Raw genomic sequence first — 40,436 nt, 5'->3', positions numbered from 1 at the left:
CGCCGCCGACCTCGCGGCCGAGGTGATCACCGAGAACCTCACCCTCCTGGCCACGCCCGCCTTCGCCGCGCTCCGGCCCAAGGTCGCGGAACTGCGCGGCGAAGGCGAGCGGATCGGGCTCGTGCCGGGCCGACGGGACCCGTCCCCGGGGTGGCTGATCATCAGAACCCCGGAAGGCCCCCGCTGGGAACGGAGCCGGGCCAACACCAACACCCGCACCCAGACCCACGCCCGCACCCGCACCCAGACCCACGTCGACGTGGTCGTCTCGGGCGAGGTGACCGACCTGATGCTCCTGCTGTCCCGCCGCATCCCGCCGGAGGACCACCGGGTCACGGTGACGGGCGACGCCGCACTCCTGACGCACTGGCTGACGCACACGGTGCTGTAACCACCCTCTATTCATCGGACCCCTGGCTCGAACCGCGCCTTCAACTGGCGCCATCGACGCGCCAGTTACCCTCCCCGACCCCCATTGACATCCGATGTATTCATCCCTACGTTCCCGAGCGACCCCCCAATCCAGGGAACCCCGGGAGCCGCCCCATGCGCCACAGAGCCACTGGAATCGCCCTGCTCCTCGCCGCGACCCTCGCGGGCGCCACCGTCTCCTCCGCCACGGCGGACGAAGCCGCACCCCGACCCGAACGGCACAACACGTCCGAGCCGAGCAGGTCCGAGCCGGCCGCAGGCCCCGGCACGGATCACGCCTCCGACGACCCCTTCACCGCCGACCGCACCAACTGGTTCCGCCAGGACCGGTTCGGGATGTTCATCCACTTCGGCGCCTACTCGAACCTGGAGGGCGAGTACAAGCGCCCCGACGGCACCGTCTGCCGCGACGCCGAGTGGATCAAGCGGCAGTGCGACATCCCCATGGACGCGTACGAGAAGCAGGCGCAGTCCTTCAACCCCGCCGACTTCGACGCGAAGGCCGTCGTCAAGGCGGCCAAGGACGCCGGGATGCGCTACATCGTCATCACGTCCAAGCACCACGAGGGCTACGCGATGTGGCCGACGAAGGTGAACGACTGGAACCTGCGCGACCACTCCTCCTTCGACAAGAACCGCGACATCCTCGCGGAGCTGAAGCAGGCCTCCGACGACGCCGGCATCAAGCTCGGCTTCTACTACTCGATCTGGGACTGGCACGACAAGGACTTCCCCGACCCGGCGACCTTCCCCCGGTACGAGAAGCGCATGTACGCCCAGCTCAAGGAGCTGGTCGACAACTACGACCCGGCGCTGCTCTGGTTCGACGGCGAGTGGGACACCGACAACCCCCACAACCCCTGGACGTCGAAGGACGGCGAGAGGCTCGAGGCCTACCTGCGCGGTCTGAACCCCGACCTCGTCATCAACAACCGCGTCGGCAAGCGCCGCGTGGTCGACGGCGACTACGGCACTCCCGAGCAGGAGATCCCCGGCGCCCCCGTCGACGGCCAGCTCTGGGAGTCGTGCATGACCCTCAACGGCCACTGGGGGTACGCCCGTTACGACCAGGGCTGGAAGTCCGCCCAGACCCTGACCCGCAACCTCCTCTCCACCACCTCCCGCAGCGGCAACTACCTCCTGAACGTCGGCCCCGACGCCCGCGGCCGCGTCCCGCAGCCCTCCGTCGACCGCCTCCGGCAGATGGGCGACTGGCTGCGCACGGCCGGCCAGGGCGAGGCGGTCTTCGGCGCCCGCTACGGCGGCCTCGTCGAGGAGCCCGGCTGGGGCCACGTGAGCCGCAAGGGCGACAAGCTCTACGCGGCCGTCACGCAGTGGCCGTCCGCCGGCGGCTCCCTGCACCTGAAGGCCCGTACGGACTTCGCGGTGAAGGGCGCCAGGGTGCTCGGCAGCGACCAGAAGGTGGCGGTCGCCGCGTCCGGCGACGGCTACGACCTCACCCCGTCGGGCGCCGCCACCAACGACACGGCGACCGTGATCGAGCTGAAGGTCGACCCGGGCCCGACCGCACGCCCCGGCAAGGGCAAGGGGCTCAAGCAGGAGATCTTCGACAACGCGAAGCTCGAAGGCGCCCCGAAGGTCACCCGCACCGACCCCACCCTCAACCACGCCTGGAAGTACAGCGGCTCCCCGGCCGCCTCGATCCCGGCGGACGACTTCAGCATCCGCTGGACGGGCTCCATCGAGCCGCGCCGCTCGGAGACGTACACCCTGACGACCGTCTCCGACGACATGGCCCGCGTCTGGATCGACGGCAAGCTGGTCATCGACTCCTGGTCGCCGCACGAGCCGCGACTCGACAAGGCACAGGTCGCCCTCACCGCGGGGAAGCGGCACTCCATCAAGGTCGAGTACGCGGAACGGACCGGTGAGGCACACCTGAAGCTGCTGTGGTCCAGCCCCGGTCAGGAGCAGCAGATCGTCCCGAAGAGCCAGTTGTACCCGCGCTGACCGGCCCCGACCGGCCCTGAGTGGCCCCGAGCGGTCACTTTGTCGCGATTCAGGCCCCAAGTCCCTTGCAGCAGGGGACTTGGGGCCCTTGTCGTAAGGACCATTGGCGGGCACTTTCGCGTCACCCGGCTTGGCAATGTTGATCGACGTCTGACCAGGTCCACGTACGTACGACAGGAAGAGACGAACGACCCGTGAGCGCGCCCGAAGCCCCCGAAACACCGGCACAGCCCGCGCCGGAGGCAGTGGCCCGGCACCGCACGCTGTTCCGCGCGATCCACCGCCGCAAGAACCCGCGGCTGCGCCGCTCGGACATCACGGTCACCGAGGAGGCTCAGGTCAAGCGGGCGGTGAAGGCGACCGCGCTGGGCAACGCCATGGAGTGGTACGACTTCGGCGTCTACGCCTACCTCGCCGTGATCATCGGCAAGGAGTTCTTCCCCTCGGGCAACGACACCGCCCAGACCCTCTCCTCGCTCGCCACCTTCGCCGCGGCCTTCCTCGTGCGCCCGATCGGCGGCATGTTCTTCGGGCCGCTCGGCGACCGCGTCGGCCGCAAGAAGATCCTCGCGCTCACCATGATCATGATGTCGACGGCGACGCTGGCGATCGGCCTGATCCCCAGCTACGCCACGATCGGCTTCTGGGCGCCGGTGCTGCTCGTCCTGTGCCGCATGGTCCAGGGTTTCTCGACCGGCGGCGAGTACGGCGGCGCGGCGACGTTCATCGCCGAGTACGCGCCCGACAAGCGCCGCGGCTTCTGGGGCTCCTTCCTGGAGTTCGGCACCCTCATCGGCTACACGGTCGCCGCCGTCCTGGTCACCGCCCTGACCGTGGGCCTCAGCGAGGACGCCATGCAGTCCTGGGGCTGGCGCATCCCGTTCCTGGTGGCGGCCCCGCTCGGTCTCATCGGCCTCTACCTGCGGATGAAGCTCGACGAGTCGCCCGCCTTCCAGAAGATGGAGGAGGGCGGCCCGGCCGCCGAACGCCAGAAGAAGTCCTTCGCGGAGTCCTTCTTCGGCCAGTGGCGGGCGATGCTGCTGTGCATCGCGCTCGTCGCCGCGTTCAACGTCACCGACTACATGCTGCTGTCGTACATGCCGACGTATCTCACGCAGCTCGGCTTCGGCGAGACGGGCGGCCTGATGTCGATCGTCATCGTGATGCTGATCCTGATGGCCCTCATCAACTCGGTGGGCCGCCTCTCCGACCGCATCGGCCGCAAGCCGGTCCTGATGGCGGGCTCGATCGCCTTCTTCGTGCTGTCCCTGCCGGCCTTCCTCCTGATCAAGCAGGGCGGCACGGTCGCCGTCTTCACGGGCCTGCTGATCCTCGGCCTCTCCCTGGTCTGCTACCTCGGCGTCATGTCCTCGGCGCTCCCCGCGCTCTTCCCGACGGACGTCCGCTACGGCTCGCTGTCCATCGGCTTCAACATCTCGGTCTCGCTCTTCGGCGGTACGACGCCACTCGTGGTCGCGGCGCTGATCGGCGCCACGGGGAACGACCTGATGCCCGCGTTCTACACGATGCTCGCCGGTCTCGTCGGCATCATCGCGGTCGCCGCGATGAAGGAGACGGCGCGCAAGCCCCTGGAGGGCTCCCCGCCGTCGGTGGCGACGGACGAGGAGGCCCAGGAACTGGTGGAGTCACAGCGTCAGCAGTGAGGGTGGGCTCCGCGCCCGGCGTAGGCCACGAACGCCGCCCAGGCGCGGGGCGCGAGCGCGAGCCGCGGGCCTTCGGGGTTCTTTGAGTCGCGGACGTGGATGGCGACGGGGCAGGGGGCGACCTCTACGCAGTCGTCTCCGGACCCTCCGCTGTAGCTGGACTTGCGCCAGGTGAGGGCGACTTCTACGCAGTCGCCGTCGCCGCTGCTGCTGTAACTGCTTTTGAACCAGGCGAGTTCGGGGGTGCTCATCACGCTCCTAGCATCTGCTGCAGCAGGCTCGTCGAGTCTGCAAGAGGTAGAGCCTGTGAGCGCATCCTGGCATACCGCGCCTGAAGCACGCTGATCTCTTTCGGGTCAGAGACGAACTGGCCATTGCGCTGCCCCTCGCTGTAGGCGAACCACTTGTTGTCGGGGTTTTCGAGCAACTGGAATGGGCCTGCAAGCCCGGCATGGCTCCCGCTCGTAAGCGGCATCACCTGCACTTCGATGTTGCGGCGCTCGGCGAGATCGAGGATGTGCCGGATGAGTTCCTGTGTGACCCCTACCCCGCCCACGCGACGCAGGAACAAATGCTGTTCGAGGATGAAGCTGAACGCCGTGTTCGGCCGGTCCGTGAGGAGCTTCTGGCGCTCGCCCCGGGCTGCCATCTGGCTCTGGATCTGCTCGTCACTCAGTGGCGGAAGTTGGTCGGCGAAGAGCGCCAGTGCGTATGCCTCGGTCTGTAAGAGGCCGGGGATCACCCGGCACTCGTACGTATAGAGGGAGATTGCCTCCTGCTCCAGTTGTGCCCAGCGGCGGAACCACGACGCCAGCCCCCGCTGCTTCGACAGCTGACTGACCGCCACCCGCAGCGTCCCGAACGCATCCAGCGTGGCCTCGCAGCGGTCGACGAACACCGGCGGCGGAAACCGTCTGCCCTGCTCGATCGAGGCGAGGAAATGCGTGGAGTAGCCGATCTCCGGCGCCAGGGACTCCTGTGTGTACCCGGCGCGTTTGCGAAAGCTCTTCAGGACCGCTCCGAAAGCCTTGAGTCCCTCGGTCGGTTCGGGCTCGTTGCTGCCCGTCGTGCTGGACGACATCACGGGTATCCCCTGACGCTCGCTTACCGTTCCCCGCCAACGCGCCCATGGTCACGGTCCGTCACGCGTACTGTCCACTGTTCGCACTCGTACAATTACCGAGCGTACGAGTTCGGTGTCTGGCGAGTCGTGCGGGGCCGGGGTCACCTTGGGTGCATGCCGATCCAAGCCCAACCCGAGACATCCGTACGGAACTTCACCCAGCGCCTCAGTGCCACCGCCCGGGGCGCGCGGCTCGCACGCAGGCTGGCCAGGTATCACCTGGACGGCTGGGGGATCGCGTACGACACCGAGCTGTCGGACGCGGCCGAGGCGGTCGTCGGCGAACTCGCGGCGAACGCGGTGACGCACGGCCGCGTGCCGGGCCGCGACTTCGAGCTGAGCCTGACGCTGGACGCGGACACGCTCCGTATCGAGGTGGCGGACACCCGCGCCGAACGCGTACCGCCGCAGAACCCCGAACCCCCGGGTCCCGACGGGGAGTCGGGCCGGGGGCTCGTGATCGTGGCGGCGCTCGCGGCGGAGTGGGGCGTGGCGGGGCGGGAGGTGGGCAAGACGGTCTGGGCTCACCTGGCCCTGCCGGGCGGGGATGGTCGCAGGACGGCCGCCGCGAGGGCGAGGCCGGTCGCGGTGACGCCGGTGGCGACCCAGAAGGCGAGCCGGTAGCCGTCGGCGGTGGCGGCGAGGGCGTCCGCGCCCTGTCCGGTGAGGGACTCCGTGCGGCTCGCGGCCAGGGTGGTCAGGACGGCGAGGCCGAGCGAACCGCCGACGACCTGGGTGGTGTTGAACAGGCCGGAGGCCAGTCCGGCGTCCTCCGCCGAGGCGCCGCCCATGGCGAGACCGGTGACGGCGGGCATGGCGGCGGCGAAGCCGGCGGCGAGCAGGAGCATGGCGGGCAGGACGTCGACGGCGTACGAGCCGTCGGCGGGGAGCCGGCCGAGGAGGGCGAGGCCGAGGGTGATGAGGGCGAGGCCCGCGAGGAGGGTGCGGTGGGCGCCGAAGCGGCCGATGACGCGGGCGGACAGGCCCAGCATCAGGACGCCGATGGCGACCGGGGCGGGCAGGAAGGCCAGGCCGGTGGTCAGCTCGCCGAGGCCGAGGACGCGCTGGAGGTAGAGGGCGCCGATGTACTGGAAGCCGTACATGCCGGCGATCATCAGGATCTGTACGGCGTTGGCGCCGGTCAGGACGCGGGAGCGGAAGAGGCGCAGGCGCAGCAGGGGGCGGGCGGCGCGGGCCTGGCGGACGGCGAAGGCGACGTAGAGGAGGAGAGAGGCGGCGGCGAGGGCGAGGGTGGAGGCGGTGGTGTGCTCGGCGGCGGTGACGATGGTGTAGACGGTGAGCATGAGGGCGGCGGTGACGAGGAGCGCGCCGAGGTAGTCGGCGCCGCCGCGGAGTCCGGTGCCGTGGTCGTTCTCCAGGACGCGGGCGGCGGAGACGAGGGCGACGACGCCGACGGGCAGGTTGATCAGGAAGATCCAGTGCCAGTTCAGGAGTTCGGTGAGGGCGCCGCCGAGGAACGTCCCGATGGCACCGCCCGCCGCGCCGACGGCGCTGAACATGGCGATGGCGCGGGCCTGTTCGCGAGGATCGGGGAAGAGGGCGACGAGCATGCCGAGGACGACGGCGGAGGTCATGGCGCCGCCGATGCCCTGGAGCGCGCGGGCGGCGACGAGCAGCCCCTGGCCGCCGGCGACGCCGGCGAGCACCGAGGCGACGGTGAACAGCGAGAGCCCCCAGGTGAACATCCGCTTGCGCCCGACGAGGTCGCCGAGCCGTCCGAAGAGCAGCAACAGGCCGCCGAAGGCGATGAGATAGGAGTTGACGACCCAGGCGAGCCCGGAGGCGGAGAACCCGAGGTCGCTCTGGACGGCGGGCATGGCGACGGTCACGATGGTGCCGTCGATGACGGTCATCAGAGCGCCGGAGGACAGCACGGCGAGCGAGGCCCAGGGGGACGCCACCCGCGAACCCCGACCCGCGACAGTCGCGACGGTCAGGTCTTCCACTACCTGGGACATGACGACGAGAACCTCCGTGAGCTGCATAGGTGCACGACTTGTAACGGGCACCATCGTGGGTGACCATGAGGGCCGGCAGAAGGAGGCACTTCGATGTCCCAGGGGAACACCGGTGTTACCTCGCAGGCAGTGCACGCGCAGGCGTGCCCGGTGCGGGAAGTTCTTGACAGGGTGGCGGGCAAGTGGAGCGTCCAGATCATCATCGCCGCGGCCCACGGCCCGATCCGCTTCACGGAACTGGAGCGGGCGGTGGAGGGCATCAGCCGCCGCATGCTGACCCTGACCCTGCGCAACCTGGAGAGGGACGGCCTCCTGTCCCGCACGGTCCACCCCACGGTGCCCCCGAAGGTGGAGTACGAACTGACGCCGGTGGCCCACGAATTGCACGGCACGCTCCTCCAGCTCACCGGCTGGGCGGAGCGCCACCGGGTGACGATCGCGGAGTCACGCGCGGCGTATGACGCGGGCCGGGGGCTGGCGGAGGTGTAGCCCTCGGGGCGGCTCAGGGCAGGGGCGATTGTCCGAAAGCAGAGGTTTGTGCCTGGTGGGTTGTGCCGAGGAATGATCCATGGCTGACGACACCGCGGCTCGGACCGCTGATGTGGCACGCGCGTACTACAACACCGATGACGTCGACGGCTTCTACGCCCACGCCTGGGGCGGGGAGGACATCCACGTCGGGGTGTACGAGGACGCGGACGAACCGATCGACCGGGCGGCCGGGCGTACCGTCGAGCGGCTGGCCGCGACGGTGGGCACCGCGCTGGGGGCCGGGGCGCGCGTCCTCGACATGGGGTCGGGGTACGGAGGCGCGGCCCGCCGGCTGGCCAAGAGCTTCGGCTGCCGCGTCGTGGCCCTCAACATCAGCGAGGTCCAGAACCACCGGCACCGCGAGCTCAACGTGCGGTGCGGACTCGACGACCGCATCGAGGTCGTGAGCGGCTCCTTCCACGACATCCCCTTCCCCGACGGGGAGTTCGACGTCGTGTGGTCCCAGGAGGCCCTGTGCCACAGCGGGGACCGGCCCAGGGCGCTGGGGCAGGCGCGGCGCGTCCTCAAGGCCGGCGGCCATCTCGTCTTCACCGACATCATGGCCGCCGACGACGCCCCCGAGGACGAGGTGCGCCCGCTCGCGGAGCGCCTGAGCATCACCGATCTCGCCACGCCGGGCTTCTACGAGGCGCAGTTGAGGATGCTCGGTCTCGCCGGGGTCGCCTTCGACGACCTCGGCGACCACCTGCTGACCCACTACGAACGCCTCGTCGAGGAGGTCCGCAGGCCGTCCCCGGCACTCGTGGCCGCCGTCAGCGCCGAGTACCTGGACCGCCTGCGGGCCAATCTGCCCCTGGTGGCGGCCGCCTGCCGCAAGGGGCACCTGAAGTGGGGGGTCTTCCACGCCACGGCATAGCGGGGAGGGAACCCCCTACCGGTGGGGTGTCACGGCTTGCGGCCCATGGCCCCGTACGCGTCGACCGGGGTCGCGTCCTCCGACTCCGCTCGCCAGCGGGTGACCTGGGCGACGCCCGGCTCGACCAGCTCCAGGCCGTCGAAGAAGCCGCCGATCTCCTCGGTGCTGCGCACGTAGTAGGGGATCGCGCCGCTCTTGTTGTACTCGTCCGAGGCCGCGATCATGCCCTCGCTGGTGGAGGTGGAGTCGCTGATCACCAGGTAACTGCCGGACGGCAGGCCCGCCATGAGGCGCCCGACCAGGTCCCTGGCCTGCTCGTACTCGGCGACGTGGCCGAGCGTGTTCAGGATCATCAGGGCGACCGGCTTCGAGAGGTCCAGCGTCTTGCCGGCCTCCGCCAGGATCGCCTCCGGCTCGTAGAGGTCGGCGTCGATGTACGCCGTCTCGCCCTCGGCCGTGCTCGTCAGCAGGGCGCGGGCGTGGGCGAGGACCAGCGGGTCGTTGTCGACGTAGACGATCCGCGAGTCCGGGGCCACGCGCTGCGCGACCTCGTGCGTGTTGTCCGCCGTCGGCAGGCCCGTGCCGATGTCCAGGAACTGCCGTACGCCGCGGTCCACCGCCAGGTGCCGCACCGCGCGGCCCAGGAAGTGCCGGCTGGTGCGGGCCACGTCGACCAGGCCCGGGAAGATCTCCTTGATGTGGTCGCCGAGCTCCCGGTCCTTCTCGTAGTTGTCCTTGCCGCCCACGAAGTAGTTCCAGAAGCGTGCCGAATGCGGCTTGCTGGTGTCGATGCGCGCGCGGATCTCCGCCGCGTCGGCGGCCTCGGCGGCGTCGATGGGGCCGAGCTGGAAGTCTTGGTCTGACACGGGATCCTCCTGGAACGTGCGGAGCACGGCGGGTGCGGCGCGGTCGCGGCACGCGTACTTCGATGACCGAAACGGGTAGTTCGATGATCAAGTAGATCGCGCATCAATCTAGCCGGTCCCATGCCGCCGTCAATTGCCTGCCCCGCCCCACGCACCGGAATCCAACGCGCCCGCCCGCAGCCCCGCTTGGAAACGGGACGTCGCCCCGAGCGCCGCCATCACCTCCGCGACGCGCCTGCGGTACGTGCGCAGCGACATGCCCAGCTCCCGTGCCGTCACCTCGTCGGTGTGCCCGGCGCCGAGCGCCCGCAGGATTCGCCGCGCCTCCTCGTCCAGCGCGGGCGGCCGCGTCCGCCGGTAGTCGGCGAGGTCCGTGGCCGTCTCCCAGGCCGCGTGCACCAGCGCCCTGACGCCCTCGACGGCGACGGGCGTCCGGATCACCGTGAACGTCCGCACACCGCGGACCGGCGCCCCCGCGAGGATCGCCACGCGCCGGTCGATCACGATCGCCTCATGGGCGAGCGGTGCCGCCGAGATGCGCACCTGCGCCCCCGAATCGGCGATCCGGACGAGCCGCCGCTCCGCCGCGTCGTTCGCCAGGGCCCGCGGCGTGTACAGCTTGCGCATCACCAGGCCGCCCGGCTCCAGCGGCGGCCGCCTGCCCCCGGCGAACGCGGCGTTCACCCCGGGCGAGAAGGTCTCCAGGTCCGCCGCCGCGCACAGGAACTCCTCGCGGGCCCCGGTGAACAGGGCGCCCGCCCGGCGCACCAGCTCGCGCTCGCCGCGCAGCGAGACGATCCGGTCGGTGTGACCCGTGGTGTCGGTGTGCTCCGTGCGGGCGCTGTGCTCCGTGCGGCCGGTGTCGTTCGCTGTGCTCGGCATGGTGCGCACAGTGTGCGACGAGGTGCCCGTGGGGTCAATGGCAGCAAGTTGCCACGTCGTCGCGCCCGGCGGGCGTACGCAAGAGGATCTCGGCCATGGCACTCACCCAGCACACCGACGACGTGCCGGCCGCCGCGGCCGGTCAGTACCGCATCGGCGGTGATCTCTCCGTCCACCGCATGGGATTCGGCGCGATGCGGCTGCCCGCGGCGACCTGGGACGGACCGGCCCACGACCCCGCGCGCGGCATCGAGGTCCTGCGCCGCGCGGTCGGCCTCGGCGTGAACCACATCGACACGGCCGCCTTCTACTTCCACGGCGACATCGCGGCCAACGACCTCATCCGCAAGGCCCTGCACCCCTACGCCGACGACCTGGTCATCGCCACCAAGGTCGGCCCCGGCCGCTTCCCCGACGGCAGCTGGATGAAACCGGCCGACCCCGCCGAGCTGCGCGCGGCCGTGCACCGCAACCTCCGCGAGCTGGGCCGCGACCACCTCGACCTGGTCTATCTCCGCTTCCTGCGGACCGACGGCCCCGGCGGCGACCGCTTCGCCACACTGGCCGCCCTGCGCGAGGAGGGCCTCATCCGGCACCTCGGCGTCAGCAGCGCCACGCCCGAACAGCTCGCCGAGGCGCAGGAGATCGCCCCGGTCGCCGCCGTCCAGAACCGGTTCAGCCCGCTGACGCGCGAGCACGACGACCTGGTCGAGCGGTGCGCCGCGCAGGACGTCGCGTACGTGCCCTACTTCCCGTTCGGCGGCGCCGGAGCACCCGATCTCGGGGCGCTCCGGCGGGTGGCCGACCGGCACGGGGCCACGCCCGCGCAGGTCACGCTGGCGTGGCTGCTCGCCGTCTCCCCGTCGATGCTGGCCATCCCGGGGACGTCGTCCCCGGACCACCTGGCGGAGAACGTGACGGCGGCCGCGCTCCGCCTGGACGCGGCCGACATCACCGAACTCACCGGGCTGACCGGGGCGGCCGAAGAGGCCTAGCCCGGCTGTCCGGCCCGGTTCACCGGATCCCGTTCAGTAGATCTCGTTCACCCACTCCGGGTGATCGATGAACGGGTTCCGGTTGTGCTGGAACTTGTCGAATATGACCTGGTTGCGGTTCTTCTCGAAGTCGTCCGGCGGGTCCTCGTCGCTCCACTGCTTCAGGACCGAGAGGCGGCCGATGGCGGGCGCGCTGCCGTTGTCGACCTTGTCGTTGGGCTCCAGGTCGGGGAAGCCGCTCTCGCCCTCGTACCGCACGGCCATGTAGAGGATCATGCGGGCCACGTCGCCCTTGACCGCGTCGCGCGGCTCGAAGGAGTCGCCGTCGGTGAGGTTGCCGGGGGCGCCCTCGACCTCGCTGCCGCCGTTGTCGAAGTCCTTGTTGCCGCGGATGCTGTTGACCCCGACGTCCTCGGGGCGCAGGTGGTGGATGTCGGTGCCGGGACCGGTCGCCGTGCCGAAGTCGCCGTGCGACTTGGCCCAGACGTGCTCGCGGTTCCAGTCGCCCTGGTCACCGCCGCTGCTCGACTTGGCCCGCGAGGTCCCGCTGTAGAGCAGGATCACGTTCGAGCTGTTGGCGGGGTCCTCGTCGGTGCTCTTGAGGGCGTCCCAGACCTGGTCGTACGACAGCTTGGTCTGGTCGCTGATGATCGTGTGGAGCGCGGCCTTGAGCTCGGGGCCGGTCTTGCCGAGCGCGTCCTTGTAGTACGTGTCGTCGTAGGTGCCGACGGACGCGGGGGCCGGAGCGGGTGTGGGGGGAGTGGTGGCCGTGGCGGTGGTCGGCACGGTGATGCCGGCGAGCACCGCGGCGGCGGTGAGGGCCAGGGGTTTCCAGCGGCGTACGCGCGGGACGGGCATGTGGGGTGTGTCCTTTCCCGGAAGCCTCGCGCGCCGCGCGCCCGCCCATCGAGCGTGCGGTCTACGCGAGTTGACCAATCAACCACCGGGAGAGTGGCACGGATGTACGGCTGGTCGTGTGAACGTCCTGGGACCATTGGGTAACGATGTCATGTACACGGCCGGTGGGCAGGGAAGAAGGCGCGGCCGGGAGCGGGCGTGAAGCGCCCCGGGCCCCGTCGTTCCACCGCGGGCGGCTACAGGCCCAGCGCCGCCGGATCCGCCGCGAGCGCCCGGAAGTACTCCCGCGGATCCGCCACCATGCGCCGCTCCTTGAGGTCGAGCAGCCCGCCCACCGAGCTGATGGTCGCGGCGACCGTGCCGTCCGCCCGGGTGATCGTCTGCTCGACGCCGAAGGTCTTGCGCTCACCCCAGACGAATGCGCAGCTCACCATCGTCTCGTCGCCCGCGCGCAGTTCGCGGAGATAGCGGACGGTGTTCTCCAGGACCACCGGGCCGACTCCCTTGTCCAGGAGGTCGGTCTGCTCGATGCCGGCCGCGCGCAGCAGGGACCACCGGGCGTGCTCGGCGTACTGCAGGTAGACGGCCTGATTCAGGTGTCCCTGTGAATCCGTCTCGTACCCACGGACGCCGACGCTCACGGAAAACGGCTCTGCCACGGTGTTCCCTCCGGTGATCTCGGGATGCTGCTCGGTGCGTTCAACTGTCCGGCGGGGTGGGCCATTCCGTGCCCTTCGTCACCCGCCGGCCCCCGGGCGCCTGCTCACACCCTCCTCGGCGACGCCAGCAGATAGCGGCCGCCGCCGCGCGGCGCGGCGTGCTCGCCGACCTGCCAGCCCGCCCGCTCCAGCGCGGCGGCGCAGGCGCGCAGCCCGTCCGGGGAGGGCGCGCGCACGGCGACCGCCTCCGGCTGCGGGGTGTCCGCCACGAGGTAGCCGTCGCGCCCCGGCCACGCGGGCGGCAGGCCCGCCGCCTCCAGGGCGAGCGCCGCCGCCTGCACCAGATGGGTCCGCTCCCAGCCGCAGGGCCGGTCGCGGGCGCCGTCGGTGTTCGTCATGCGGCGCAGCTCGACCAGGCCCTCCCAGGCGGTGCGGACCTCCCGCGCGCGGGAGGGGCCCTCGACGCCGGGGCCGGGCTCCGCGCCCGTGCGCGCGGCGAAGACGCCGGACGCGGGCGCCGCGGCCGGGGCGGGGTCCGGGGCGGGCGCCGCCCGGGGGACGGCGTCCGCGCCCCCGTCCCGTATCCGATGGCCGGCCGGTGTCAGGAAGTACGCGTGCGGGGGCCGCGGATGGCGGAAGGCGAGGCGCGCCCGCACCAGGCCCGCCAGCTGGGCCTCGGTGCCGCTCAGGCGCCCCGTCTCCGGGTCCGCGGCCTCGATGATCCGTCGCTGGACGGCTGTCGGATCCTTCACCGCACGCACCTCTTCCCGGCCGGTTCTCTCAGCTGGTTCCGATGGTGCCCTGTGCCACTGACATCACGAGTTCGAGGACCCGCCGGTCCTCGTCCGCGTCCGCCCGCTCCTCGGGCGTGCCGGGGTAGGTGTCCAGGAGCACGTCCGTGGCGCCGAGCCCCGCCAGCGTCTCCAGGTCGCCGCGGATCTGGTCGACGCTGCCGTGCCCGAGGGGGCGCTCGGCGGTGTCCGGCCGCTCCCCGATCCTCAGCTGGAGGCGGGGCGCGAGGTCCGGCACGGGACGCCCCGCGGCCTCGGCCTCGGCGGCGATGCGGGGGAGGGCCGCGCCGAGCAGGTCACGGGTCGGCATGAACGGGTGCCAGGCCTCGCCGAGCCGGGCCGCGCGGCGCTGGGCGGCGGGGGAGTTGCCGCCGACCCAGACGGGCAGCCCGGGGCGGGTCGCGGGAGCGGGGGCGGTGCGGACGTCGTCGTAGGAGACGTACGTGCCGTGGAACGACGTCGGGTCCTCGCGCCAGGCGGCGCGGATCGCGGTGAGGTACTCGTCGGTGATCGCGCCGCGCTCGCGGAAGGGGACGCCGAGCACCTCGTACTCGGCGGCGGACCAGCCGACCCCGGCGCCGAGGATGAACCCGGCCTCGTTGAGCCGGTCGATGTTGGCGGCGAGGCGAGCGGTCTGTAGAGGGTGGCGGTAGGGGATGACGGTGATGGTGGTGCCGAGCCGCAGCCCCGGCACACGCCCCGCGAGGTGGGCGGCGAGCACGAACTGGTCGTAGAACGGCGCCGGATACACCGCGTGGACGTCGGGGGTCACCGCGATGTGGTCGGAGATCATCGCGAACGCGAAGCCGAGATCACGGGCGTCGGTCGCCTGCCGCACGAGGGAGTCGGGGGTGGTGCCGGAACCGAAGTTGAGAAGGTTGACGCCGTATCGCATGCGCGCCAGTCTTGATGATCAAGACGGCGCGTGTCGAACCGGGTTACGGGGTGCGGGGGTTGGCGCCCGCCACGGGCGCCGCACGCCGGACCGTGTGGAGGTCCCGCCCCCTACGGCCGGAGGTTCCAGCTCGCCACCACCGGGCGCCCGTGTTCCGTGCTCAGCCGGCTCACCGTGCCCGTGGCCAGGAGGAACATCGAGCCGCCCGACGGCGGCAGGCCGAGGCGCCGGGCCGCGAGGACGCGGAGGAAGTGGCTGTGGGCGAAGAGGACCACGCTGCCCTCGTTGTTCGCGAGGGCCGCGTCCACCTTCGCCAGCATGCGGTCGGCCCGCTCGCCGACCTGCTCAGGGGTCTCCCCGGGGTGGGACGGCGGGCCGGGGGCCACGCCGTCCGTGAAGAGGTACCAGTCCGGGCGCGTCCGGTGGATCTCGACGGTCGTGACGCCCTCGTACGCGCCGTACTCCCACTCGCTCAGGTCGGGGTCGACCCGCGCGTCGCCGAACCCGGCGAGCTCGGCCGTCTCCCGCGCGCGCCCGCGCGGGCTCGTGAACGCCGCCCCGATGCGGAACCCGCCGATGAGCGGGGCCAGCGAGCGGGCCTGCGCCCGGCCGTTGTCCGTGAGGGGGATCTCCGTCCAGCTGGTGTGCTGCCCGGAGAGCGCCCATTCGGTCTCGCCGTGCCGTACGAGGAGCAGATCACCCATGGTCGCGCCATTCCTGTTCAACGGTTGTTCCCGGTGGTGGCGGGGCCGTGCGGCCCCGCCACCACCGAGACTGCCACGCCGTCCGCGGCGGACCGCGGCGGCCCCGGCGCCTACATGCCCTGCGGCACCCGCGCGGGCCGGCCCGAGCCCCGCGTCAGGGCGTAGCCGCCGACGCCCGCGAGCGCCGCGAGGACGCCGCCGGCCGCCGTCCACAGCCACCGCGAGGACCACCAGCCGGAGGACCAGCCGTCCTCCGGCTCCGTGGCCGCGGCGGGCCGCTGCTTGTCCGAGCCCGCGCCCGGCACCAGCGGCTCCGCCAGCGACCCGTCCACCGCCTGCGCGCCGCCCGCGTCGGTCGTGGTGACCTTCGCCTCGGCCCGCACCGGCAGACCCAGGTCGTCCGCCTTGAGGTCGGAGACGGTGAGCCGGATGTAGTAGGTCCCCGGCAGCGGGTCGTTCGCCCACCGCTCCGACCAGGCCCGCACCGTGCGCAGCGTGCACGAGAGCGACACGGACGCGTCGTCCTGCGCGGCCGTCCGCGCGGGCGTGCCGAGCCGGCAGTCCTGGCGGCGCCGCAGCCCGTCGTACACGTCGACCCGCCAGGTGGACGCGGCGTGCCGGGCCGCGGCCTCCGGCAGCTTCACCGTGGCGTGCACGGTGGCGCGCTGCCCGGTGTCCAGGGGGACCGCCCAGTACAGGTAGTCACCCGTGGACGCCTCCGCCGTGGCCTGCTGGTCGGGGCGGACCGGCGTGGCGGTGCGGAAGGACGTGCCCGCCTCCGTCGCCTCGTCGGGCTTGTCGTCGTCGGCGCCCGCGACGCCCGCCGCCCCGGTCAGGGCCAGCAGGGCGGCGCAGGAGACCGCGGCGATACGGCCCCACACACGTGTCGTACGCATCAGTTGGTCCTCCAGACCGCGAAGCGCCAGCGCGAGAGCCAGCCCCACACCACACCGGCGAGGAAGCCGACGAGGACGAGCAGACCCAGCAGCCACCAGCCGTGGCCGAGGCCGAAGAAGGCGACGTCGGACGCCTCGTCGGAGGAGTCCACCAGGTCGACGGCGAGCTCGACCGGCAGGCCCGGCGCGGTCTTCACCGACGCGGGCGCGGAGAAGGAGTTGCTGACGCGCAGACAGACGGTCTCCGAGGCGGTCTCGTCGTCCTCGTCGTCCGCCTCGGGGGTCGGATAGCGCAGACCCGTCGAGATGACGTCGGTGCGGCCGTCGCCGGACTCCTGGCCGCGCACGAGCTCGCGGCCGTTCGGCGTCTCGGCGCGCAGCAGCACGCCGTAGTCCTGGTTCACGGCCCGGTCCGCGCCCACGCTCACCGAGGCCCGCAGCTCCTTGCCCGCCGGGACCTCCACGCGGTACCAGCGGTGCTCGCCGAACTTCTCGCGGTCGGTGTAGAGACCCGACTCCAGCTTCGGCGCGTCGGTGCACTGCGCCGCGCCCTTCGCCTCGACCGGCGTGACGACCGGATCGGCCGCGCGGTCCACCAACTGCTTGACGCGGCCCGAGAGTTCATCGGTGTGCCGGATCGAGGTGTACGTGCCTCCGGTCGCCTCCGCGATGCAGCTCAGCTGGTCGCGGGTCTTGGCGTCGGGCACCAGGCCGAGCGTGTCGATCGTGAGGTGGATGCCCTTGGCGGCGATGTCGCGGGCGACCACGCACGGGTCGAGCGGCTGGCAGGTGTCCTCGCCGTCGGAGATCAGCACGATGCGGCGGCTGCGCTCGGCCTCGTCGTCCGTCAGGTCGTCGGCGGCCTTCAGGAGCGTCGGGCCGATCGGGGTCCAGCCGGTCGGCGCGAGCGTGGCGACGGCGGTCTTCGCGTCGGTGCGGCCCGCCTTGTCGAGCTGCTCCACGGGGTAGAGCAGCTCGGTGTCCTTGCAGCCCGTCTTGCGGTCGTCGCCGCGGTAGTTGGCGCCGAGGGTGCGTATGCCGAGGGCGACCTCGTCCGGGGTGGCGTCAAGGACCTCGTTGAAGGCCTGCTTCGCCGCGGCCATCCGGGACTTCCCGTCGATGTCGCGGGCCCGCATCGAGCCGCTGACGTCGAGGACGAGCTCGACCTTGGGGGAGGGCTGTGCCGGTTCGTCGTCGTCCTCGGCGGCCGCGGCGGGGCCTGCCGTGACGAGCCCGGCGGTCAGGGCGGCGAGCAGGGCGATGACCCAGGCCGCCGGCCGTTGTCTTGTGATCATCGCCGGATCCTATTGATGTCGGCGGCGCATCCCCAAAACGGCGTCAGGCCACGACGCACGGCCACGGCTTGACTACGCGTCACGCGCGCCGGGGGCGTGCGCCGCGTCACACGGATCGGCGTCGGCTCAGCTCATCGCCGCAGCTCACGGCCCCGGCTCACCGCTTCAGCTCGCGCCCCCCGAACGCCCCGCTCCCGTCCGCCCGCTTCCACCACGCCTCCAGCGCGGTCCGGTCCATGGCCCGCCAGTCCGGAGTGTCCTGGACGAGCGCCGTGCCGAGCCGCCGCCCGAGGTCGACCATCGAGCGGCCGGAGACGGTGCGGTCGGTGTCGTACGTGTCCAGAGCCTCCGCCCAGGTGTCCGCCGTGGCGAGCGCGGCCTCCAGGACCGTGGCGTCCTGGAGCGCCTTGACCGCGCCCGCGCCGGTGTGCGGCCGGGCCACCGCCGCCGCGTCGCCCACCAGCAGCACACGGCCCGCGGTGCAACGGGGTGCGGTGAAGTCGTACATGGGCTGCAGGAAGAGCTCGTCGGGCGCCGTCTCGCGCAACAACGCGCCCCAGAAGGGCGGCACGAGCGCGTCGGCGACGTACGCGAGATGCGCGGCGAGCGCCCGGGTGAGGCCGCCCGGCGGCAGGCTCGTGGGTCCGGTGAGCCGCAGGTCCAGGCCGAGTCCCAGGTCGAGGTCCGGGGGCGGCGCGGTGTACAGGACCCAGTTGACGCGGTGGCCGCCCGCGCCGTCGGGGATGCGGTAGAGGATGACGTGGCCGCCCGGGAAGACGACGTACGCGCAGTCGTGTTCGGCCCACAGGTGCGGATCGGCGAGCCTGGCCTCGGGGAACGCGCCGCGCCAGGCGAGATACCCGGCGTACGCGGGACGCACGTCGCCGAACGCGGACGTCCTGGCCACCGAGCGGTAGCCGTCCGCGCCGACGACGAGGTCGAACTCCTCGGTGCCGTCGGCCGTGTCGACCCGCACGCCGTCCGGCCCCGGGTGCAGCGCCTCGACGGGCGTACCCGCGCGGAAGTCCGCCGTCTTGGGCACCCGGCTTCTCAACTCCCGCCACAGCGGACCCCAGTTGTACGTACGGAAGGGGAAGGGCGTCTCGGCGATCTCGCGCCCCAGCGGCGCGTCGGTCGCGTCGTCGCGCACGTACCAGCGTCGGCGCGCCATCCGCACCCACGGCATGCCCGCGTCCAGGTAACCGGCCGACTCCAGCTCCGCGTACCGGGCGTCGTGCACGGCGAGCCCGACGCCGCGGTCCGCCAGGTCCCCCGACGCGCGCTCGTACACGGTGATCTCGTCCGCACCTCCGCGGTGCGCGGCCAGCGCCGCGGCGCACCCGGCGATGCTGCCGCCCACGACGGCGACCTTCCCTCCACGCATCATGGCGCCATCCTGGCAGCGGGGATGACCGTCTGTCAGCGCAGCGAGACCCCGCGCCCCGCGAAGAATGGCTCGAACTCGGCGGCGGACAGCCGCGCGGTCCGGGTGGGTCCGTCGATGCCCGACGGGTTGTGGAAGTGCAGCAGTCCGTCGGCCGTGCGCCCGGTGAGCAGGACCAGATGGCCGCCCCTGCCCGGCGCGGGGCGGTGCGGGCGGCGGATCTCGTAGTGGACGGAGGCGATGACCTGGCGCCCCTCGTCCAGCAGAGCGGTGATCTCCTCGACGGAGAGGTGCCGGTGGACCGTCGCGTCGACACCGTGCTCCTCGCGCGCGTACTCCGCGAACGGGGTGTAGATCATGCCCTTGATCACCCCGTCCGTCTCGGTGTACGCGCCGTACTTCAGCGCGCCGTCCCGCAGGGCGAACAGGGACGGCGCGGCCGTGCCGAGCGCCATCCTGAAACAGGTGAGGCCGCACAGGTGGCCGCACCAGCGGGCGTAGTCGTCGAGGGTGGCCGCGCCCGAGGTGCGCCAGGCCGGGTCGGCGGCGCGGTCGAACCCGTCGTACACGATGGGCGCGACGAGCTCGGGCGAGGCGAACTGTGTCTGGACCGGCTGTCCGCAGGTGGCGCAGGACGGTGTCACGGTGCTCCCGGTGGTCGGTGTGACGGTCGGTGTCACTGACGGTAGCCGCTCAGGAAGCGGCCGATCCGGCTGATCGCCGCGTCGAGGTCGTCGGCGTGGGGGAGGGTGAGGATGCGGAAGTGGTCGGGGCGGGCCCAGTTGAAGCCGGTGCCCTGGACGACCTGGATCTTCTCCTGGAGCAGCAGGTCGAGGACGAACTTCTCGTCGTCGTGGATCGGATGGACCTTCGGGTCCAGGCGCGGGAACGCGTACAGCGCGCCCTTCGGCTTCACGCAGGAGACGCCCGGGATCTCGTTCAGCTTCTCCCAGGCCCGGTCGCGCTGCTCGTGCAGCCGGCCGCCGGGCGCCGTCAGGTCACGGATGGACTGGCGGCCGCCGAGCGCGGCCTGGATGGCGTACTGCGCCGGGGCGTTGGGGCACAGCCGCATGGAGGCCAGCATCGTCAGCCCCTCCAGATAGCTCTTCGCGTGCTGCCGCGGTCCGGTGACGACCAGCCAGCCGGAGCGGAAGCCCGCCACCCGGTAGGTCTTGGACAGGCCGCAGAAGGTGAGGACCACCAGGTCCGGGGCGAGCGCGGCGACGCTGTGGTGCACGGCGTCGTCGTACAGGATCTGGTCGTAGATCTCGTCGGCGAAGACCATCAGGCCGTGCCGGCGCGCCAGGTCGAGGATGCCCTCCAGGATCTCCTTCGGATAGACCGCGCCCGTGGGGTTGTTGGGGTTGATGATCACGACGGCCTTGGTGCGGTCGGTGATCTTCGAGGCCATGTCGTCGAGGTCGGGGTACCAGTCCGCGGACTCGTCGCACACGTAGTGGACGGCCTTGCCTCCGGAGAGGGTCGTCACGGCGGTCCACAGGGGGAAGTCGGGCGCGGGGACGAGCACCTCGTCGCCGTCCTCCAGGAGGGCCTGCACCGCCATGGTGACCAGCTCGGAGACGCCGTTGCCGAGAAAGACGTCGTCCACGGAGACGTCGTCCAGGCCGAGCGCCTGGTAGCGCTGGGCGACGGCGCGCCGGGCGGAGAGGACGCCGCGCGAGTCGGTGTACCCGTGCGCGTTCGGGAGCATCCGGATCATGTCCTGGACGATCTCCTCGGGCGCCTCGAAGCCGAAGAGCGCGGGGTTGCCGGTGTTGAGGCGCAGGACGCTGTGGCCCGCCTCCTCCAGGGCGTTGGCGTGCTCGATGACGGGGCCCCGGATCTCGTAACAGACCTCGCTGAGCTTGCTCGACTGCCGGAACTCCATGCGGTGCGCCTCCCGTGACGTGTGTGACTTGGTTTTACCAAGTACCCGCTTGGAAAGTCCAACAACTTGCATAGACTATGCCGCATGCCACCTCAGCAGCCCCGGACGAACGCCCGGTCCCGCCGAAGCTACGACCAGTACTGCGCCGCCGCCCGGGGCCTCGACGCCGTGGGCGACCGCTGGACCCTCCTGATCGTCCGGGAGCTGCTCGCGGGACCGCGCCGCTACACCGACCTGCACGCGGACCTGCCCGGCGTCAGCACGGACGTCCTCGCCTCGCGCCTGAAGGACATGGAGCAGCAGGGCCTGTCCACGCGCCGCCGCCTGCCCCCGCCCTCGGCCGCGTACGTCTACGAACTCACCGGCAGGGGGCGGGAGCTGCTGCCCGTCCTCCAGGCCATCGCCGCCTGGGGCGCGCCCGCCCTGGACGAGCGCAGGCCCACGGACGCCGTGCGGGCGCACTGGTTCGCGCTGCCGCTGCTGCGCTCCCTCGCGGGAGCCGGTGTCGAGGGGCTCGTCCAAGTCCGGCTGCCCGAAGGGGAGTTCCACGTACGCGTCGGCGGTGACGGGGATTCCTACGGCGAGGGCCCCGCGCCGGACGCCCCCGAGGTGTGCCTCGCGCTGGACGCGGAGACCTGCGTCGCGGTGAGCAGGGGCGAGCTGACGGTGGGCGAGGGAGTGCGGCAGGGGCGGATCGAGCTCTCGGGCGAGGGCGTCCTGGCGAAGGTGCTGCTCGCCGGCTAGGTCGCGGCCCGGTTGACAACTGCTGCTTGCTGATCAACAGTTGGTGTTTGTGGATCTGGACCTGGCGCTCGTGCGATCGTTCGCGATCACCGCGGACGAGCTGCATTTCCGGCGCGCGGCCGAGCGGCTCTGCATCACGCAGCAGGCGCTGTCCCAGCGGATCCGCCGCCTTGAGCTGCTGCTCGGTGTCTCACTCTTCGTCCGGGGCAACCGGAGCGTCGCGCTGACCGACGAGGGGCAGCGTTTCCTGGAGCCGGCCCGCCGCGTCCTCGAAGCGGCCGAGGCCGCCGTCCGGGCCGTACAGCCCCGTGAGCGCTGCCCGTTGCGGGTCGACGTGGTCGACGGGCGGCTCGCGCCCCTCCGGCTGATCCGCAAACTGCTGGAGGAGGACCCCGACCTGCCGCTGAACATGAGCATGCGGCAGTCACTCGGCGCCGCGCTGCCCGCGCTGGCCCGGGACGAGATCGACACGGCGTTCGGCCGGGTCCACGACGTGCAGGGCTGGTCGGCGGAGTTCGCGCACCGCCTCGTACGTCTGGAGCCGCTGCGGGCGCTGGTGCCGGGCACCCATCCGCTGGCCGACCGCGACGAGCTGCGGATCGCGGACCTGCGCGCCGGCGGCATCTGGCAGGCCCGCTATGGAGTGACGTCGGAGTGGGAGCACTACGTGCGCCGCCTCGCGGACGCCTTCGACCTCTCCCTCACGCTGTCGGGCGCGGCGCTGAGCGACGAGCACTTCGTCGAGCGCCTGTGGAGCCATGGCGACATGGCGTGCCTGGTCGGGGCTGACGTCTCCTACGGCGACTCGCCGGACATCAGGAGCATCCCGCTCGTCGACCCCACGCCCGTCTATCCGTGGTCGATGGTGTGGCGCCGACAGGCGGGCCATCCCCTCGTCGAGCGGCTGGTGAGCCTCGCCAAGAGGTCGGCCGGAGATTGGCTGACCCACGTGCCCGGGGAGATCTGGCTGCCGGTCCCCGACCGGGCCCTGCTGCGCGGTGCGGCCGTCGCCGCGGACGTCCTCCCCGGCTGAACCGGCCATCATCACTTCGCCCGGTGCCCGGCGCCTGGCGTGAACTTGATCGTTTGTGGACGGCGCGCTCCGGGTAACCGAGCGCGCCCACGGCCCGCCGTGGCCGCCTGAGCGCGTGCCGCACAGCCGTTCCCAAACATCTCCTGATCGCGGTGTCAAGTCACCGCCGAGACGTCCGGATTCCGGCGAGGCTCTTTGCGACCCTTTGGGGCGCAGGTATTGCCGAGGTAATGTGCTGGTCGTTAAAAGTAAAACTCGTAGAACAGCTTCCGGATATGGAGGAAATGTGCTCCACCGGTTCCAGGGAAAGAGCGCGATGGCCGCCGGAGCGGTCGGCGTTCTCTTTCTCGCGCAGCTCGTAAGTGGTTCCTCATCGGCTGCGGCGGGGGAAACCGAGGTCACTCCGCCGCCCCTCTCGCAGGATCAGGTCGAAAAGCACCTGAAGGAATTCGAACGAATAGCGGACGCGCACGGTGGCGACCGGGCGTCAGGCACACAGGGATACGCGGAATCGGTGACGTACGCCGAGAAGCTGCTCAAGGCGGCGGGGTACACGACCCAGCGCCAGGAGTTCCCTTTCCTCTACACCAGAACACTTGAGGAAAAGCTCGTGCTGCGGGACGGCGGCACACCGGGCGTCGTGGTCAGCGGCTACTCGCCGTCGACCCCCCAAGGCGGCCTGACGGCACGGCCGGTGGCCCTGGACGGGGACGCCGAGCGGCGGCAGGGCTGCCGCGCCGCCGCCTACGCGGGCGTGCCGGCCGCCGGGCGGATCGCGCTCGTCGACGCCGGTGGCTGCTCCATGGACGACAAGCAGCGGGTGGCCGCCGAGGCGGGCGCGTCCGCCGTGCTCGTCGCCAACACCGGCCCCGGCGAACTGCACACCTGGCTGGCCGACCCCGCCGCCGCCCGCATACCCGTCGGCGGAGTCACCCGGCAGACGGGCCGCCGCCTCGCCGACGAGGCACGGGCCGGACACACCGTCCAGGTCACCCTCCGCTCGCTCACCGAGCGCCGCACCACCGAGAACCTGATCGCCGTGAGCCCCGGTGGCGACCCCGGGCACACCGTGGTCTCCGGCGCCCACCTCGACTCCGTGCCGGAGGGACCCGGCATCAACGACAACGGCGTCGCCGCCGCCGTCCTGCTGGAGAGCGCCCTGGCCGCGGCCGGCGACCACGGCGGGCCCGGCGACAACCGCCTGGTGTTCGGCTTCTGGGGCGCCGAGGAGTTCGGCCTCCTCGGCTCGCAGCACTACGTCGACTCGCTGACCCCCGAGGAGCGCCGGCGCACCGCGCTGTACCTCAACCTGGAGATGATCGGCGGCTCCAACTACGGCCTCTTCACGCTCGATTCCGACGCCGTCGACCCCGGCACCGGACAGCGCCCCGCGCCCGGCTCCCAGGAGATCGAGCGCAGGCTGACCGAGGCGTTCGCCGCCCAGGGCCGCACATCCCGGCCCGCCTCCGCCGACGGGCGCTCCGACTACGTGGCGTTCCGCGGCGCGGGCATCCCCGCCGGCGGGCTCTACGGCGGCTCGTTCGAGACCAAGACCGCCGAACAGGCCGCTCTGTGGGGCGGCAGCGCGGACCGGCCCTACGACCCCTGCTACCACCTGACGTGCGACAGGACGGCGCAGTACAGCCGCGAGGGCGCGGCACTGCACGGGCAGGCGTTCCAGACCGTGCTCACCCACTACGCCCGGCACCGGCTGGGGGAGGGGAGCGCCGGCGGTGACCGATGAGGCCGCGCCCGAGGGACGGCACGAGGCCGCCCACCGGCAGGTGGTCGGCGCGCTCATCCGCGATCCGCTCGGCCGGATCTTCGTGCAGCGCCGCTCGGCCGACCGGCGTCTGTTCCCCGGCTGCTGGGACGTCGTGGGCGGCGCCGTGGAGGCCGGGGAGAGCCGGCACGAGGCCCTGCGCAGGGAGATCTTCGAGGAGACGGGCTGGCGGCTGCGCCAGGTGCTGGCCCGCGTCGTGCACGAGAGCTGGACGGCGGACGGCGTACGGCACCTGGAGTCCGACTACGTCGTCGACGTGGACGGGGACCTGTCGGCGCCCCGCCTCGAACGGGACAAGCACCCGGAGTTCGCGTGGGTGGCGCCCGAGGACGTCTCCCTGCTCGACGAGAACGTCCGGCGTGGCGCGGGCACCTTCATCAAGGACGCGGTGACCGCCGGACACGTCTGGCTCGCCGGGGCCGCGGGCCGCTGAGGGCCCGTCGCCGCCGATTCTTCTCCGTTCCGTTCTGGATTCTTCTCCGTCCTCGACCACGTACGTCCACATCTACGTCTTCGTCCACGCTTTCGTCTTCGTCACCCGTCATCGGCAGAGGCAATTACGCGAGGGGGATGTTCCGCATGTCCACTGTTTCACCGAAGCGTGCGCAACCGAGGCCGCGGGCCCTGATGGTCGGATTCGCGGGCCACCAGGGGAAGGAGTACTTACCGGTCGTACGGGAGTACGCCGATATCGTCGGAGGAATAGATGTCGCCCCCGAAGGAGGGGCGCTCGCCGACCACTGGGGATTTCCCCGATTCACCGGAATCGGGGAGGCGTTGAAGCGGGTCGACTTCGACGTCGCGATGGTCACCGTGCCGCACAGCGAGCATTTTCCGGTGTGCAGAGAACTGCTGCTCCATGGTAAACACATAGTCAAGGAGAAGCCGTTCGCCGTCACCGAGGAAGAGGCCCGTCAGCTCGTCGAACTCGCCGAGGCGGCGGACCGCAGCGTCTATACGCTCCTCCAACGCAATTTCAACCCGGTGTTCCGGTTCGCGCGCAGGAACCTGGCCCGGATCGGCGAGCCCTACTGGTTCTCGTACGACTACCACTTCAACCTCGCCCAGCCGACGAGCGGTTGGCGCGCCTCCCGCGAGCAGGCGCTCGGCGGGGTGCTGCTCGACATGGGCTACCACCTCATCGACGTGCTCAGCGGGATGTTCCCCGAGCCGACCCGCGTGAACGCCGCCTTCGTCCACCACTACCAGGAGATGCGCGACCGGCACCTGGAGGACCTGGTCAGCCTCATGTGCAGCTACCCGTCGCCGACCCTGTCCGGCTCGCTGCGCATCTCCCGGCACAACCACGAGAAGTCCGAACGCCTCTGCGTCCTCGGCACCGGCGGCGCGCTGAACGTGGAACCCCACGCCGCCACCGTGCACTCCACCGGCGGCCGGCTCCTCGAACGCTTCACCCTGCCGGGGCCCAAGACCGACGCCGTACGCGCCATGATCGCCCACTACCTCGGACACCTCGACGATCGTGACGTCCGCGACGAGCACGTCCGCCGGCAACTCACCACCGTGCGCGTGATCGACGGGATCTACCGCGAGCGGTCCCGGGAGCGCAACGCACTCGCCGACCGGACCACCTGACCCCACCGTCCCGAGGCACCTGGAGAGAAACGTGACGTTGAGCATCATCCTGACGCGCACGCCGGGGGAGTATCTCGCCGCCGCCCTCGACCGGCCCGCCACCGCACCACCGGCCGTCCCCGTGCTCGACCCGACGGCCCGCCACGTGTGGCCCCGCCGGATCGCCGCGCGCCTCGGCCTGCCGCTGATCACCGCCCCCGACCACGCCGCCGGCCCGGACCGGACCGCGGGACCCGCGCCCGACGACGGCACCCGCGACGACGACGTCCTCCTGGGCGCCGCCCTCACCGAACTGCGCGCCGGCCGGGAGGACCACCTCGTCGTCGCCGTCGCCCACGGCGACGACCACGCCTACGCCCACCCGGCGGCCGTCTACGCCCTCGCCAAACGCGCCCGGCTCCTGCTGGCCGCCAACGAGGACGACATCCACCGGACCGTACGGTCGGCGACACCCCGCTTCCTGACCCTCGTCGGCCCCGCCGCGCTCCTCGACTTCGGCCTCACCACGCGGATCCGCGCCCGCTTCCCCACACTCGACCTGGGCGTCCTCTACGCGCACAGCCCCGCCAAACTCAGCGAGCTCGTCCTCAAGACACTCGCCTACCCGGCGGCCCCCGCCGCCGCGGACGTGCTCGTCGCCCCGCTCCTCAAGGGCAACGAACCCCTCCACAACGGACCGCTGACCATCTACCCCCAGGACGCCGTCGACGCCGCCGCCTTCGCACGGCCCGTCCCCGCGCCGGGCGCCGCCACCGAGCCGGCGCCGCCCGGCGAACCCGGCCCGATGCACCGCCTGTTCAGCGTCATCACCCACGGCAGCGAGGACTACCTGCGCCTCACCTCGCGGGACATCCTCTGCGGCCTCACCCCCGACCCCGCCGAACAGGAGGCGGCACGGCGGGAGTCCCGCACCCTGCCCGCCTGCATGCACGGCGGCGACTGCGTCTACCCCGACGCGCGGCGCTGGGACCCGGCCGCCGTCGCCGCCCAGATCGTGTTCGCCAACGCCTGCCTCACCCTCAAGCTCGGCAGCCAGCTCTTCGGCCGCCACAACAGCTTCACCGTCGCCCAGCGCTTCCTCGACTCCTGGGCCGGCACCTACATCGCCAGCCCCCTGCTCAAGGACGGCACCCCCGGCGAGAACCTGCTCTTCCACTACCTGCTCGACGAGGGCGGCAGCGTCGGCGGCGCGGTCCGCCAGGTCAACGACAGCCTGCGGCGCTGGGGCATCGACGCCCCCGAGGTCCTCGTCGTCGGCGACCCGGAGGCCCGCTACGCCCCCGCCGCCGAGGCGCCCGTGCCGGACGCGGTGACCTGCCAGGAGGAGCCGGGCCGCGCCGAGATCACCTTCGAGGGACGGCTGCCCGCCTTCACCCGCGTCCCCCTCAAGGACCCCGAGCTGCGCGAGGCCCACCGCGGCGGACAGCTCCGCCTCGTCCCCGCCGAGCCGTTCGGCGGCAAGCTGCCCCTCTACGGCACCTTCGGCGAGAGCGCCGACGGCGAACTGTCCGCGCTGGTCTTCGGATTCCAGGAGCGCACGCTCACCGGCACGGAGACCTCACGCACCCTCACCGTCGCCCCGCGCAGGCCCTCGGCGGCCGACCGCATCGTGCGCGCCGTCGAGCGCTACGAGAACCTCGCCGCGCTCGACATCAAGCTCGACAAGACCCGCTCGGTGCTCACCGACACGGCCAACAGCCTGCCCGCCGTGGCCCGCAGGACCAAGGAGCACATCGGCGACCTCACCCAGTCCGACCCGCTGCACCGGGCCACCGAGCGCATCCTCGCCAACTGCGCCCGCCTCGACCGCCACCTGCTGGACACCCTGCTGCGCCTCACCGAGACCCGCGAGTACCACTTCGTGGAGGCGTACCGGCCCACGTACGCCGTCGAGGAGGTCCGCAGCCCCTACGGCGCGTGCCTCTACTGCGGCGAGGCCACCCACCGGTACACCAGCGCCCACGTGCTGCGCCCCTGGCTGCGCCGCCACCTCATCAGCTGCCCCGTCTGCGGCGCCACCCAGGACACCGAGGACGCCACGGTGAGCCTGGCCATCGAGGGGGACGCCGTCCTCGCGCCCGACAGCACGACCGCGCTGCGGGTCCGGATCACCAACGACGGCGCCCAGGACCTCGACCTGCTCCTCGGGGCCCGGATCACGCGCGGCAAACCGCACGGCTTCCGGTTCTCCCTGAGCCCCGACCGGCTGACCGTCCCCGCGGGCACCACCGCCACGACCGGGCTGACCATCGTCACCGGCCGGCCGGCGTCCCTGCACGCCATGCTGCTCCGCTTCTACGCCGTCGGCCTGGGACGCATCGACTTCGCGGGCCGCGACCTGCGGTTCCGCTGACCGCCACCCCTTTCCGTACGGCGCCACGACCTCCCACGTACCGCCGCCACTCCCCACGCCAGGAAGGACCCATGACGACCGCCGACAAGCTCGCCCTCCTCGGAGGCAGCCCCGCCATCGACCGGCCGCTTCCCCACGAGATCTGGCCGCCCCGCGCGGACGAGGCCGAACTGGCCGCGCTCACCGAGCAGCGGCAGACCGACATCTCCATCAAGGGCAACAGCGGCCCCATCGGCCGACTGGAGGCCGAGTTCCTCGCCTTCCTCGACCACGGCGTCCGCTACGCCGTCACCTTCAACTCCGGCACCAGCGCCCTGCTCGCCGCCTACTTCGCCCTCGGCGTCCGCGAGGGCACCGAGGTCGTCGGGCCCGCGCTCACCTATCACGCGGCGCTCAGCCCCGTCTTCGCGCTGCGCGGCGACGTGGTCCTCGCCGACATCGACCCCGTCAGCCGCGGCCTTGACCCCAAGGCCCTGGAAGCGGCGATCACCGAGAACACCCGGGTCGTCACCGTCGTCCACCAGTGGGGGCACCCCTGCGACATGGACGCCATCCTCCAGATCGCCGACCGCCACGGGCTGCGCGTCCTGGAGGACTGCTCCCACGCCCACGGCAGCCGCTACAAGGGCAAGCCGGTCGGCACCTTCGGCGACGCCGCGGTCTTCTCCCTCCAGGCCAACAAGGCCGTCTACGCCGGCGAGGGCGGCATCCTCGTCACCGACGACGCGCTCGTGCAGGACCGCGCCACCCTCCTGGGCCACTACCGCGACCGCTCCCGCGAGGCGGTCCTCGACGAGGAGCTGCGCACGCACTGGGTCACCGGCTTCGGCCTGAAGCTGCGGATGTCGCCGTTCAACGCGGTCGTGGCCCGGCACGCGCTCGCCGCCTTCCCCGCCCGCATGCGGGCCCGCCACCGCTGCCTCGACCACTTCGGTGAACTGCTGCGCGACGTCGACTACCTGGAGCCCGTGCGGATCCCCGACCACGTCGACATGGGCGCCTGGTACGGCTACAAGCCGCTCTACCGGCCCGAGGCGCTCGGCGGTGTGCCGCGCTCCGTGCTGATCGACGCGCTGCGGGCCGAGGGCATGGAGGTCGGCGCGCCGTCCGGCCCCCAGCTGTCCACCCTGCCGCTGTACGCGCGCTCGGACAACCCGCTCTTCCCCGGCACCCCCAAGCGCGCCAACGCCCCCGCGCCCGGCTCGCACGCCGCCCACGTCGAGGCGCACGCGCTGTCCCTGCCCACCTTCACGAACTGGCCCGAGGACGTGACGCTCATCGAGGCGTACGCCGAGGCCTTCCGCAAGATCGGACGGCACCGCGAGGCGCTGGCCGCCCACGCGGCCGGGACGCCCCGCTAGGGCCGTGCTCCCCGACTGCTGCCACGAGCAACGATCCCGCCACCACCGCAGGAAAGGACAACCATGACCGTCAAGGAATCCCCCGAGGCCGCCGCCAAGGTCCTCGAGCACGTCATGACCGGAGACGACCTGCCGGACGACTTCTCCCTGCTGGGCCGCGAGTGGATCCTGCACCGCGGCGTCTTCCCCGGCACCCTGACCGCCGCCACCGAGGTCATGGCCTCGATCGTGCCCTACCCCGAGGGCGGCTCCTTCCTGGAGGTCGGCTGCGGCACCGGCGTCATCTCCGTGACCGCGGCGCTCAGCGGCTGTACGAACGTGACGGCGCTGGACATCAACGAGAAGGCGGTGGTCAACACCCGCGCCAACGCCGAGCGGCACGGCGTCGCGGACCGGGTGCGGGTGCTGCACAGCGACCTGTACGCGGCCCTGGAGTCCACCGACCGGTTCGACGCGATCTTCTGGAACGTGCCCTGGACGTACGTGGAGGACGGCTTCCCGCTCTCCAGCGACCTGCACTCCGCCGTCTTCGACCCCGGCTACCAGGGCCAGTCCCGGTTCATCGCCGGCGCCCGCGACCACCTGGCCGACGGCGGCCGGCTCCTGATCGGCACGGCCGACCTGGGCGACCGCGAGCGGATCGACGCCTTCGCCGCCGAGGCGGGGATGAGCGTCGAGATGCTGCGCCGCGTGCGCCGCATCGAGGTCGTCCGCGTCATGGAGTACCACCTGCTCGAACTGCGCGCCAAGTGAGCCCGCCGTCCCGGCGGGCGATTCCCCGGCCCGCCGGGACGGCTCCCTCCCTCCCACGACATGCGAGGCACCCTCATGCCCCAGCAGGCCGACCTCGAACTGGCCCTGGAACTCGGCGACATCGCCGACCGCGTCACCACCCGCCGCTTCCGGGCGCGCGACCTGCGGGTGAGCGAGAAGCCCGACCGCACCCCCGTCACCGACGCGGACACCACCGTCGAGGCGGCCGTACGCGAGGCCCTGCGCGCCGCCCGCCCCGAGGACGACTTCGCGGGGGAGGAGACCGGCGGCGAGGCCACCGCGGGACGCACCTGGATCGTCGACCCCATCGACGGGACCAAGAACTTCCTGCGCGGGGTGCCGGTCTGGGCCACGCTGATCGCCCTCCTGGAAGACGGCCGGCCCACCGTCGGCGTCGTCAGCGCCCCCGCCCTGCACAGCCGTTGGTGGGCGGCGGCCGGGAGCGGCGCCTGGCTGCGGCGCGGGCCGGCCGACAGCACCCCGGAGCGCCTGCACGTCTCCGGCGTCACCCGCCTGGAGAGCGCCTATCTGTCCACCACCAACACCCGTACCTGGGACGCCTTCCACGCGCGCGCGGCGTATCTGCGCCTCGCCGACGCCTGCTGGGAGGACCGCGCCTTCGGCGACTTCCTCCAGCACTGCATGGTCGCCGAGGGCACGATCGACGTCGCGGCCGAACCGGTCGTGAGCCCCTGGGACATCGCCGCCCTGCAGATCCTCGTGGCGGAGGCGGGCGGTCTCTGCACCGACCTGCGCGGCGCCTCGCCCCAGCACGGGACGGGTGCCCTGTCGGCCAATCCGCAGCTGCACCGGCTCGCGGTGGAGGTCCTCGCGGAGACGACCGGCACGACCGAGCCCCGCGCCGTGACCGCCACGGCCGGTGGCACCACCCCCCGACCCTGACCGACCGACCCCCGACCCTGACCAGGAGACGAGCAACCATGACCGAGTACAAGCCCTCCGTGCGCCCCGCCACCCGTGACGACGTCCCCCGTGCCGTGGCCACCCTCGCCGGCGCGTTCGCCGACTACCCCGCCACGCGGCACACCGTCGACCCGGACCGCCACATCGAGCGGGTCACCGAGCTGCAGGAGCTGTTCCTGACCCGCGTCGGGCTGGACATCGGCAAGGTCTGGGTCGCCGACGACGGCGCCGCGGTGGCGGTCTGGACGACACCGGAGAGCGTCGACGCGGGCGCGGTCTTCGCCGAGATCGGGCCGCGCATGGCCGAGTTGAGCGGTTCCCGGCTGGCCGCGCAGCAGCGGATGGAAGGCCTCCTCGCGCCGCACCGGCCCACGGAACCCGCGTGGTTCCTGGCCACCGTCGGCGTCTCGCCCGACCACCAGGGCAAGGGCCTCGGCAGCGCCGTCGTGCGCCCCGGGGTCGAGGCGGCCGAGCGCGCCGGAGTGCCCGCCTTCCTGGAGACCTCCGACCCGCGCAACCTCCCCTTCTACGAGCGGCTCGGCTTCACCGTCACCGCCGACGTCCAGATCCCCGACGGCGGCCCGCGCACCTGGTGCATGACCCGCAAGCCGGGTGCCTGACCGAGGCCGGGCCGCCGACCGCGGGCCGGGCGCCCGAGAGACAACCGGGAGCCCGGCCCGCAAGCCCGTCGCACGACTTTGAGTGCCCCACCGAAAGGAGCGCACCACCCCATGGCTCCGTCCGAAGCCACCCGGGGCGGCCCCGCCGACCCCGCACCCGCCGTCGTCCCCGATGCCGAACACGCAGCGCAGTTCGGTGCGCAGGAGCGGATCCTGACCCTCGTATGGGGCTACATCTCCTCCGAGATCCTGGACCTGGCGACGCGCCTGGACCTGCCCGACCTGATGGGCACGGAGGAGCGCGCCGCCCCCGACCTGGCCGCCTCCCTGGACACCGACCCCGTCGCCACGCTGCGCCTGCTGCGGGCCTTCGCCGCGCTCGGCCTGGCCGAGGAGACCTCGGCGGGCACCTTCCGGCTGACGCCGGCGGGCCACCGACTGCGGACCGACGCGCCCGATTCGCTGCACGCCTTCGTCCGCCAGGGCATGGGCGTCTTCCGGCAGGCGTGGTCGCACTTCGACCACAGCATCAGGACCGGCGAACCCGCCTTCGACCAGGTCTTCGGCACCGACTTCTTCTCCTACCTCTCCCAGCGGCCGGATCTTTCGGTCACCTTCACGTCCTCCATGCGCGAGGCCACCCGCACCATGAGCACCGCGCTCGCCAAGGAGCAGGAGTACGACTTCTCGTCGTACGGCACCGTGGTGGACGTCGGCGGCGCCGACGGATCCCTGCTGGCGGCCGTGCTGGGCGCGCATCCCCGCGTCCGGGGCGTGGTCTTCGACTCGCCGGAGGGAGCGCGCGACGCGGCCGGGACGCTGCGCGCGGCCGGGGTGGGGGAGCGCGGCCGGGTCGAGACCGGGGACTTCTTCGCGCGGGTGCCCGGCGGTGGCGACCTCTACGTACTCAAGAGCATCCTGCACGACTGGAGCGACGCACGGTCGGCGGACATCCTGCGGACCGTCCGGGCCGCCATGCCCGCCCACGCCAGGCTGCTGATCGTCGAAGTACTGCTGCCCGACACGGTGGACAGCTCCGCGCATCCGCTCGGCTACCTCAGCGACCTGTACATGCTGGTGAACATGGGCGGGCGCGAGCGCAGCGAGCGGGACCTGCGCGCGCTGCTGGCGGACACCGGGTTCCGTACGACCCGGGTCCTCACGCCGCCCGGCCTCACACCGTTCTCCCTCATCGAGGCGGAGCCGGTCTAACCGGCCTTCTCGGAACGGGAGTCGATGAGCACCCAGGCGAGCAGCGCCGTCAGGAGCAGCACGCCGACGGCGAAGCCGATGGCCACGGTGTAGCCGTGCACCGTGCCGTCGACCGTGGCGGCGGGCGAGTCGCCGTGCTCCCTCAGATAGGCGGCGGTGGCGCCGGTCGACACGGTGTTCAGGAGCGCCACGCCCAGGGCGCCGCCCACCTGTTGGGCGCTGTTGACCACGGCCGCCGCCGCGCCCGCCTCGTGCGGGGCCACCTCGGCGGTGGCCGTGTGCATCGCGGGCATCATCATGCAGCCGATGCCGAGCCCGATGAGGATCTGGGCGGGCAGCAGGTGCGTCGGATACACCTGCGGGGTGTCCGCCTCGAGGCGGGTGAGCAGCGCCATGCCGGTCGCGGCGGCCAGCAGCGCGCCCACGATCAGCGTACGAGGACGGGTGCGGGGCAGCAGCCGGGCCGCGATCAGCGAGGAGCCCACGGCGATGCCGAGTCCCAGCGGCAGGAAGGCGACCCCCGTCAGGACGGGCGAGTAGCCCAGGATCCCCTGGAGGTAGTACGTCAGGAACAGGAAGAGCCCGAACAGGCCGATCTGCGGCAGCCCCACGACCAGGAACGAGCCGCCCCGCACCCGATGGGCGACCACTCGGGGAGGCAGCAGCGGATCCGGGACCCGCCGCTCGACCAGTGCGAACGCCACCAGCATCAGCACGCCGAGGCCGAGCAGCCCGACGACCAGGGGATCGCCCCAGCCCCGTTCGGCCTCGGCGAACGCGTAGACGATCGCCACCAGTCCGCCGCAGCCGAGGAGCGTGCCGGGCAGGTCGAGGCGCACGGTGCGGTCCGTGCGCCGGTCGCACGGGAGCAGCCGGCAGCCGAGCAGGGCCAGGAGCGCGACCGGGGCGTTGACGTACAGGCACCAGCGCCAGTCGAGGTACTCGGTCAGCAGCCCGCCGGCCAGCAGGCCCACGGCCGCGCCACCGCCGCTGACCGCGCCGTACACGCCGAACGCCCTGCCGCGCTCGCCGGGTTCGGTGAACAGCGTGTTGATGAGCGCGAGCGCGGCGGGCGCGAGGGCCGCGGCGAAGGCGCCCTGCAACGCGCGGGCCACGAAGAGCGTGCCCGGGTCGGGGGCCGCGCCGCCCAGCAGCGAGGCGAGCCCGAAGCCGAGGATGCCGATGGCGAAGACCCGCCGGCGCCCGAAGGCGTCGGCGATCCGGCCGCCGAGCAGCAACAGCCCGCCGAAGGGCAGGGTGTAGGCGGTGATGACCCACGGGCGGCTCGTGTCGGACATGCCGAGGTCGTCCTGCACCGAGGGCAGGGCGATGTTGACGATGGTCCCGTCGAGCACCACCAGGAGCTGCGCCGCCAGGATGACGACCAGCCCCCACCAGCGGCGCGGATCGGGCGCGGCCGACGCCCCCTCCTGGTCCCGCGTCCCTTCCCGAAGGGCGGCCGATTCCACCGGAACAGCGGAATTCCCGGGCTTTCGCGCCATGAACTGCAGCCTCCTGAAGGGAAAGGACGTAGAGGCCTCAGCCCAGCAAAGAGCGCGAAGAGCTGTCCAACAACCAGCGTTTCTCCGCCGACAAGAAGCCCTTGTCGCCGCGTTGACAGAGCGATGACCCGCGCCCGTAAAGTCCCGCTCGTAAAGTCTCCTCACGTTCCGCCCGTAAAGTCTCCGCGCATGCGCCGCGCCGAAGATTGGATTCCGTCAGATGCCCCGGCACGTCCGCCACGACGGCAGCACCGTACGCATCAAGGCGCCGAGCGCCCCCCGGCCGTTCCCGGTGCCCCGGCCGGCCGTCATGCCGGGGGACGGCTGGGAGGACGACACCACGGTGAAGGGCGTGCGGTACGACGGGACGGTCCTCGCCGGGCTGGACGCCGAGGCCGTGGAGGCGGAGCGGTGCCGCTTCGAGAACACCCGGTTCACCGGCAGCGAGCTGCGGCGTTCGGTGCTCTCCGACTCGCACTTCGACACCTGCGACTTCGCCCAGGTGCGGGCCCGTGACGTGTCGCTGATCCGCTGCGCCGTCACGTCGAGCCGCCTCACGGGCTCTTCCTGGGGACCGGGCACGTTCCGTGACGTGCGCTTCGACGGCTGCCGGAGCGATCTCGCGCTGTTCCGCTACTCGACGTTCCATTCCGTGGTATTCGCCGACTGCAATGTGCAGGGCGCCGATTTCCAGAGCGCGGAACTCAGGTCCGTGCGTTTTGTGAACTGCAGTCTGGTGGGGGCGCAGTTCTCCCACGCGGACATGAAGAACGTACGTTTCGAGAACTGCGACCTGGCCGATGTCAACGGAGTCACCGGCTTCCGGGGCGCCACGGTGCAGGGGCCGGGCGCGATGGACCTGGCACTCCTCGTCGCCGAGGAAATGGGCGTCACCATCGAGGCGTAGCGCCGGCCGGGGGACGGCCCGCCACGGACCGGCGGTCACCAGCCGGTGAGCAGCAGATGGTTCACGGCGAGGGCGAGCACGGCCTGGGCGGCCAGCCAGCGCCGACGGGCCGCGTCCGGGAGGAGCGCGGTGGCCGCGAGCAGGAACGTGGCGAAGGGCAGCCAGATGCGCTCGGTCTCCGCCTTGCTCATGCCGGACAGGTCGGCGGCCGCGAGCGCCAGCAGGGCGGCCAGGACGAGCGCGACCAGGCGGTGGGGGGCCGTGGCCCCGCCGGTGGCCAGGTGCCGGAGCGCGGTGGGCGCGGACGCCAGGGTCCTGCGCAGGCCCGCGACGCCGGCGAGGCCGACGACGAGCACCGTGCAGGCGAGGTTGGCCCAGACGAAATAGCCGTACGGCCTGATGCCGCCCGCCCCTTGGTAGTAGCGCTCGACGAGCAGGTGGTAGGCCTCCCACCAGTCGAAGCCCGCGAGGGTGAAGGCGAGCGGCGCGACGGCGAGCCCGGCGAGGAAGAGGGGGAGGGGGCGAAGGGTGCGGGCGACGAGCAGGACGGCGGCGCAGACCAGGGCGAAGAGGGGAAGGCCGTAGGAGAGGTAGCAGGTGAGCCCGAAGAGGAGCCCGGAGCCGAGCGCAGCCGCGCCGGGGGATCGGGCCGTGCGGGTCGCGGCCGACGCGAGCAGGGCGACCGTCCAGGCGGTGACGGCCGCGAAGTAGCCGTCGGCCGAGGCGCCGACCCAGATCGCGGCGGGCGCGAGGACGAGGAAGGGGGCGGCCCGGCGGGCGGTCGTCTCGTCGGCCAGCGTGCGCAGGGTGATCAGGACGGCGACCACCGCGGTGCTGCCCGCGGTGACGCAGAAGGCCCCGGCCCAGCCGCCGCCGCCCAGACCGATCCGGTCGAGGAGGACGAAGGTGAGCGTGGCGCCCGGCGGGTGTCCCGCGGTGTGGGCGGGCCAGTGGTCGGGCGCGTCGATCAGGATGTGCCGGTTGAAGTCCCGCAGCGTCGCGGGGATGTCGTCGAAGCGGTCGACGACCTGGAGGTACTCGTACGTGGTGGTGAGCCGCCGCGCGACGCCGCGGTGCCAGCCGTCGACGAGCGCGAGCGACCAGATCCAGGCCAGGGACGTGCCCCAGGCGGTCAGGAGGAGCGAGCGCCAGGGCAGCCGGGCGGCGAGGGGCGGGGCGTAGGCGATCACCAGGGCGGCGACGGTGAGCGCGGCGGGCGTGCCCGGTCCGATGTGCGGGTCCCATGAGGCGTACAGCGGTGGCCAGTTGAGGTGGAGGGTGCCGTGGGCGTCCTCGATGTGCATGCCGACGCCGATGGCCGCGGCGACGAGAAGGGCCCCGAATCCGGCCGCGGCCAGGTCGAGTCGGCTGCCGGTGCGTTCTGTGGTGCTCACGTCCGCACGCTAGGCGCGGGCGGCGCCGGAACGGGACGCCCACGGCAGGACGTCAGCGTTTCGTCATGAGTCGACGCCCCGCCGCGGGCCGGTGCGCGGCATACCGTCGAGCCATGCCTCCCGCACCACGGATCACCTCCCCGGCCCGTCCCGGATTCTGGCGCAGCCCACTGCGGGGCCCCTGGCTCACGTCGCTCCTCGGCGTCGTCCTGCTGGCCGGAATCCCCGTGCTGTTCGTGACCGGCCTGCTGTCGTACGCCGCCTACAACCCGAACCTGTCGCCACTCAACGACAAGACGCCGGACAAGGGCCTGCTCGGCTTCTACCTCTTCGACTGGCCCACCGACCCGCACTGGCTCTACCGCCTCAGCCAGGGCCTGCACGTCACGGTCGGCATCACGCTGATCCCGGTGCTGCTCGCCAAGCTGTGGTCGGTGATCCCGAAGCTCTTCGCGCTGCCTCCGGCACGGTCGGTGGGGCACGCCCTGGAGCGGCTCTCGCTGCTCCTGCTGGTCGGCGGGGCCCTGTTCGAGTTCGCCACCGGCGTGCTCAACGTCCAGTTGGAGTACCTCTTCCCGGGCTCCTTCTATCCGCTGCACTTCTACGGCGCCTGGGTGTTCTTCGCGGCCCTCGTGGCGCACGTCGCGCTGCGGCTGCCCGCGGCCGTCCGCGTCCTGCGCGAGCAGGGGTTCCGCGCCAGGCTGCGGGACCCGCGTCCGGAGCCGTACGAGGACGGCGGCCTCGTGTCCCCCCGCCCGGCCGAGCCGACGGTGTCGCGGCGCGGGGCGCTCGGCATGGTCGGTGCGGGCTCCGCCCTGCTGTTCGTGACGACGGCGGGCCAGAGCTTCGACGGCCCCCTGCGCCGCACTGCCCTGCTGGCGCCGCACGGCGGCGCGGAACCGGGCAGCGGGCCGAACGGCTTTCAGACCAACAAGACGGCGGCGAGGGCGGGGATCGCGGCCGCCGACACGGGGGAGGCGTGGCGGCTGGTCGTCGAAGGACCCGGCGGTGTCGTCCGGCTCTCGCGGGACCAGCTCCTGCGACTGCCGTTGCACGATGCCGCGTTGCCCATCGCGTGCGTGGAGGGCTGGTCGACCTCGGACCAGCGGTGGCGCGGGGTGCGCCTGCGGGACCTCGCGGTCCTGGCCGGCGCCGACGCGGGTGCGGAGCCGGACGTCCTCGTCGAATCCCTGCAACTGCGCGGCGCGTTCCGCAGGGCCGCGCTGCGCGACAACCAGGTCCGCGATCCGCGTTCGCTCCTCGCCCTGCGGGTCAACGGCGAGGACCTGTCACCGGACCACGGATACCCGGCGCGGATCATCGTCCCGGCCGCGCCCGGCGTGCTCAGCACCAAATGGGTGTCCCGCCTGACCTTCGGAGGAGTGCGATGACCGTGCGCCGCGGCGGTGCCATGAGCGACCGGTTCCGGCGCTGGTACGGCGAAGGCCCCCTGCAACTCGTCGTCCTGCTCGGCTCGTTCGCGGTCGCCGGGTACGCGGGGGTGCGCCTCCTCGACGGCGACCGGCTGCTCGTCGCCCTCTGGTTCGCGGGTGCGGCGCTGGTGCACGACGTGCTGTTCGTGCCGCTGTACGCCGTGGCGGACGGTGTCCTGCGGGCCGCCGTCCGCCGGGGCGGGAGGCCGCGGGAGCGGGTCGCCCTCATCCGCGTGCCGGCTTTCCTGTCCGGCCTGTTGCTGGTGGTCTGGTTCCCGCTGATCGCCGGGCGGGTCGGGCGCTACGAGTCCACGACGGGGCTGCCCGCCGGTGTGTTCCTCACCCGTTGGCTGCTCATCACGGCCGCGTTGTTCGCCGCCGCCGCATCGTGGCGGGCGCTGTGCGCGGTGGGCGGGCGGCGCAGCGCCAGGAAGCGGCGGCCGCCGGAGGTCCACTGATCGGCCAGGCGCCAGCCGAGCGGTCGGGTGTGGCGCAGCAGGGCGCGGGCCCCGAGCCGGGACCAGAGGAACGGCTCGCCCGGTGAGCCGCGCCCGTCGTCCACGGACACCTCGACGCGCTCGTCGACGTCCGTCGGGACGGTCTCGGCGATCAACAGGCCGCCGGGGCGCAGGAGTTGGGCGACGCGCGTGAGGAGCGCCGAGGGGTCGCCGCCGATGCCCACGTTGCCGTCGACGAGCAGCGCGGTGCCCCAGCGTCCCTCGCCCGGCAGCGGGTCGAAGACGGAACGGAGCAGCGCCGCTCCGCCGCTCCGGAGCGTACGCTCGACGGCCGCCTCGCTGACGTCGATGCCGAGGGCACGGTCGCCACGGGCGGCGAGAGCGGCGACCAGGCGGCCCGGCCCGCAGCCGACGTCGAGGACGCTGCCCTCGCAGCGGCGCAGCGCGGAGAGGTCGGCGGGGTCGGGCGGCGCGCACCAGCGTTCGACCTCCAGCGGAAGGAGCCAGCCGTCGCTGCGGCGCAGGAACAGGGGGCCGCGGCCGTCGCGCAGGGCGTTCGCGTAGGGATCCGCGCGCCAGGAGGCGGGCCCGCCGGCGCGGGTGGTGGCGGGTGGCACCGTGGTGCTCATCGGTCACCCCCGACGGACGCGGCGGTGAGGCGGGCGAGCGCGGCGGCGAAACGGCTGCCGGGTGCCTCGGCGGCGACGAGGCCGGCGTCGGCGGCGGTGTCGACGTCACGCAGCCGGGGCAGCTCGCGCACCCGCAGTCCGGCGGCGACGAGCCGGGCCCGCTGGAGGGCGCCGGTGTCGGCCCTCGACATGGGGACGCCGCGCAGCAGCTCGGGGTCGGGTTCCGCCAGGCCCAGGGCCCAGAATCCGCCGTCGACGGCCGGGCCGAACCAGGCGTCGGCGTCCCGCCACGCGCCGGCGTCGAGCGCCGGGGCGAGGAGCGAGAGGGTGATCTGGGGCGTGTCCATGCCGACCAACAGGGCCGGCCCGGTACAGGCGGCGAAGGCGGCGGCGAGCCGTTCGTCCAGGCCGCCGGAGCACTGCGGGACCACGTCGATGCCGGGCGGAAGCCAGGGGCCGGGCCGCCCGTCGAGGACCAGGACGCGGCGGCGGGCGGGTGCCGCGCGCACCACGTCGAGGGTGTCGGCGAGGGCCGCGGCGGCGAGCTCGGCGGCCTCCCCGGAGGTGTAGGGCGGCGTGAGGCGGGTCTTGACCCGCCCCGGCACGGGCTCCTTGGCGATGACGAGCAGCGTCGTGTCCGAGGTCGTCACGCGGCCTCCGTCCGGTTCGGGGCGGCGGTCCGCGGCGGCTCGGCGAGCACCGCCCGCATGTCCCGCACCGCGTGCCACGTTCCCCGCCACGTCCCGGTGACCTTCGACTTCCCGGCGCGGGGCAGGTAGGGCACGTCCCGCTCCTCGACGCGCCAGCCCGCGTCGGCGGCGCGCACCACCATCTGCAAGGGATAGCCGCTGCGGCGGTCCGTGAGGCCGAGCCCGAGCAGGGCCTCGCGCCGGGCCGCCCGCATCGGACCGAGGTCGTGCAGGCGCAGTCCCGTGCGGCGCCGCAGCATTCTGGCCAGCGCCACGTTGCCCGCCCGCGCGTGGGCGGGCCAGGCTCCGGGACTCCTCGGGCGGCGCCGCCCGA

At 72.5% G+C, this 40,436-nt stretch carries 38 protein-coding genes and 2 pseudogenes; 20 read left to right on the top strand and 20 right to left on the bottom strand.

What is annotated here, in order from left to right:
• The 3 genes and pseudogenes from AOK22_RS20585 to proP form a co-directional block, all read left to right on the top strand.
• Positions 1-391 (top strand): annotated as a pseudogene (locus AOK22_RS20585) (hypothetical protein); the annotation flags it as partial.
• Positions 392-546: 155 nt separating this feature from the next.
• On the top strand, positions 547-2,403 hold the full coding sequence (locus AOK22_RS20580; protein ID WP_055700161.1) for an alpha-L-fucosidase: 1,857 nt from the start codon (positions 547-549) through the stop codon (positions 2,401-2,403).
• 194 nt (positions 2,404-2,597) lie between these two features.
• Positions 2,598-4,067: a glycine betaine/L-proline transporter ProP gene (gene proP, locus AOK22_RS20575; RefSeq protein ID WP_055700160.1), complete on the top strand. Its 1,470-nt coding sequence runs from the start codon at positions 2,598-2,600 to the stop codon at positions 4,065-4,067.
• Here the strand turns inward: proP and AOK22_RS20570 are convergent.
• A complete protein-coding gene (locus AOK22_RS20570; RefSeq protein ID WP_055700159.1) occupies positions 4,058-4,318 on the bottom strand; it encodes a DUF397 domain-containing protein in 261 nt (86 codons plus the stop codon). The two genes, proP and AOK22_RS20570, sit on opposite strands and share 10 nt — an antisense overlap.
• Positions 4,318-5,148, bottom strand: coding sequence for a helix-turn-helix domain-containing protein (locus AOK22_RS20565; RefSeq protein ID WP_055700158.1), 831 nt, complete (start codon positions 5,146-5,148; stop codon positions 4,318-4,320). Before AOK22_RS20565 ends, AOK22_RS20570 begins: the two co-directional genes overlap by 1 nt.
• A 156-nt stretch (positions 5,149-5,304) precedes the next feature.
• Here AOK22_RS20565 and AOK22_RS20560 point away from each other — a divergent pair, with 156 nt between their 5' ends.
• Entirely contained in the window at positions 5,305-5,814 is a 510-nt protein-coding gene (locus AOK22_RS20560; RefSeq protein WP_055700157.1) for an ATP-binding protein, read from the top strand.
• On the opposite strand, the gene AOK22_RS20555 is transcribed toward AOK22_RS20560, so the two are convergent.
• Positions 5,715-7,169 carry a DHA2 family efflux MFS transporter permease subunit gene (locus AOK22_RS20555; protein ID WP_055700169.1) on the bottom strand — a complete coding sequence of 485 codons (1,455 nt, stop codon included), beginning with the start codon at positions 7,167-7,169 and terminating at the stop codon, positions 5,715-5,717. The two genes, AOK22_RS20560 and AOK22_RS20555, sit on opposite strands and share 100 nt — an antisense overlap.
• Before the next feature lie 93 nt (positions 7,170-7,262).
• Here AOK22_RS20555 and AOK22_RS20550 point away from each other — a divergent pair, with 93 nt between their 5' ends.
• Together AOK22_RS20550 and AOK22_RS20545 are read left to right on the top strand one after the other, a co-directional pair.
• Positions 7,263-7,658, top strand: coding sequence for a winged helix-turn-helix transcriptional regulator (locus AOK22_RS20550; RefSeq protein WP_079036706.1), 396 nt, complete (start codon positions 7,263-7,265; stop codon positions 7,656-7,658).
• A 79-nt stretch (positions 7,659-7,737) separates the two neighbouring features.
• Positions 7,738-8,577: an SAM-dependent methyltransferase gene (locus AOK22_RS20545; RefSeq protein ID WP_055700155.1), complete on the top strand. Its 840-nt coding sequence runs from the start codon at positions 7,738-7,740 to the stop codon at positions 8,575-8,577.
• Between the two features lie 29 nt (positions 8,578-8,606).
• Here the strand turns inward: AOK22_RS20545 and AOK22_RS20540 are convergent, their stop codons facing one another.
• Positions 8,607-9,443 carry an SAM-dependent methyltransferase gene (locus AOK22_RS20540; RefSeq protein ID WP_079036708.1) on the bottom strand — a complete coding sequence of 279 codons (837 nt, stop codon included), beginning with the start codon at positions 9,441-9,443 and terminating at the stop codon, positions 8,607-8,609.
• Between the two features lie 129 nt (positions 9,444-9,572).
• The gene (locus AOK22_RS20535) at positions 9,573-10,325 is read right to left on the bottom strand and encodes a helix-turn-helix transcriptional regulator (protein WP_237773294.1); all 753 of its coding nucleotides are present in this window, start codon (positions 10,323-10,325) and stop codon (positions 9,573-9,575) included.
• A gap of 95 nt (positions 10,326-10,420) precedes the next feature.
• Here AOK22_RS20535 and AOK22_RS20530 point away from each other — a divergent pair, with 95 nt between their 5' ends.
• The gene (locus tag AOK22_RS20530; protein ID WP_055700154.1) at positions 10,421-11,320 is read left to right on the top strand and encodes an aldo/keto reductase; all 900 of its coding nucleotides are present in this window, start codon (positions 10,421-10,423) and stop codon (positions 11,318-11,320) included.
• 33 nt (positions 11,321-11,353) lie between these two features.
• On the opposite strand, the gene AOK22_RS20525 is transcribed toward AOK22_RS20530, so the two are convergent.
• From AOK22_RS20525 to AOK22_RS20480, 10 genes are all read right to left on the bottom strand, one after another.
• Positions 11,354-12,178 (bottom strand): endonuclease I family protein, encoded by an 825-nt coding sequence (locus AOK22_RS20525; protein ID WP_055700153.1) that lies wholly within the window; start codon positions 12,176-12,178, stop codon positions 11,354-11,356.
• A 236-nt stretch (positions 12,179-12,414) separates the two neighbouring features.
• Positions 12,415-12,837 (bottom strand): acyl-CoA thioesterase, encoded by a 423-nt coding sequence (locus tag AOK22_RS20520; protein ID WP_055700152.1) that lies wholly within the window; start codon positions 12,835-12,837, stop codon positions 12,415-12,417.
• A 104-nt stretch (positions 12,838-12,941) separates the two neighbouring features.
• Positions 12,942-13,589 carry a hypothetical protein gene (locus AOK22_RS20515; RefSeq protein WP_055700151.1) on the bottom strand — a complete coding sequence of 216 codons (648 nt, stop codon included), beginning with the start codon at positions 13,587-13,589 and terminating at the stop codon, positions 12,942-12,944.
• Positions 13,590-13,617: 28 nt separating this feature from the next.
• On the bottom strand, positions 13,618-14,523 hold the full coding sequence (locus tag AOK22_RS20510) for a TIGR03619 family F420-dependent LLM class oxidoreductase (protein WP_055700150.1): 906 nt from the start codon (positions 14,521-14,523) through the stop codon (positions 13,618-13,620).
• A 110-nt stretch (positions 14,524-14,633) separates the two neighbouring features.
• A complete protein-coding gene (locus AOK22_RS20505; RefSeq protein ID WP_055700149.1) occupies positions 14,634-15,227 on the bottom strand; it encodes a histidine phosphatase family protein in 594 nt (197 codons plus the stop codon).
• A gap of 110 nt (positions 15,228-15,337) precedes the next feature.
• Entirely contained in the window at positions 15,338-16,123 is a 786-nt protein-coding gene (locus AOK22_RS20500) for a hypothetical protein (RefSeq protein ID WP_055700148.1), read from the bottom strand.
• A complete protein-coding gene (locus AOK22_RS20495) occupies positions 16,123-17,418 on the bottom strand; it encodes a VWA domain-containing protein (RefSeq protein WP_055700147.1) in 1,296 nt (431 codons plus the stop codon). Before AOK22_RS20495 ends, AOK22_RS20500 begins: the two co-directional genes overlap by 1 nt.
• 157 nt (positions 17,419-17,575) lie before the next feature.
• The gene (locus tag AOK22_RS20490; protein WP_055700166.1) at positions 17,576-18,802 is read right to left on the bottom strand and encodes an FAD-dependent monooxygenase; all 1,227 of its coding nucleotides are present in this window, start codon (positions 18,800-18,802) and stop codon (positions 17,576-17,578) included.
• Positions 18,803-18,837: 35 nt separating this feature from the next.
• Positions 18,838-19,446, bottom strand: coding sequence for a C39 family peptidase (locus tag AOK22_RS20485; RefSeq protein ID WP_055700165.1), 609 nt, complete (start codon positions 19,444-19,446; stop codon positions 18,838-18,840).
• A 32-nt stretch (positions 19,447-19,478) separates the two neighbouring features.
• On the bottom strand, positions 19,479-20,690 hold the full coding sequence (locus AOK22_RS20480) for a pyridoxal phosphate-dependent aminotransferase (RefSeq protein ID WP_055700146.1): 1,212 nt from the start codon (positions 20,688-20,690) through the stop codon (positions 19,479-19,481).
• Positions 20,691-20,774: 84 nt separating this feature from the next.
• Here AOK22_RS20480 and AOK22_RS20475 point away from each other — a divergent pair, with 84 nt between their 5' ends.
• The 11 genes from AOK22_RS20475 (at position 20,775) to AOK22_RS20425 (ending at position 33,090) form a co-directional block, all read left to right on the top strand.
• Positions 20,775-21,434, top strand: coding sequence for a winged helix-turn-helix transcriptional regulator (locus tag AOK22_RS20475; protein ID WP_055700145.1), 660 nt, complete (start codon positions 20,775-20,777; stop codon positions 21,432-21,434).
• A gap of 49 nt (positions 21,435-21,483) precedes the next feature.
• Entirely contained in the window at positions 21,484-22,467 is a 984-nt protein-coding gene (locus AOK22_RS43750; RefSeq protein ID WP_055700144.1) for a LysR family transcriptional regulator, read from the top strand.
• Positions 22,468-22,981: 514 nt separating this feature from the next.
• Complete coding sequence (locus AOK22_RS20465) at positions 22,982-24,211, top strand: M28 family peptidase (protein ID WP_055700143.1); 1,230 nt, start codon at positions 22,982-22,984, stop codon at positions 24,209-24,211.
• On the top strand, positions 24,201-24,683 hold the full coding sequence (locus AOK22_RS20460; RefSeq protein WP_055700142.1) for an NUDIX domain-containing protein: 483 nt from the start codon (positions 24,201-24,203) through the stop codon (positions 24,681-24,683). Before AOK22_RS20465 ends, AOK22_RS20460 begins: the two co-directional genes overlap by 11 nt.
• Before the next feature lie 137 nt (positions 24,684-24,820).
• Complete coding sequence (locus AOK22_RS20455) at positions 24,821-25,846, top strand: Gfo/Idh/MocA family protein (RefSeq protein ID WP_341845588.1); 1,026 nt, start codon at positions 24,821-24,823, stop codon at positions 25,844-25,846.
• A gap of 31 nt (positions 25,847-25,877) precedes the next feature.
• Positions 25,878-28,199 carry a hypothetical protein gene (locus AOK22_RS20450; protein WP_055700141.1) on the top strand — a complete coding sequence of 774 codons (2,322 nt, stop codon included), beginning with the start codon at positions 25,878-25,880 and terminating at the stop codon, positions 28,197-28,199.
• Positions 28,200-28,270: 71 nt separating this feature from the next.
• The gene (locus tag AOK22_RS20445) at positions 28,271-29,560 is read left to right on the top strand and encodes a DegT/DnrJ/EryC1/StrS aminotransferase family protein (RefSeq protein ID WP_055700140.1); all 1,290 of its coding nucleotides are present in this window, start codon (positions 28,271-28,273) and stop codon (positions 29,558-29,560) included.
• 63 nt (positions 29,561-29,623) lie between these two features.
• Complete coding sequence (locus AOK22_RS20440) at positions 29,624-30,313, top strand: methyltransferase (protein ID WP_055700139.1); 690 nt, start codon at positions 29,624-29,626, stop codon at positions 30,311-30,313.
• Between the two features lie 75 nt (positions 30,314-30,388).
• Positions 30,389-31,237, top strand: a complete 849-nt coding sequence (hisN, locus tag AOK22_RS20435; protein ID WP_055700138.1) for a histidinol-phosphatase — start codon at positions 30,389-30,391, stop codon at positions 31,235-31,237.
• A 38-nt stretch (positions 31,238-31,275) separates the two neighbouring features.
• Positions 31,276-31,878: a GNAT family N-acetyltransferase gene (locus AOK22_RS20430; RefSeq protein WP_055700137.1), complete on the top strand. Its 603-nt coding sequence runs from the start codon at positions 31,276-31,278 to the stop codon at positions 31,876-31,878.
• 111 nt (positions 31,879-31,989) lie between these two features.
• Positions 31,990-33,090: a methyltransferase gene (locus tag AOK22_RS20425; protein WP_079036702.1), complete on the top strand. Its 1,101-nt coding sequence runs from the start codon at positions 31,990-31,992 to the stop codon at positions 33,088-33,090.
• Here the strand turns inward: AOK22_RS20425 and AOK22_RS20420 are convergent.
• Positions 33,087-34,592: an MFS transporter gene (locus AOK22_RS20420; RefSeq protein WP_055700136.1), complete on the bottom strand. Its 1,506-nt coding sequence runs from the start codon at positions 34,590-34,592 to the stop codon at positions 33,087-33,089. The genes AOK22_RS20425 and AOK22_RS20420 overlap by 4 nt on opposite strands.
• A 220-nt stretch (positions 34,593-34,812) precedes the next feature.
• Between AOK22_RS20420 and AOK22_RS20415 the strand changes: the two genes are divergently transcribed.
• On the top strand, positions 34,813-35,499 hold the full coding sequence (locus tag AOK22_RS20415) for a pentapeptide repeat-containing protein (RefSeq protein WP_055700135.1): 687 nt from the start codon (positions 34,813-34,815) through the stop codon (positions 35,497-35,499).
• A gap of 35 nt (positions 35,500-35,534) precedes the next feature.
• On the opposite strand, the gene AOK22_RS20410 is transcribed toward AOK22_RS20415, so the two are convergent.
• Positions 35,535-36,893 (bottom strand): hypothetical protein, encoded by a 1,359-nt coding sequence (locus tag AOK22_RS20410; protein ID WP_055700134.1) that lies wholly within the window; start codon positions 36,891-36,893, stop codon positions 35,535-35,537.
• Between the two features lie 113 nt (positions 36,894-37,006).
• Here AOK22_RS20410 and AOK22_RS20405 point away from each other — a divergent pair, with 113 nt between their 5' ends.
• Positions 37,007-38,284: a molybdopterin-dependent oxidoreductase gene (locus AOK22_RS20405; RefSeq protein WP_055700133.1), complete on the top strand. Its 1,278-nt coding sequence runs from the start codon at positions 37,007-37,009 to the stop codon at positions 38,282-38,284.
• 343 nt (positions 38,285-38,627) lie between these two features.
• On the opposite strand, the gene AOK22_RS43875 is transcribed toward AOK22_RS20405, so the two are convergent.
• From AOK22_RS43875 to AOK22_RS20390, 3 genes and pseudogenes are all read right to left on the bottom strand, one after another.
• A complete protein-coding gene (locus AOK22_RS43875; protein WP_055700132.1) occupies positions 38,628-39,413 on the bottom strand; it encodes a methyltransferase domain-containing protein in 786 nt (261 codons plus the stop codon).
• Positions 39,410-40,063: a TIGR04282 family arsenosugar biosynthesis glycosyltransferase gene (locus tag AOK22_RS20395; RefSeq protein ID WP_055700131.1), complete on the bottom strand. Its 654-nt coding sequence runs from the start codon at positions 40,061-40,063 to the stop codon at positions 39,410-39,412. The genes AOK22_RS43875 and AOK22_RS20395 overlap by 4 nt, the downstream gene beginning before the upstream one ends.
• Positions 40,060-40,436, bottom strand: a pseudogene (locus tag AOK22_RS20390) (glycosyltransferase); the annotation flags it as partial. The gene AOK22_RS20395 and the pseudogene AOK22_RS20390, both read right to left, overlap by 4 nt.

Origin of the sequence: Streptomyces silaceus, assembly GCF_001419745.1 — a bacterium.
Classification (GTDB): domain Bacteria; phylum Actinomycetota; class Actinomycetes; order Streptomycetales; family Streptomycetaceae; genus Streptomyces; species Streptomyces silaceus.
Note: the sequence above shows the minus strand (reverse complement) of the source record. Positions and strands in the feature narration are given on the sequence as shown.

Bases quoted from the DNA above. Each gene is read 5' to 3' on its own strand.
- AOK22_RS20440 (WP_055700139.1), top strand. From the start codon at position 29,624: ATGACCGTCAAGGAATCCCCCGAGGCCGCCGCCAAGGTCCTCGAGCAC.
- AOK22_RS43875 (WP_055700132.1), bottom strand. From the start codon at position 39,413: ATGAGCACCACGGTGCCACCCGCCACCACCCGCGCCGGCGGGCCCGCC.
- AOK22_RS20475 (WP_055700145.1), top strand. From the start codon at position 20,775: ATGCCACCTCAGCAGCCCCGGACGAACGCCCGGTCCCGCCGAAGCTAC.
- AOK22_RS20425 (WP_079036702.1), top strand. From the start codon at position 31,990: ATGGCTCCGTCCGAAGCCACCCGGGGCGGCCCCGCCGACCCCGCACCC.
- AOK22_RS20490 (WP_055700166.1), bottom strand. From the start codon at position 18,802: ATGCGTGGAGGGAAGGTCGCCGTCGTGGGCGGCAGCATCGCCGGGTGC.
- AOK22_RS20555 (WP_055700169.1), bottom strand. From the start codon at position 7,169: ATGTCCCAGGTAGTGGAAGACCTGACCGTCGCGACTGTCGCGGGTCGG.
- AOK22_RS20535 (WP_237773294.1), bottom strand. From the start codon at position 10,325: ATGCCGAGCACAGCGAACGACACCGGCCGCACGGAGCACAGCGCCCGC.
- AOK22_RS20545 (WP_055700155.1), top strand. From the start codon at position 7,738: ATGGCTGACGACACCGCGGCTCGGACCGCTGATGTGGCACGCGCGTAC.
- AOK22_RS20480 (WP_055700146.1), bottom strand. From the start codon at position 20,690: ATGGAGTTCCGGCAGTCGAGCAAGCTCAGCGAGGTCTGTTACGAGATC.
- AOK22_RS20560 (WP_055700157.1), top strand. From the start codon at position 5,305: ATGCCGATCCAAGCCCAACCCGAGACATCCGTACGGAACTTCACCCAG.
- AOK22_RS20550 (WP_079036706.1), top strand. From the start codon at position 7,263: ATGTCCCAGGGGAACACCGGTGTTACCTCGCAGGCAGTGCACGCGCAG.
- AOK22_RS20455 (WP_341845588.1), top strand. From the start codon at position 24,821: ATGTTCCGCATGTCCACTGTTTCACCGAAGCGTGCGCAACCGAGGCCG.
- AOK22_RS20445 (WP_055700140.1), top strand. From the start codon at position 28,271: ATGACGACCGCCGACAAGCTCGCCCTCCTCGGAGGCAGCCCCGCCATC.
- AOK22_RS20500 (WP_055700148.1), bottom strand. From the start codon at position 16,123: ATGCGTACGACACGTGTGTGGGGCCGTATCGCCGCGGTCTCCTGCGCC.
- AOK22_RS20570 (WP_055700159.1), bottom strand. From the start codon at position 4,318: ATGAGCACCCCCGAACTCGCCTGGTTCAAAAGCAGTTACAGCAGCAGC.
- AOK22_RS20420 (WP_055700136.1), bottom strand. From the start codon at position 34,592: ATGGCGCGAAAGCCCGGGAATTCCGCTGTTCCGGTGGAATCGGCCGCC.
- AOK22_RS20430 (WP_055700137.1), top strand. From the start codon at position 31,276: ATGACCGAGTACAAGCCCTCCGTGCGCCCCGCCACCCGTGACGACGTC.
- AOK22_RS20505 (WP_055700149.1), bottom strand. From the start codon at position 15,227: ATGGGTGATCTGCTCCTCGTACGGCACGGCGAGACCGAATGGGCGCTC.
- AOK22_RS20405 (WP_055700133.1), top strand. From the start codon at position 37,007: ATGCCTCCCGCACCACGGATCACCTCCCCGGCCCGTCCCGGATTCTGG.
- AOK22_RS20580 (WP_055700161.1), top strand. From the start codon at position 547: ATGCGCCACAGAGCCACTGGAATCGCCCTGCTCCTCGCCGCGACCCTC.
- AOK22_RS20415 (WP_055700135.1), top strand. From the start codon at position 34,813: ATGCCCCGGCACGTCCGCCACGACGGCAGCACCGTACGCATCAAGGCG.
- AOK22_RS20510 (WP_055700150.1), bottom strand. From the start codon at position 14,523: ATGCGATACGGCGTCAACCTTCTCAACTTCGGTTCCGGCACCACCCCC.
- AOK22_RS20530 (WP_055700154.1), top strand. From the start codon at position 10,421: ATGGCACTCACCCAGCACACCGACGACGTGCCGGCCGCCGCGGCCGGT.
- AOK22_RS20565 (WP_055700158.1), bottom strand. From the start codon at position 5,148: ATGTCGTCCAGCACGACGGGCAGCAACGAGCCCGAACCGACCGAGGGA.
- hisN (WP_055700138.1), top strand. From the start codon at position 30,389: ATGCCCCAGCAGGCCGACCTCGAACTGGCCCTGGAACTCGGCGACATC.
- AOK22_RS20525 (WP_055700153.1), bottom strand. From the start codon at position 12,178: ATGCCCGTCCCGCGCGTACGCCGCTGGAAACCCCTGGCCCTCACCGCC.
- AOK22_RS20495 (WP_055700147.1), bottom strand. From the start codon at position 17,418: ATGATCACAAGACAACGGCCGGCGGCCTGGGTCATCGCCCTGCTCGCC.